General features: G+C 40.2%; 56 protein-coding genes and 1 tRNA gene (2 of these 57 only partly in view). 48 read left to right on the top strand and 9 right to left on the bottom strand.

Going from position 1 to position 57671, the window contains the following annotated elements; translation table 11 throughout:
* The 18 genes from VEHSUH06_RS02145 to VEHSUH06_RS02230 all read left to right on the top strand — a co-directional run.
* Positions 1-915, top strand: partial view of an S-layer homology domain-containing protein gene (locus tag VEHSUH06_RS02145; protein ID WP_105097586.1) — the 3' end only. The gene continues 1041 nt to the left of window position 1, outside the view; 915 of the gene's 1956 nt are visible here — the last part of the coding sequence; its start codon lies off the left edge, out of view; the stop codon is at positions 913-915.
* A 336-nt stretch (positions 916-1251) separates the two neighbouring features.
* Positions 1252-1737 carry a GNAT family N-acetyltransferase gene (locus tag VEHSUH06_RS02150; RefSeq protein ID WP_054748344.1) on the top strand — a complete coding sequence of 162 codons (486 nt, stop codon included), beginning with the start codon at positions 1252-1254 and terminating at the stop codon, positions 1735-1737.
* 199 nt (positions 1738-1936) lie between these two features.
* Positions 1937-2686 (top strand): DUF969 domain-containing protein, encoded by a 750-nt coding sequence (locus VEHSUH06_RS02155; RefSeq protein WP_105097587.1) that lies wholly within the window; start codon positions 1937-1939, stop codon positions 2684-2686.
* A gap of 1 nt (position 2687) precedes the next feature.
* Entirely contained in the window at positions 2688-3617 is a 930-nt protein-coding gene (locus VEHSUH06_RS02160; protein WP_105097588.1) for a DUF979 domain-containing protein, read from the top strand.
* 46 nt (positions 3618-3663) lie between these two features.
* A complete protein-coding gene (pcp, locus tag VEHSUH06_RS02165) occupies positions 3664-4317 on the top strand; it encodes a pyroglutamyl-peptidase I (protein ID WP_043006064.1) in 654 nt (217 codons plus the stop codon).
* A gap of 453 nt (positions 4318-4770) precedes the next feature.
* Positions 4771-6060: a YadA-like family protein gene (locus VEHSUH06_RS02170; RefSeq protein ID WP_105097589.1), complete on the top strand. Its 1290-nt coding sequence runs from the start codon at positions 4771-4773 to the stop codon at positions 6058-6060.
* Positions 6061-6416: 356 nt separating this feature from the next.
* Positions 6417-7532, top strand: coding sequence for a glutathione S-transferase C-terminal domain-containing protein (locus tag VEHSUH06_RS02175; protein WP_054748335.1), 1116 nt, complete (start codon positions 6417-6419; stop codon positions 7530-7532).
* Positions 7533-7564: 32 nt separating this feature from the next.
* Complete coding sequence (locus tag VEHSUH06_RS02180) at positions 7565-9103, top strand: MmgE/PrpD family protein (protein ID WP_105097590.1); 1539 nt, start codon at positions 7565-7567, stop codon at positions 9101-9103.
* Positions 9096-9935, top strand: coding sequence for a transporter substrate-binding domain-containing protein (locus VEHSUH06_RS02185; protein WP_105097591.1), 840 nt, complete (start codon positions 9096-9098; stop codon positions 9933-9935). Before VEHSUH06_RS02180 ends, VEHSUH06_RS02185 begins: the two co-directional genes overlap by 8 nt.
* A 55-nt stretch (positions 9936-9990) precedes the next feature.
* Entirely contained in the window at positions 9991-10707 is a 717-nt protein-coding gene (locus tag VEHSUH06_RS02190) for an amino acid ABC transporter permease (RefSeq protein WP_105081243.1), read from the top strand.
* A gap of 6 nt (positions 10708-10713) precedes the next feature.
* Positions 10714-11430 (top strand): amino acid ABC transporter permease, encoded by a 717-nt coding sequence (locus tag VEHSUH06_RS02195; RefSeq protein WP_008603263.1) that lies wholly within the window; start codon positions 10714-10716, stop codon positions 11428-11430.
* Positions 11427-12200, top strand: coding sequence for an amino acid ABC transporter ATP-binding protein (locus tag VEHSUH06_RS02200; protein WP_105097592.1), 774 nt, complete (start codon positions 11427-11429; stop codon positions 12198-12200). Before VEHSUH06_RS02195 ends, VEHSUH06_RS02200 begins: the two co-directional genes overlap by 4 nt.
* A 12-nt stretch (positions 12201-12212) precedes the next feature.
* Positions 12213-12695, top strand: coding sequence for a GNAT family N-acetyltransferase (locus tag VEHSUH06_RS02205; RefSeq protein WP_105097593.1), 483 nt, complete (start codon positions 12213-12215; stop codon positions 12693-12695).
* Between the two features lie 267 nt (positions 12696-12962).
* Positions 12963-13190, top strand: coding sequence for a DNA-binding transcriptional regulator (locus tag VEHSUH06_RS02210; protein ID WP_105097594.1), 228 nt, complete (start codon positions 12963-12965; stop codon positions 13188-13190).
* Between the two features lie 15 nt (positions 13191-13205).
* On the top strand, positions 13206-14945 hold the full coding sequence (locus VEHSUH06_RS02215) for a class I SAM-dependent DNA methyltransferase (protein ID WP_105097595.1): 1740 nt from the start codon (positions 13206-13208) through the stop codon (positions 14943-14945).
* A gap of 1 nt (position 14946) precedes the next feature.
* Positions 14947-16221, top strand: coding sequence for a restriction endonuclease subunit S (locus VEHSUH06_RS02220; protein ID WP_105097596.1), 1275 nt, complete (start codon positions 14947-14949; stop codon positions 16219-16221).
* A gap of 12 nt (positions 16222-16233) precedes the next feature.
* Positions 16234-19470 (top strand): type I restriction endonuclease subunit R, encoded by a 3237-nt coding sequence (locus VEHSUH06_RS02225; protein WP_105097597.1) that lies wholly within the window; start codon positions 16234-16236, stop codon positions 19468-19470.
* A gap of 88 nt (positions 19471-19558) precedes the next feature.
* Positions 19559-19957: a hypothetical protein gene (locus tag VEHSUH06_RS02230; RefSeq protein ID WP_105097598.1), complete on the top strand. Its 399-nt coding sequence runs from the start codon at positions 19559-19561 to the stop codon at positions 19955-19957.
* 56 nt (positions 19958-20013) lie between these two features.
* Here the strand turns inward: VEHSUH06_RS02230 and rbsB are convergent, their stop codons facing one another.
* The 7 genes from rbsB to VEHSUH06_RS02265 form a co-directional block, all read right to left on the bottom strand.
* On the bottom strand, positions 20014-20916 hold the full coding sequence (gene rbsB, locus VEHSUH06_RS02235; protein WP_054748330.1) for a ribose ABC transporter substrate-binding protein RbsB: 903 nt from the start codon (positions 20914-20916) through the stop codon (positions 20014-20016).
* A 9-nt stretch (positions 20917-20925) separates the two neighbouring features.
* Entirely contained in the window at positions 20926-21861 is a 936-nt protein-coding gene (locus VEHSUH06_RS02240) for an ABC transporter permease (protein WP_105097599.1), read from the bottom strand.
* On the bottom strand, positions 21861-23342 hold the full coding sequence (locus VEHSUH06_RS02245) for a sugar ABC transporter ATP-binding protein (RefSeq protein WP_105097600.1): 1482 nt from the start codon (positions 23340-23342) through the stop codon (positions 21861-21863). The genes VEHSUH06_RS02240 and VEHSUH06_RS02245 overlap by 1 nt, the downstream gene beginning before the upstream one ends.
* A gap of 129 nt (positions 23343-23471) precedes the next feature.
* Positions 23472-23885, bottom strand: coding sequence for a D-ribose pyranase (rbsD, locus tag VEHSUH06_RS02250; protein WP_105097601.1), 414 nt, complete (start codon positions 23883-23885; stop codon positions 23472-23474).
* Between the two features lie 191 nt (positions 23886-24076).
* A complete protein-coding gene (gene rbsK, locus VEHSUH06_RS02255; RefSeq protein WP_105097602.1) occupies positions 24077-24964 on the bottom strand; it encodes a ribokinase in 888 nt (295 codons plus the stop codon).
* 418 nt (positions 24965-25382) lie between these two features.
* Positions 25383-26039: an NAD(P)H-binding protein gene (locus VEHSUH06_RS02260; protein WP_105097603.1), complete on the bottom strand. Its 657-nt coding sequence runs from the start codon at positions 26037-26039 to the stop codon at positions 25383-25385.
* A gap of 79 nt (positions 26040-26118) precedes the next feature.
* Positions 26119-26640, bottom strand: coding sequence for a cysteine hydrolase family protein (locus VEHSUH06_RS02265; protein WP_105097604.1), 522 nt, complete (start codon positions 26638-26640; stop codon positions 26119-26121).
* 289 nt (positions 26641-26929) lie between these two features.
* On the opposite strand from VEHSUH06_RS02265, the gene VEHSUH06_RS02270 reads away from it, so the two are divergent.
* The 14 genes from VEHSUH06_RS02270 to VEHSUH06_RS02335 all read left to right on the top strand — a co-directional run bounded on the left by VEHSUH06_RS02270 (position 26930) and on the right by VEHSUH06_RS02335 (position 39635).
* Positions 26930-27175 carry a type II toxin-antitoxin system prevent-host-death family antitoxin gene (locus tag VEHSUH06_RS02270; RefSeq protein WP_039969495.1) on the top strand — a complete coding sequence of 82 codons (246 nt, stop codon included), beginning with the start codon at positions 26930-26932 and terminating at the stop codon, positions 27173-27175.
* 2 nt (positions 27176-27177) lie between these two features.
* A complete protein-coding gene (locus tag VEHSUH06_RS02275) occupies positions 27178-27498 on the top strand; it encodes a type II toxin-antitoxin system RelE/ParE family toxin (RefSeq protein ID WP_105097605.1) in 321 nt (106 codons plus the stop codon).
* Positions 27499-27640: 142 nt separating this feature from the next.
* Entirely contained in the window at positions 27641-29242 is a 1602-nt protein-coding gene (locus tag VEHSUH06_RS02280) for a tryptophan transporter (protein ID WP_105097606.1), read from the top strand.
* Positions 29235-30047, top strand: coding sequence for an energy-coupling factor ABC transporter ATP-binding protein (locus VEHSUH06_RS02285; protein WP_105097607.1), 813 nt, complete (start codon positions 29235-29237; stop codon positions 30045-30047). The genes VEHSUH06_RS02280 and VEHSUH06_RS02285 overlap by 8 nt, the downstream gene beginning before the upstream one ends.
* A gap of 9 nt (positions 30048-30056) precedes the next feature.
* Complete coding sequence (locus VEHSUH06_RS02290; protein WP_105097608.1) at positions 30057-30725, top strand: energy-coupling factor transporter transmembrane protein EcfT; 669 nt, start codon at positions 30057-30059, stop codon at positions 30723-30725.
* A 337-nt stretch (positions 30726-31062) separates the two neighbouring features.
* Positions 31063-31563, top strand: coding sequence for a GNAT family N-acetyltransferase (locus VEHSUH06_RS02295; protein WP_105097609.1), 501 nt, complete (start codon positions 31063-31065; stop codon positions 31561-31563).
* A gap of 84 nt (positions 31564-31647) precedes the next feature.
* Positions 31648-32511 carry a histidinol-phosphatase HisJ gene (hisJ, locus tag VEHSUH06_RS02300; protein WP_105097610.1) on the top strand — a complete coding sequence of 288 codons (864 nt, stop codon included), beginning with the start codon at positions 31648-31650 and terminating at the stop codon, positions 32509-32511.
* 148 nt (positions 32512-32659) lie between these two features.
* On the top strand, positions 32660-32995 hold the full coding sequence (locus VEHSUH06_RS02305) for a hypothetical protein (RefSeq protein WP_146251390.1): 336 nt from the start codon (positions 32660-32662) through the stop codon (positions 32993-32995).
* A complete protein-coding gene (locus tag VEHSUH06_RS02310) occupies positions 32985-33320 on the top strand; it encodes an aminotransferase class I/II-fold pyridoxal phosphate-dependent enzyme (RefSeq protein ID WP_233187865.1) in 336 nt (111 codons plus the stop codon). Before VEHSUH06_RS02305 ends, VEHSUH06_RS02310 begins: the two co-directional genes overlap by 11 nt.
* Before the next feature lie 208 nt (positions 33321-33528).
* Complete coding sequence (hisH, locus tag VEHSUH06_RS02315; RefSeq protein WP_009352181.1) at positions 33529-34155, top strand: imidazole glycerol phosphate synthase subunit HisH; 627 nt, start codon at positions 33529-33531, stop codon at positions 34153-34155.
* Positions 34156-34167: 12 nt separating this feature from the next.
* On the top strand, positions 34168-34938 hold the full coding sequence (gene hisF, locus VEHSUH06_RS02320; RefSeq protein WP_105097612.1) for an imidazole glycerol phosphate synthase subunit HisF: 771 nt from the start codon (positions 34168-34170) through the stop codon (positions 34936-34938).
* 238 nt (positions 34939-35176) lie between these two features.
* The gene (locus VEHSUH06_RS02325) at positions 35177-37009 is read left to right on the top strand and encodes a carbon starvation protein A (RefSeq protein WP_105081261.1); all 1833 of its coding nucleotides are present in this window, start codon (positions 35177-35179) and stop codon (positions 37007-37009) included.
* Between the two features lie 486 nt (positions 37010-37495).
* Positions 37496-39112 (top strand): membrane biogenesis protein AsmA, encoded by a 1617-nt coding sequence (locus VEHSUH06_RS02330; protein WP_105097613.1) that lies wholly within the window; start codon positions 37496-37498, stop codon positions 39110-39112.
* Between the two features lie 127 nt (positions 39113-39239).
* Positions 39240-39635, top strand: coding sequence for a hypothetical protein (locus tag VEHSUH06_RS02335; protein WP_077707956.1), 396 nt, complete (start codon positions 39240-39242; stop codon positions 39633-39635).
* Positions 39636-39811: 176 nt separating this feature from the next.
* Here the strand turns inward: VEHSUH06_RS02335 and VEHSUH06_RS02340 are convergent, their stop codons facing one another.
* Entirely contained in the window at positions 39812-40822 is a 1011-nt protein-coding gene (locus VEHSUH06_RS02340) for a PIN domain-containing protein (protein WP_105097614.1), read from the bottom strand.
* Between the two features lie 366 nt (positions 40823-41188).
* Positions 41189-41932, bottom strand: coding sequence for a copper amine oxidase N-terminal domain-containing protein (locus VEHSUH06_RS02345; RefSeq protein ID WP_105097615.1), 744 nt, complete (start codon positions 41930-41932; stop codon positions 41189-41191).
* A 308-nt stretch (positions 41933-42240) separates the two neighbouring features.
* Between VEHSUH06_RS02345 and queF the strand changes: the two genes are divergently transcribed.
* The 16 genes from queF to dcuC all read left to right on the top strand — a co-directional run.
* Positions 42241-42738 carry a preQ(1) synthase gene (gene queF, locus VEHSUH06_RS02350; protein WP_004697960.1) on the top strand — a complete coding sequence of 166 codons (498 nt, stop codon included), beginning with the start codon at positions 42241-42243 and terminating at the stop codon, positions 42736-42738.
* Positions 42739-43003: 265 nt separating this feature from the next.
* The gene (locus tag VEHSUH06_RS02355) at positions 43004-43600 is read left to right on the top strand and encodes a hypothetical protein (protein ID WP_233187866.1); all 597 of its coding nucleotides are present in this window, start codon (positions 43004-43006) and stop codon (positions 43598-43600) included.
* Positions 43601-43814: 214 nt separating this feature from the next.
* Positions 43815-44729, top strand: coding sequence for a cysteine synthase A (cysK, locus tag VEHSUH06_RS02360; RefSeq protein WP_105097617.1), 915 nt, complete (start codon positions 43815-43817; stop codon positions 44727-44729).
* 100 nt (positions 44730-44829) lie between these two features.
* Positions 44830-45438 (top strand): serine O-acetyltransferase EpsC, encoded by a 609-nt coding sequence (gene epsC / locus VEHSUH06_RS02365; RefSeq protein ID WP_105097618.1) that lies wholly within the window; start codon positions 44830-44832, stop codon positions 45436-45438.
* 101 nt (positions 45439-45539) lie between these two features.
* Positions 45540-45630, top strand: a tRNA-Ser gene (locus VEHSUH06_RS02370).
* Between the two features lie 201 nt (positions 45631-45831).
* Positions 45832-46581, top strand: coding sequence for a hypothetical protein (locus tag VEHSUH06_RS02375; RefSeq protein WP_105097619.1), 750 nt, complete (start codon positions 45832-45834; stop codon positions 46579-46581).
* Between the two features lie 355 nt (positions 46582-46936).
* Positions 46937-47539: a hypothetical protein gene (locus tag VEHSUH06_RS02380; protein ID WP_009351834.1), complete on the top strand. Its 603-nt coding sequence runs from the start codon at positions 46937-46939 to the stop codon at positions 47537-47539.
* Positions 47517-48257: a YaaA family protein gene (locus VEHSUH06_RS02385; protein WP_105097620.1), complete on the top strand. Its 741-nt coding sequence runs from the start codon at positions 47517-47519 to the stop codon at positions 48255-48257. The genes VEHSUH06_RS02380 and VEHSUH06_RS02385 overlap by 23 nt, the downstream gene beginning before the upstream one ends.
* A complete protein-coding gene (gene hydE, locus VEHSUH06_RS02390; protein WP_233187867.1) occupies positions 48244-49380 on the top strand; it encodes a [FeFe] hydrogenase H-cluster radical SAM maturase HydE in 1137 nt (378 codons plus the stop codon). The genes VEHSUH06_RS02385 and hydE overlap by 14 nt, the downstream gene beginning before the upstream one ends.
* A gap of 113 nt (positions 49381-49493) precedes the next feature.
* A complete protein-coding gene (fusA, locus tag VEHSUH06_RS02395; protein ID WP_009352105.1) occupies positions 49494-51560 on the top strand; it encodes an elongation factor G in 2067 nt (688 codons plus the stop codon).
* Positions 51561-51911: 351 nt separating this feature from the next.
* Positions 51912-52388 (top strand): YhcH/YjgK/YiaL family protein, encoded by a 477-nt coding sequence (locus VEHSUH06_RS02400; protein WP_105097621.1) that lies wholly within the window; start codon positions 51912-51914, stop codon positions 52386-52388.
* A 1-nt stretch (position 52389) separates the two neighbouring features.
* Entirely contained in the window at positions 52390-53283 is an 894-nt protein-coding gene (locus tag VEHSUH06_RS02405) for a DMT family transporter (RefSeq protein ID WP_105097622.1), read from the top strand.
* A 148-nt stretch (positions 53284-53431) separates the two neighbouring features.
* Positions 53432-54373 carry a DMT family transporter gene (locus VEHSUH06_RS02410; RefSeq protein WP_105097623.1) on the top strand — a complete coding sequence of 314 codons (942 nt, stop codon included), beginning with the start codon at positions 53432-53434 and terminating at the stop codon, positions 54371-54373.
* A 192-nt stretch (positions 54374-54565) separates the two neighbouring features.
* A complete protein-coding gene (locus VEHSUH06_RS02415) occupies positions 54566-55861 on the top strand; it encodes an amidohydrolase (protein ID WP_105097624.1) in 1296 nt (431 codons plus the stop codon).
* Between the two features lie 20 nt (positions 55862-55881).
* Positions 55882-57126: a M20 family metallo-hydrolase gene (locus VEHSUH06_RS02420; RefSeq protein WP_105097625.1), complete on the top strand. Its 1245-nt coding sequence runs from the start codon at positions 55882-55884 to the stop codon at positions 57124-57126.
* 92 nt (positions 57127-57218) lie between these two features.
* Positions 57219-57671, top strand: the beginning of a protein-coding gene (gene dcuC / locus VEHSUH06_RS02425; protein ID WP_105097626.1) for a C4-dicarboxylate transporter DcuC. The gene runs 801 nt beyond the window's last position; only the first 453 of its 1254 coding nucleotides appear in the window; its start codon is at positions 57219-57221; its stop codon lies beyond the right edge, outside the window.

Raw genomic sequence — 57671 nt, forward strand, 5'->3', positions numbered from 1 at the left:
GGTGAAGAACGTCAACTTCACAACGTCGCAGCAGGTGAAATTTCCGCTACATCTACAGATGCTGTAAATGGTAGCCAATTGTACTCCGTAGCAAATGATTTGCAAGATCAAATTAAGAAAAGTGTACCTTCTAACGTAACTAACCAAATTACAAATATTAATAATCGTATAGGCGATGTTGAAAAACGCGTTAATAAAGTAGGTGCAGGTTCCGCTGCATTGGCTGCATTGCATCCATTGGACTTCAACCCAGATGACAAATGGACAATCGCTGCTGGTTATGGTCACTACCACAATGCAAACTCCGCTGCATTAGGCGCGTTCTACCGTCCTAACGAAGACACTATGTTCTCCGTTGGTGGTACTGTAGGTACTGGTGAAACTCAATTGAACGCAGGCGTATCTCTTCGTCTTGGTAAACGTTCTCCTGAGTCCCGTTCCCGCGTAGCTATGGGTCGTGAAATCGCTGAATTGAACGCACGTCTTCAAGACATGGAAAACAAATATAACAACTTGTTACAAATCATGAATCCACTTGCAATCGATCCTAGCAAAACTGCTGAATTCCCAGATGTTCCTCAAAATCACTGGGCTTACCAATACATTAGCCAATTGGCTGGTAATGGTATCCTTGTTGGCTACCCTGATGGTACATTCAAAGGCGATGCAAAAATGACTCGCTACGAATTCGCAACTATGTTGTACCGTGCACTTCAAAATGGTGCTCCTATCGACGACAACATGAAACGTGCGATGAATGAATTCGGTCCTGAATTACAAAACATTCGTCTTAACCACTTCCGTATTGATCGTATCTCTGGTGGTGACAACGATCGTCACAAAACTGAACGTGTTCGCGTTAACAACGAACCTGAAAATCAACGTGACGTATACGGTTCCCGTATTTACAAATAATACGACTACTTCCCTTCGAGCTTGTGAAAGCTCAAAAACAGGATGTATCTTCGTGATACATCCTGTTTTTTTGTGCCAAAAAGTAGCAAGTATTAATGATAGGTGTAATATATGGAGAGTTTTATCTTTATGCACTTGGCGTCAATTGATTCTCTTACGCGCTAAAATACGATTATTACTATATTTAATAGTACAATTCTATATTAGGCATTAACATTCTATATAATATTTATGTAAAAATATTGCAAGTTGATACGCATAGGTGTATAATTACGTTCATAAATCAAATAAATATACATAGTTTGTGAATAAAAATATAGAATGAGGAGAAAGACCATGAAAGAATTTAGACAATTAACAGTAGCAGATACAGCAGAATATCATAAGGTGTTAATCGATGGCTATGCAGCGATTAAAGACTATCCAATCACCTTTGATGCCATTGATTTTACAGAAGCAGAATCTAAGGAGTGGATTGAAAATTATCCCGTGTATGGGTTATATATCGATGGAGAATTAGTGAGCTCCATTACGTTTTGCATGCCTTGGGTGAAATATTCTACACCGGATAAATATCCACATATTGCACACTTTGTAACAGCGCCAGCTTTCAAAGGTAAAGGCTATGCACGGGAAACCTTGGGCTATGCAGAAGAGCTTTTAAAGGAACAGTTTAAAACACATACAGTAACCTTGGGGACTGCCAAGGAGCATCCATGGTTGCCTAAGATGTATGAATCCTTTGGCTTTACAGCGTATGATAAAGTTCATTTTAGAGGAAAACAACATACTACAATTTTGTTCAAAAAAGAGTTGAGTTAAATAAGTAAATCGCCTTGTAATACACTTTTAGTAGTTTTTGGTTTGTAGCAATCTATTAAAATACATTACAAGGCGATTTATTGTGTGATATTATTACTATTTGATATATAATATATTCATATATAATATACATAATATATATACTGTGCCTTTGCGGTTATATACGATTATGGGTAGTTTGTAGAAAGGATGTGTCCATATGATTATTTTATCGGGCATTTTAGTGATGGTCATCGGTTTGATGCTACGCTTTAATGCATTGTTAGTTGTTATTGCAGCAGGCTTTGTGACAGGGCTTTCGGCAGGGTTGAGCATAAACGAGATCGTTGGTGCTATTGGGGAGGCTTTCGTAAAAAACCGTTATATGTCACTATTTGCCTTGGTACTTCCTGTAATTGGTATTATGGAACGCCACGGTTTACGTGAACGGGCAGAAATATTAATCGGTAAGATTCAAGCCGCAACAGCTGGCCGTATTTTCATGATATATCTATTTGTTCGACAAGTAACAGTAGCTCTGGGTATTAGTATGTCGGGTCTTGTAGCTATGGTTCGTCCTTTGATTTCCCCTATGAGTGAAGCTGCGGTAGCGCAAGGTCGCCCTATATCTCAATCTACACTCGATAAGATTCGTGGTGTAGCGGCATCTTCAGATAATATTGGTAACTTTTTTGGTCAAAATTTGTTCCTTGCAGCGGGTGGTCTTTTATTGATTAAAGGTGTTATGGAGCAGCTCGGCTATAATGTTGAGCTTACAGATATGGTGCTATATGGAGTTCCTACAGCAATATGTGCCTATATAGTGAGTGTTATTCGATTCTTTATTTTTGATAAAACAATTCAAGCTAGTGTGGCTCAAGACGAGGCGGATATGAAAGCGGGCAAACTTGTGCCAAATGAGCTTAATATTCTCGTCACTCCAGAAGAATTAGCGAAAGGGGGCAAATAATATGTTGGAATTATTATATAAAATGCAGCCCTTAGACTTTGTATATCTTTTAGTAGGTATTATCTTAGTTATTTTTTCCATACAATCTTTTGTCGATAAGGACCATAATCATCGTATTGGTACTGGTCTGTTCTGGCTATTATATGGTATTTCCTTTATCTTTGGCTCTTATATGTCTAAAGAAGTCAATGGTTGGCTCGTAATTGCTATGGCGGCAATTGTGTTATTTAAACAACTTGGCAAAGGGAATTATTTTGAATCTGCTATAGATTTCAAAAAAATGGAAGCCTTGCGTATTGGTAATGTGATCTTTATTCCGGCATTGCTCGTTGGTATTATTACGTTCATCATCGGGTTCTTCACGAAACTGGGTGCCCTTGTAGGCCTTGCCATTGCTTCTATTATTGCTCTATGTGTAGCCTTATATATTACGAAAGCTAAGGTCGGTCAAAGTTTCCATGAAGGTCGTCGTCTTCTCGATGCTATCGGTTGGACTGCTATCTTGTCTCAATTATTAGCAGCCCTTGGGTATCTATTTAATCTTGCAGGGGTAGGCAAGTTGATCTCAAGTATGGTAGCTAGCATAGTTCCTGCAGATAATGTATTTCTCATCGTTGTAGCGTATTGTATTGGAATGGCTTTCTTCACAATGATTATGGGGAATGCCTTTGCAGCCTTTGCTATGATTACTAGTGCTATTGGCGTACCGATGCTTGTTGCAGGTCATGGTGCTAATCCAGCGGTGGTTGGTCCTATTGCAATGCTTGCTGGTTATTGTGGTACCTTGATGACGCCAATGGCAGCAAATTTCAATATTGTTCCTGTGGCGCTTCTTGAAATGAAGGATACCTACGGTGTTATTAAGGCTCAAATTCCTGTAGCTATCGTAATGCTTACATTGAATATTCTATTAATGTACTATTTCCTTTAATCTATTTTATGTATAATATCTTTTGATATTGTTATGAGGTACTATGATGAAAACGATTTTGATTACCGGTTTTGATCCTTTCGGTGGTGAAAGTATCAATCCTGCATGGGAAGCTGTTAAAACGATGGATGGTTACACAGACGGGGACTACAAAGTGGTGACTCAAATGGTGCCAACTGTACGGTATACATCTGTTAAAACTGCGATAGAAGCAGCCGATACATGCAACCCTGATTTTATTCTTTGTGTAGGCCAAGCTGGCGGTCGCCCAGATATTACGATTGAACGGGTAGCCATAAATTGCGATGATTTCCGCATTCCAGACAATGGTGGCAACCAACCTACCGATGAACCTGTTGTGGCTGATGGCCCAAGTGCTTACTTTGCTACACTTCCTATTAAGGATATGGTTAATGCATTACACCAAGCGGGTATTCCTGCGAGAGTGTCTAATACAGCAGGCACTTTCGTATGTAATCATATTATGTACGGTGTCCTACATTATGCAGCTCAAAAAGGCAATGTTAAGGCGGGCTTCATGCATATTCCGTACTTGCCATCCCAAGTGGTGAATAAGCCAGATCAACCGAGCATGGCTGTTGAGACCGTACGTGCTACGCTAGAAACTATCGTTCACGTATTGGCTCATGGTGAAAGCTACGAAGCACAAAACATAACATATACAACGCCACACGAATAATCTAAGGACTAATTCTTAACAGTCCTGTTCTATTTATAAAATAAAAAGTTGATAGAGAGTCTATGGGTTGTCTATTCCCGGTTTTACTTAATGGGGAGACAATCTATAGGCTCTCTTTAATTTTATATAATCGTTTCTTGCATAGCCTGGATAATAACTTTTATAGGAAACATCATAGTTTCTATAAGGCGGATAATAGTCTCTTATAGTAGAATCGTATAATCGCCTCTTATAGTGGATGGTATAATAGCCGCTTATATAGGGGGTATAACTGGTTCTTGGTATGCATAATTATAACTTATTAATAGTCTTAGAATAGATGTGATAGTTAAAAGTAAATGCTGCTTTTCTTGTTTGTGTTTCGGGGGATATTGATTAGAATGTCTAATTTTAATAAAAATTCATATTACAGTATACTTAACCTGATAAGTTATTTGTAGTCAGGAGGAATTTATGAGGGTAAGTAAAAAAGCGTTAGTGTTAGCAGCGTGTCTTGGTTGTGGTGTGATGGCAACTAGTTTAGCAGCAGATAGTACAGCTGTTAATCCTAGTACAGATGCGCCTACGGTAACATTTGTAGCGGGGAAGAAGGCAATCTTTATTGGTAAAGATCAAGGCTACACTAATAAAGGCTGGGTTGGAGAGGTTCTAGCTATCGGTTATGGTGGTTTTGGTAAACAAGATGCATTAGCTGGAGAGACTGTAGTTGTTGGTAATGCTAGTGCTAGTAACGCACGCGGTGCCACTGTTGTAGGCCAACGTGCGGGTACAAATGGTGAAAATTCTACAGTTATAGGTTCTAATGCATCTGCTTCTATGTATAGTACAAAAACAACAGGGGCTGTAGCGCTTGGTAGCTATAGTAAAGCTTATGCAACAGAAAGTACTGCGCTAGGTTACTTCTCACAAGTAGAACCCCAAATAGATAACGCTGTAGCTTTAGGGGCGCGCTCCCACGCTATTGTTGGGGCAGGAGAGAAGGGCTATCTCATAGAGGATAGTGACGGGAATAGTAATACTTGGGTATCTAAAATGGGTGCTGTCGCAGTTGGTTCTAAGTCTTATGGGAATCGTCAAATTACAAACTTAACTGCAGGGACACGCGATGATGATGCGGTTAATGTGGCGCAATTGAAACGAGTTCGCGACTATGCGACCTATACAGGTGGCGTTGGCACGACTATTGGAGATGATCATGTAGTTAATGTAAATGTGGGAGATGGTTTGCATGTAGAGGATAATAAATTGGTAGCTGATGTAAAAGCAGCTGATGTAAATGCTTTGAAGCAATCCATATCAGCTAGCACAGGATCTATTGAACGATTAGACTCTAATATTAATCGTTTAGATAGTAATATTAATAGAGTAGGTGCTATGAGTGCGGCATTAGCAGGGCTCCATCCAGTACAGTCTGATGATGGAACAAAGTGGAATCTAGCGGTAGCAGGCGGTTCTTATAAAGGCGAAAAAGCGATGGCTTTAGGTGCCTTCTTCACGCCAAACAAGATCGCTCAATTCTCTGTAGGCTCTACGGTTGGGCAAAATAGTACTATGTTTAATGTAGGTGCCTCTTTTAAGGTTGGTCCTGCTAGTGAAAAGATGGCTAGTCAAGATACTAATGCTATCAATGTACTTTCACAAGAGGTAGAGACATTAAAAGCTCAACATGAAGCTGATGTAAATCGTATTGCTGCATTGGAAGCAAAGGTTAATGCGCTAGCAAATAGAAAATCAAACGAATAGAAATAATAGTAAATAATATTCTTATATGATGTATACAATAACTTATCTTGTGTAATGTGCAAATAGAGCTATATCTGCAGTAGATATAGCTCTATTTTTATGTTTATAAGGTTAAATGGGGTATTTCTCCTTTAGGCGATGTAGGTAGTATGATTTTCTATACTTTTACATAGAATGATATTTTATTTTCAATAATCATTATAAATTTTAAATACCTACTATTGACATAGGTATTTGAATAATGTAATATAGTCACATAATCATATTAAGTTAATAGGAATAAGTGAGGGATATCACAGTAGCTTTCAAAATAAGAATTGTAAAGCGAATAGAGATGACCTCTATAGGAGTATAGAATGAGTGAACACGTAGATGTAAGCAACATCAAGGATCCTAGTATCGCGGCAGCTCGAAAAGAAGTTGAGTTTCAACGTGCTATGAATCCTTGTCCTATCGATTTTTCTGAGTTTCAGTCTAGTAACCCTCGTTCTCAAGGGGAGCAAAAGGAGTATGAAGGTAAAGATGCATCGAATTTTAACCGTCGTCAAAAATATTCTGATAGCGAAGAACCTCAATTCACAACACCTTTTGGGAGTGAACCAGGGTTTTTACCTGTAGAAAAAGACCGTTATCGTCTTGTATGGTCTAAACATTGTCCTTGGGCCCACCGTATTGCTATCGCCATAGATTTGCTTGGTTTAGATACAGTAATCTCTAAAGGCACTGTTGATCCATTGCGTCCAGCAGGGGTTATTGCAGACTGGTTCTTTACCCTTGATAAAGATGAAAAAGATCCGGTACTAGGCATTCACTCCTTAGGTGAAGCGTATCGCAAAGGTGATCCTAACTACGATGCACGTTCCACAGTGCCAGCTATTGTAGATGTTACAACTGGTGCGGTAGTAAACAACGACTATCATGCATTAACGACTGAATTAGCATTGGGCTTTAAAGATTTCATCTCTCCTGATGCTCCAGATATTTACCCAGAGGAATTACGTGCCGATATCGATGCGTTGAATGTTATTATCTACGCTGATTTTAACTTAGCAGTAAACTTGGCGGCTCTTGTAACAAACCAAAAAGATTACGAGTACTACTACGATCGTATCTTTGCTCGCTTGGACTGGCTTGAAGAACGCCTTAGTAAGCAACGTTACTTGATGGGCGATACGATTACAGATCCAGATATCCGTATCTTCCCAACATTGGCTCGCTTTGACCTCGTATTCTACCAAAAATACTTGGTTAATAAAAAACGCCTCGTAGACTATCCAAACCTTTGGAACTACGCGAAGGATTTGTACTCCAATCCAGCATTCGGTGGTACAACAGACTTCGACTCTATGCGTAAACGTTTCTACTACGTAGACCATACGCCATTTGAAGATCTACCACGCCTTATTCCAAAAGGTCCAGACGATTCCATTTGGTTAGAGCCAAATGACCGTGCTGAAAAATTTGGTAAATAATAGATTGTTATAGATAACAGAAAGGACGGCCCATGGATTCAGTAACGCAGACGATTGTGAACTACATAGAACAAACGGATGTGTCGAACCGTGAGGACCTCCTATCAGTGGCGCACATTGCCTTTCTAGATTATTTAGCATCCTTAGCCCCTGCTGAGGAGGAGCAAGCCGTTCAGGACCTAGCTCGGTTTATAGGGGCTAATCAAAATATAACTATTAATCAGGACACATCTACTAATCAGGATACAACAGCTAATGTAGATGGTCATGACAGCTATTTAACCGTTAAACGAGCCGACAAGGCTCTGTATTATGGCTTTGCTTCGCATTATCTTGATTTTGATGATGCTCAGGCAAATTTGGCGGGTCACTTCAGTACTGTTTTATATTCTGCTCTATTAGCAGTGCTCGAGCCCCCCGATAGGTGGCACGATTTCCTTCGTGCTTATATCATTGGTGCCGAGCTAGAGGGAATCATTGGTTCTCTCATCAATCCTGCCCATCGGACTCAAGGATGGCATTCTACGGGGACCGTTGGTGTTATTGGGGCGGCGGCCGCTATAGGCGCTTTGCGAGGCCTTCATGGTGAAAGCTTGGATCAGCTCCTGTCTCTGGCTGCTACTCAGTCGGCGGGCATGTTCTTTCAAAGTGGTACAGATGGTAAGCCGCTCCATGCGGGACTGGCAGCACGCAATGGCGTATGGGCTTACGAACTGTTGGAACATACATCACTTCAAACAAGTACAAAACCATTTGACCCTGAACGGGGTTGGTTTAAAACCATCGGTAATATTACCGTTACATCAAATGACATCGCTAGCCGTTGGTTAGCACCAGGGCAACTTATTGATCCTGGTTTGTGGATGAAAGCCCACCCCTATTGCTCGGCAGCCATTTGTGGCGCTGAAGCAACTGAAACAGTGGCACATAGAATATATACATCTTCTTCGTATGTGTCTAAGCACTACAACGTTTCACCAGATGTAGCGGAAGAAGGTAAACGTAGATTATGTGCTATATCCGACTCGCTCCCTGTGTTAGCAAATACAGAGAAAGAGGAAAAATGTAATCTATGTGCTGACTCTGATGTATTCCTTTGGGATGATATAGATCGAGTTACTGTTCACTTCCCACCTGGTGCTGATGCAGCATTGCGTTATACAGCGCCAACAACAGGTCGAGAAGGTCAGTTTTCCATAGAGTACATCGTGTACCAAGTCCTCGCCTATGGGACGGTACAAGATGAGTTATTCAAAATTGATAGCATAGAGCAATCAGTACGAAACTATATGTCACGTATAGAGCGTGTCCATGACTTACCGAAGGTAGCCCAAAGTGAACGGATTACAAAGATAACCGTTACATTGAAAAATGGAGATACTTTCACAGAGACGGTGAACAATCCGAAAGGATCGCCGAATAATCCTCTTACTATGGAGGATATACGCATTAAGCTTGGCCTCACCTTGCAGGCTGACCAAATAGATAGAATAATGGAGGCTTTTACCCGTACCGATGAGGTAGAGCCATTCCTGCAAACATTGCGAAAAGAAGGAGTTCTACATGTTTAATACAAAGAAATTGACGAAATTATTTGCCATTGGCGCATTGGCACTAGGCGTGCTCGTGGTAGCTGGCTGTGGCGATGATACATCTAAAGAAACAAAGGTGAATCCAGATGCGAAAGTGGTTAACGTAGCTACACGTGGTACAGTTCGGCCCTATTCCTATACAGATGATAACGGGAACCTTACAGGTTTTGACGTAGAGTTGTTGAAAGAAATTGAACGTCGTAATCCAGATCTTCATTTCAACTTCAAGCCGATGGCCGTTGATGCTGCCTTCGTAGCGATGGATGCCGGCCAAGTTGACATGATCGCAAACCAAATGCGCCGTAATCCAACTCGTGAAGCAAAATACTACTACACAAATGAAGTTAATAACTACTCCACACGTAAATTAGTAGTTAAAAATGACCGCAATGACATTTCTAAATTAGATGATTTGAAAGGCAAAAAAATCGCCGTTACTACATCTTCTGAGTTTAACGAATTAGTAAAACAATTCAATGAGACAGCGGATCCGCAAATTGAAGTTATCTATACAGATAAAGCTGGTGCTGAAACATTGAACCTCGTTGCTACCGGTCGTGCCGATGCAGCAGGTGAATACGAATACGTAATTAACTCTGCTATTAAGGACCGTGGCTTACCACTCAAAGCCGTAGGTGATGTATTGGCAGTAGTACCAACATACTTCTTGTCTAAACGGACAGATGATATGAAACAAGTAAACGAAAAAATCGATAAAACGATGAAAGAAATGCGTGCTGATGGTACGTTGAAAAAACTTTCTGAACAATATCTTGGTGGGGATTACACATTCGATCCAACACAAAAATAACGAATAGGCCGCCTTGGCGGCCTTATTCTATTATGTATAGAAACGAGGTGCTACTGTGGGCAAGTATTTTGATGTGTCCTACATGATCCAAGCGTTTCCACAGCTCTTGAATTATGTTCACGTAACGGTGCTCATCACCGTTATTTCTGCCATCTTAGGGGTTATATTGGGCTCTATTATAGCTATCATTCGCCTCAAGAAGGTACCAGTATTAAACCAATTATTTATTGTATTTATCTCCTTTATGCGGGGCACGCCGTTCTTGGTACAACTCTTCCTCATTTACTTTGGGGTGCCAGAAATCATGTCCCATATGGGTCTTAACATGAAAAATGTGCCGGGCCTCGTATTCGTGTATGCCGTGTTTACATTGCATATTGCGGCGTATAGTGCTGAAATCATGCGCTCCAGTATTGATGCGGTGGCGCCTGGTGAGAAGGAAGCTGCTAAGAGCCTTGGTATGACCGAGTTCCAAAGCTATGTGCGCATCATCCTGCCACAGGCTTTCACCATGAGCATTCCACCGTTGACGAACCTCGTTATCGGCATGTTGAAAGGGACGGCGCTCATCTTTAACGTCGGCGTTGTCGATATGATGCGTAAGGCGGACCTCATGGGCGGTAATAGCCAGCGCTATCTTGAGTTATTCGTAGACGCAGCCATCATTTATGGCATTCTAATTATCATCGTGTCCCTCTTGGGCCGATTGCTTGAAAAACGTTTTACCGTTGCGGGCAAAGAATCGCAACGCATTTTGATCAGCGAGGAGTAGGGGCTTATGGGACATATTATTGATTCAACCTATATTTATGGCACCTTCTTTGCTGTCATTCCTTATGTGAAAGTAACCCTCATGATTACCTTCCTCAGCGTTGGTTTGGGTACAATCTTAGGATTATTGAGTTGCGTGCTACAACAAAATAAAGTACCTGTGCTCAGTCAGCTCAGTTATTTGTACGTATTGTTATGCCGTAGTATTCCGAACATGGTTCTCTTATACCTCGTGTACTATGGCTTGCCAATTCTTTTCCTCGCCTTAGAGGATCAAACAGGGGTACATGTGCCTTTTGAAAAGGTGCCAGCTACATTCGTAGCCGTTGTAGGCTTAACCTTGCATACAGGAGCGTATTTGAGTGAAATCTTCCGGGCTGCCTTGCAATCTGTACCGAAAGGTCAAATGGAAGCGGCTCAGGCCATCGGTATGACTTGGTTCCAAGCGTTCCGTCGCATCGTATTGCCACAAGCGACAGTCTTTGCGTTGCCATTATTTACAAACCAATTCCTTAACACCATGAAGAGTACCAGCATCGTATTCGTCATCACTGTTATTGAATTGTTTGGCGCTGCAAAGTTATATACAGAGGAAAATTCGCAGTATTTTGAGGCCTACATCGTGGTGGCCGGTCTATTCTGGGTGATGGGGATTGTCTTTGAATTTATCTTCCATCGTTTAGAAGTCTATGCAAGCAAGTATAAACGAGGTAATGCATTATGATAGATATTAAACAAGTTCACAAATCCTTCGGGAACCGTGAAATTTTAAAGGGCATCGACCTACACGTGCCAACAGGGTCTGTAACAGTTATCCTTGGCCCATCTGGCAGTGGTAAGACGACGTTCCTTAGAACATTGAACTTCCTTGAAAGGGCCGATGCTGGGACGATGCAATTAAACGATATTTCTGTAGACCTACATAAAGCGTCTAATAAGGAAATCTTAAACGTACGCCGCAATACATCCATGGTGTTCCAGTCTTATAACTTATTCTCTAATAAGACTGTTATTGAAAACATCATGGAAGGCCTTGTAACAGTTAAGAAAATGAAAAAATCTGAAGCCCGTGACATTGCGCAACGTTTCCTCAAGGAAGTAGGCATGGAAGGCTATGACGATTACTATCCTGTACAACTTTCAGGTGGTCAACAACAACGTATCGGCATCGCTCGGGCCCTTGCGATGGACCCAGAGGTTATCCTCTTTGACGAACCTACATCAGCTCTTGACCCAGAGCTCGTAGGGGAAGTATTGGCCGTTATTCGCAAGATTGCTAAAGAGCTAGAAGTAACGATGATCATTGTAACTCACGAAATTGGCTTTGCTAAAGAAGTAGCAGACCAAGTCGTATTCATGGAAGGCGGCGTCATCGTAGAACAAGGTGATCCTAAAGTGGTCCTTGAACATCCAAAAGAAGAACGAACACGTAAATTCTTGAGCCGTTACCTTACACTCGATAGCGAAGTGCCTCTTGATAGCGCAGCGCTTTAAACGAGGTACATAATGAAAGAATTTAGACAATTAACCGTAGATGATGCGGCTGAATATCACGAGGTGTTGATTGCGGGATATGCAGAGAATAAGAACTATCCTATATCCTTTGATGCTATCAACTTTAGCCAAGAAGAGTCTCGCGCATGGATCTTAAAATACCCTGTGTATGGCCTCTACGTAGATGGCTCCTTGGTATGCTCTATTTCATTCCGCATGCCTTGGATTCCAAAGGCTACACCAGATGTATACCCGCACATTGCGCACTTTGTGACGGCCCCTGAACATAAAGGAAAGGGCTATGCTCGTGAAGTCCTGGCCGAAGCAGAAGAACTACTCCGCAACGTATATAAAACACCAGCCGTAACACTTGGTACTGCCGCAGAACACCCGTGGCTTACCAAAATGTACGAAAGCTTTGGATTTAAAGAGTATAAACGGACGCAATTGCCTGGGAAAGTGCATACTACAATATTCTTTAAGAAAACGTTGTAAAGATAAGAAAATTAGTATTAATTTGATATTCTAATCAAAAGAGTCGCATCTAATTGGTGCGGCTCTTTGTTGTTCTATAAGATATTACTATCACAGTATTAATATCAAGATTACTTTGGAATTATTCATATATGGTTATCATATTCTCTAAATTTGTTATTGGTAAATACCGATAAGTCAGTATTCCTTGTGGATAGATACTAAAAAAATATATATTTGTTTGCTATAATAATGCTATATTAATGGATAAAAAGGAGATGCATATATATGGGCTTTCCTAAAGAAATAAAAAGAATTAGACAACGTTCATTTCTAACACAGCAGGAATTTGCAAATGCACTAGGTGTGGCTTTTTCTACTGTAAATCGTTGGGAATCTGGACGTTCAAAGCCAAACCTAAAAGCAATGAAAAGTATCAATACATTTTGCGTAGATAATAACATCCCTTATGAAGTACTAGAAGAGTCTTGGTTTGACTATAAAATAGAAAAATAAAGGAGCAATATTGTTATGACAGATAAAGAATTAAAACAGTTAAAAGATACGCTATGGCACTCTGCTGATGTGCTTCGAGCTAGTGCTCATTTAGCTGCGAATAAATATGGTCAGCCTATTCTTGGACTTATCTTCCTTAGATATGCAGATATTTTATACAAACAACATAAGGAAAATATTGAGGAAGAGTATAATCATCTTAAAGGCGGACGTATGGAAAAGTCCATCAAAGAAATCTCTATCGAGAAGTGCGGATTCTATCTTCCTGAATGTGCTTATTATGATTTTATCAATGATGCACCAGATGATGCTAGTAAAGCTACTCTTGTAAAGAAAGCTATGGAAGCAATAGAGACTGAAAACCCTAAAATGGATGGTGTCCTTCCAAAAGAAGTTTATGCTCAGCTTGTACCAGAAGAAGAGCCTGAATTGCTCTCTAATATCATACGTATTTTCAAAGATATTCCAGAAAATAGTACAGTCGATATCTTTGGTGAAATTTATGAATATTTCTTAGGGAACTTTGCCCTTGCAGAGGGGAAGGATGGAGGAACATTCTACACACCTGCGACTGTTGTAAGATATATGGTTGAAGTATTAAATCCTCAACCAGGGGAAAAGAAGTTCTTGGATCCAGCATGTGGTTCTGGAGGGATGTTTGTTCAGGCTGCAAGATACATGCATGATCACAATGCCAGCGAGAGTGAACAAATGAAATTCCGTTGCTATGGTGTTGAAAAGGAACCTGATACAGTAAAACTGGCAAAGATGAACCTTCTTCTTAATAATATTCGTGGTGACATTACGCAGGCAAACTCATTCTATTCTGATCCATATAATGCGGTTGGACAATTTGACTATGTAATGGCAAATCCACCCTTTAATGTTGATGAGGTTGTGGTTGAGAAAGTTTCTGATGACACTCGTTTTAATACGTATGGTGTGCCAAGAAATAAAAGCAAATCAACAAAGAAAAAATCTGACAAGAAAGAAACTGTGCCTAACGCAAACTATTTATGGATTGGCTACTTTGCTACTGCCTTAAATGAGAATGGTAAGGCAGCACTTGTCATGGCTAATTCTGCATCTGATGCATCTGGTTCAGAATATGAAATCAGAAAGAAAATGATTGAAGAAGGTATCATCTCGCAGATGGTGACTCTTCCTTCTAATATGTTTTCATCAGTAACTCTTCCGGCAACTCTGTGGTTCTTCGATAAACAGAAGCCAAATACTGAGAAGAAAAATGAAATCTTATTTATTGATGCTAGAAATGTATTTACACAGATTGACCGTGCCCATAGAAAGTTTTCTGATGAGCAGATTAAGAATCTTGGCATAATAACAAAACTATATCACGGTGATACACAGGCTCTTGTTGATTTGATTGATGAGTATAAAGTAGAATTTGCCAATGCTCCAGAAGCATCTGACGACAAGGAAGTTCTTACAAAAGCATATTGGCAGTCACAGATTGACTGGTTGACAGAAAGATTTCCAGATGGTGTATATGCTGATGTAATTGGTCTTTGTAAAGCTGCGCCAATGGATGGTGAAGATGGAATCATTGATCAGGACTATTCCCTTAATGCAGGACGTTATGTTGGTGTAGTCATTGAAGATGATGGGTTAACCAAGGAAGAATTTAAAGAAGTTATGCTCTCCCTTAATTCTGAATTTACTTCTTTGAGTGCTGAAGCAAGAGAACTTGAAGAATGCATTGTAAATAATTTGAAAGAATTATTGGGTGAGTGATATGAAAATGCAGTTATATAAATTAAATCAATTGTTGTTAGATATGCATAGTGGTGGAACCCCGGACACGTCCAAACCTGAATATTGGAATGGAAATTTCAAATGGTTATCTTCAGGAGAAACAAGACAACGATTTATTGAAAATACAGAAAGTCAAATTACACAATTAGGGATAGAAAAATCATCAACTAAACTTGCTAAGAAAAATGATGTTGTTATGGCATGTGCTGGTCAAGGTAAAACAAGAGGTCAAGTTTCATTTTTACTAGATGATATGTATATTAATCAGTCTGTAATAGCAATGACAACTGATGAAAAAATATTACACCCACTGTATCTTTTTTATAATCTGTCAGGCAGATATAATGAATTAAGAGGTTCTTCAGACGCAAGTAGTACTAGAGGAAGTATAACAACAAAATCATTAAAAAAACTAGCAATGTTGATTCCAAATATAGAATCACAAAAGAACATAACTGATATTCTAATTGCCTACGATAACCTCATCGAAAACAACAACAAGCGAATCAAACTCTTAGAACAAATGGCTGAAAATCTCTATAAGGAATGGTTTCTAAGATTCCGATTTCCGGGATTTGAGAATGTGGAATTTGTTGGCTCATCTCTAGGGAAACTTCCTTCTACATTTGATATAGTTAAAATAGGAACAGTAATAGAATATTATATTGGAGGCGGATGGGGAGAAGAAGAATTATCTGAGCTATTCCCTGAAGAGGCATATGTAGTTAGAGGAACGGACTTTCCTAATGTAAAACACGGTATTCTCGATTCTTGTCCTTTGAGATATCATAAATCATCAAACTATAATCAAAGAGCGTTTAAAGTTAATGATATTGCTTTTGAGGTGTCTGGCGGCACACAAAAACAGCCGGTAGGAAGATCTATATTAATAACAGAAAGACAACTAGATAGATTTAACAATAGATTAATTTGTGCAAGCTTCTGCAAACTGATTCGATGCAATATAAAAAAAGTAAGTCCTAGATATTTTTATCACTGGTTACAATATTTGTACGAAACTAGAATAATTGAGCAGTATCAGTCACAGTCTACAGGAATCATCAATTTTAAATTTGAATATTTTCTTCGGAAATGTAATTTGATGATTCCGCCGAAAGATATTATGGACAAATTTACGGAATCAGTAAAACCAATATATGATGAAATTGATAATCTTGCTGAGCAAAATTCTAAGTTAATCGCTCAAAGAGATATGCTTTTACCACGCCTAATGAGTGGGAAACTTGAAGTGTAAGGAGGTGTTCATATGCGTAATTTTATATCTGAAGACGATATAGAACAGGCTATACTTTCAAAATTAAAAGCTGAGCCATTTAAATATGACATCCTTATTTGTGATGCTTCACCGGATAAACGAGATGTATTGCCCGATGGTACAGGCAGAAACTCTAAGAAGGAATGTATCCTTCCTGATGTTATGCTGTCTTCTCTTAAGCGTATTAATCCATCTATCGAAGAAGATAAAATTAAAGAGATCGTAAAGACATTAAGGCAAGATTATACAGGAACTGATATCGTAGATACGAATTATAAATTATATAGACAAATCCGTAATAATATAAAAATCACAGTTCGTAGAAACGGCAAGGAAGATTTTGATTTTGTAAAATTGATAGACTTTGAACATCCGGAGAATAATACTTTCACAGCGGTGTCTCAGATGTGGATACAAGGTAAGGTCTACTACAGGAGACCGGACATCCTTATCTTTGTCAATGGTATGCCTCTTGTGTTTATTGAACTGAAAAATAGCATTGTTAAGGTTGAAGAAGCCTATAACAAGAATTTTAAAGATTACATGCGGGATATTCCGAATCTCTTTGCATTTAATCAGATTTGTGTGCTTTCAAATGGTTTGAAATCGAAGCTTGGTGCATTTAATGCGACCTATGACTATTTCTTTGAATGGCTCAAAATTGATAGCGAAAAAGAGAAACTGGACAGAGAAGGTATTCTTGCTGCGGATAATGTTAAGGATAGCTCTGTCAGATATTTTGTTGATGGTCTTCTTAACAAAGATAGACTCATTGATTATATAGAAAACTTTATTCTCTTTGAAAATCAGAGAATAAAGATTATCGCTAAGAATCACCAGTACTTAGGTGTAAATAATCTAATGGAATCAGTGGAGAACAGAAAAGAGCTTAATGGTAAGCTTGGTGTCTTCTGGCATACACAGGGTTCAGGAAAATCCTACTCTATGGTTATGTTTGCACGTAAAGTGAAGCGTAAGATTCAAGGTAATTTCTCTTTCCTCGTTATTACAGACCGTGAAGATTTGGATACACAGATTCATAAAAACTTTGTGCGTACAGAGGTTATTGGCTCTAAAGAAGAATGCCAGCCAAAGGACAGCAAGCAACTGCGTGATTTCCTAACTACCAATAAGGCTTTTATCTTTACTTTGATTCATAAGTTCAGATACGACAAAACAAAGAAATATCCAGTGCTTTCTACTCGTGATGATATTATTGTTCTTGTTGATGAAGCACATAGGACACAGTATAAGGATTTAGCAGAGAACATGAGAACTGCACTTCCGAATGCTAATTTTGTTGCATTTACCGGAACCCCACTGCTGGGAACAAAACGTCTTACAAATCAATGGTTTGGAGATTATGTATCAGAGTATAATTTTGCACAGTCTGTTGAAGATGGATCTACAGTGCCTTTATTCTATTCTAGACGGGTTCCGGAAGTTGGGCTTGAGAACGATTTCCTTGACGATGACGTTGTGGATATAATTGAGGAAGAAAATCTTAATGAAGATGAAACACGTCTCTTAGAGAATGCATCTTCCCGTATCCTTGAAGTTATTAAGAGAGAGGACCGCTTAGATAAAGTGGCGCAAGACATAGCTTATCACTTCCCAAGGCGCGGGTTTCTTGGAAAAGGTATGGTTATATCTGTCGATAAGTATACTGCTGTTAAAATGTATGACAAGGTTCAGCATTACTGGGCTATAGAAAAGCAGAACATAATGAAGCAACGAAATTCTGCCACTACAAAGGTAGAACGTGATAAGCTCACTTGTATTCTTGCTTATATGAATAAGGTTGAAATGGCTGTTATCATCTCCGAAGAGAATGATGAAGAGGCCAAGTTTGCAAAGCAAGGATTAGATATTATAAAACATCGTGCAAAGATGAAAGAAATCACACCGGACGGCAGAGATATTGAGGATAGATTTAAAGATCCTGATGACTCACTGCAACTTGTGTTTGTTTGTGCCATGTGGCTTACAGGATTTGATGTAAAGAACCTATCTACACTTTATCTTGATAAGCCAATGAAAGGCCACACGCTGATGCAAGCCATAGCTCGTGCCAACAGAGTGTATCCTGAAAAACCTGCCGGAATTATCGTGGATTATGTAAATGTCTTTAAATACATGAAGAAGGCACTAACAGAATATGCCACTGGTGATAACGGAACGGAATTCCCTGCAAAAGATATTGAGCAATTAATCAGCTATATTGACGATACAATCGATGAAGCAGATTCTTTCTTGTTGTCTCTTGATATTGATTTAGAAAAGATCATTGTTGATTCTAACATACTAGATCAATTAGATGCATTAAGAGGTGCTTATGACACTATCGTTGCAAAAGATGATGACAAAGAAAAATTTAAGGTTATGCTTAATACTTTGATAAATCTATACGAAGCATCAAAGCCGGAAATCTTTGAGAAGCATTGGAATAATGATAAGTTTGCACCGCTTGTGTATTTGCATGGCCTTTTCCACCACACTATTGATGATGAAAAAGTTGCTCGTGCTAGACAGAAAATGAATCAGATTCTTGATGGCAGTGTTACAGCAAGTCAAGAGTTTGTAAATTATGTACGGGAAAAACCTGCTCAATACATGATTAAAGGGACTCAAGCGATTGATCTTTCTAAGGTTGATATTGAGCAGCTAAGAAAGGAAATCAAGGTTGCTAAGTATAAAGCTATTGAGATTAACGACTTAAAGGAATACATTGAGCAAGCTCTCGAACAGATGCTTAATAGAAACTGCACGAGAACTAAATTCTCTGAGCGTTTCAAGCAAATTATTGACTCCTATAATGCAGGTGGCACTGAAAACGAGGATTATTACGAGCAATTGGTAAAGCTTCTTGAGGAATTACAGGAAGAATATAATCGAGCAAATGTTGAAGGTCTTACAGAAGAAGAACTAGAAATCTTTGATTTGCTTATTGCTGGAAAGAAGCTGACAAAGGATGAAGAGCAAAAAGTGAAACTCTCTGCTAAGAATCTTTATAAGAAGTTATTTGATAATCGCAATAATCTTCTTGTGGTAGATTGGTATAAGGATGAACAGCCAATTGCTAAGCTAAAATATGAGGTAGAACTGTCTTTGAATGATGATTTGCCTGAAAGTTATGATAAAGAATCTTTTGATTCTAAGGTGTCCTTACTTATGAATCATTTTATGGATATGGCAGTACAAGGATATGGTTGGATTGGGGCGGTCTAATTTCCGGAAAAACTTATAATTTCTATTATATTCACAAATACAGTGCTATAATAAATGAAAATGTTACTGTTTGTGGAGTGTGAATAGGATGTATGAAATCGTAAATGAACCAAATTTAACCATTGCTTTTGATATGGATATAGAGTTATCTCAATTTGGTGTGTTTGGCGTATATATTAAACAGGGCTACAATATCTGTGCTGGGTACATTGACCCTAGTGACTGGTCTGGTATTCATAGGGGATACAAAGAATTAGTTGAACTATATGAGAACTGTAAAGGAAAAGCCACATTTACTTATGTATTAACTGGAGAAGGGGATACGCTTACATTCTCGTTAGATCAAAAGGGTGCTCTAACGATGGAGATTAACATATGTACCATTTATAATTACAAATGTAATATGACTATTGAAAGTTTAGATCAAACGTATTTACCGAGGTTTATTGAATTTTTCAGAGAATTTTTGGAAAGAGAGCCGAAATAAAAAGAGTCGCGTCTTTAAGATGCGACTCTTTTTCTGTACCCAGTTTCTATATACAATTATTTTTTAACAACTTTAAGATCTACAGGGATTTTAGCTTCTACAGCTTCGCCTTTGATAACTTTTTGAGCTGTATCGATAGCGATTTTACCCATTTGGTCTGGTTGTTGAGCAATTGTTGCAGCCAATGTGCCGTCTTTAACGGCTTTGTCTGCGTCAGCAGTACCGTCGAAGCCTACGATGAAGATTGTTTTGCCTGCGGATTTAGCTGCTTGGATAGCACCCAATGCCATTTCGTCGTTATGAGCGAAGATAGCTTGTACATCAGGGTTAGCTTGCAAGATATTTGTTGCTACGTTCAAACCTTTTGTGCGGTCGAAGTCAGCACTTTGTTTTGCTACTACTGTTAAGTCTTTGTCAGCTACGTTGTGGAAACCTTGGCCGCGTTCACGTGTAGCGGAAGCGCCAGGGATACCTTCGATTTCAGCTACTTTTGCAGCTTTGCCTACTTTTTCAACGATCAATTGAGCTGCCATTTCGCCGCCTTTTACGTTATCGGAAGCGATGTGAGCTACTACTTTGCCTTTATCAGCAGAACGGTCAACAGTGATTACAGGAATGTTTTTAGCATTTGCTGCTTCTACAGAAGTAGAGATAGCTGCAGAGTCTACAGGGTTAATGATCAATACGGAAACGCCGCTTTCAAGCAAGTCGGAAATGTCATTTGCTTGTTTTGCAGGGTCGTTTTGAGCATCAACGATTTTAACTTTAAGGCCAAGTGCTTTAGCTTGAGCCTCAACGCCTTCCTTCATAGTTACGAAGAATGGGTTGTTCAATGTGGAAACAGAGAAGCCGATAGTGCCGGATTTTTTGTCGCCGCCGTTATCAGCGCTTTTACCACAGCCTGCTACAAGACCGATAACCATAACGGCCATCGCCAATAGTAACAATAGTTTTTTCATAGGAACCTCCTAGGCTTTCTTACGGTCTGCAAGAACAGCCAGTAAAATAACAATACCTTTTACAACTTGTTGATAGAAACTGGAAACGTCGAGAATATTTAACCCGTTGTTGAGGGTACCAATAATTAGGGCACCAATTAATGTGCCAACGATATGACCACGACCACCAGCAAGGCTTGTACCGCCAAGAACTACGGCTGCGATAGCGTCAAGTTCGTAGCCTGCACCTGCTGTAGGTTGTGCAGAGTTAAGACGAGAAGTAATGATTGCACCAGCGATACCACAGAGCATACCAGTTAAGGCATACACGAAGATTTTAACGCGGTCAATCTTGATACCAGCAATGTAACTAACCTTTTCGCTACCACCTACGGCGTATGTTTTACGGCCTAAGGATGTGCGGCTCAATACGAACCAGAGGGCGATGAAAGCTAGGAACATTGTGATGGCTGGAACTGGAAGGCCTGCAATATCCCCTTGGCCAAAGCCGTGGAATAGAGGATCTTGTGTAAGGCCGGAGATTGGGTTACCGTCTGTGAATACTAGCGTCGCACCACGGTAGATTGTCATGGTTGCCAAGGTAGCAATAAATGGAGCTACGCGGCCGTAAGTGATAACGAGACCGTTAATACCGCCCAATACAAGGCCTGCACCGGCTGCTAATACGATAGCCAATACAGGGTCAGTACCAGTTACGATGAGGTTAGCCATCACTGCACTAGAGAGGGCAAGGATGGAACCGACGGATAAGTCGATACCGCCAGTTAAGATGACGAACGTCATACCAAAGGCGATGATCGCATTGATGGATACTTGGCGTAATAAGTTACGCAAGTTAGAGAATTCAAGGAAACTGTCGTTCATGACAGAGATAATGATAAATAATAGGATGAGGCCGATAAGGGGGCCTAATTTTTTTACATATTGTAGAGCTTTGCTGTCCATTATTGTCCTCCTGTGGCTAATGTCATAATCGATTCTGGTGTTGTATCGCAGCGATCCAAGATACCTGCTACGCGACCTTCATGAATGACCATAACGCGGTCGCTCATGCCGAGCACCTCAGGTAGCTCAGAGGACACCATGATAATGGACACACCATCGTTCGTTAATTCGTTCATTAAATCATAAATATCACGTTTCGCACCGATGTCGATACCGCGTGTCGGTTCGTCCATGATGATAATGGATGGCTTTTTACCAACCCATTTCGCGATAACCACCTTTTGTTGGTTACCACCAGAGAGGGAGGACGCCGGTTCGTGAATAGATTGTGTTTTAACGCCTAGCTTTTTAGACAATTCGTCAGCAAAGAAATTGAGCTTGCCCTTATCCAGTACATGAGATGGACAAATTTCGCCAAGGTTCGGCAATGTAATATTGGAACCGATGGAGAAATCGAGGATCAAGCCTTCGCTCTTTCTATTTTCTGTGATGAAAGCAATGCCAGCTTTGATGGCATCTTCAGGTTTTTTACAGTTGAGAACGGATCCGTTAACTGTTACGGTACCGCCATTATGTTTATCTACGCCGAAGATAGCGCGCATGATTTCTGTACGGCCCGCGCCCATAAGGCCTGCTACGCCGAGGATTTCGCCTTTGCGCAAGGAGAAGGAAATTTCGTTGTCGAAACCTTCTGGTTTAAGGTTATCCACGCTCATCACAACTTCGCCTGGTGTAGTTGTACGAGCAGGGTAGAACTCGTCGATAGAACGACCTACCATGTGGCGTACCACTTCATCTACAGAAATCTCAGCAGTTGGCTTCGTAATGATGGTGTGACCATCACGCATAACCGTTATAGTATCGCATTCGCTAAATACTTCTTCCATACGGTGAGAGATATATACGATTGCCACGCCGCGGGCTTTCATTTTGCGCATCATTTTGAACAATGTCGCCGTTTCACGCTCGGTGAGGGCTGCTGTCGGTTCGTCCATGATGACAACCTTGGCATCTAACATCAAGATACGAAGGATTTCTGTCATCTGTTGGTGGCCGACAGAGCAAAGCCCTGCTTCCGTTGTGAGCGGCAATTCGATGCCTAGTTCACGGCACGTATTTTGTGCTTCTTCGAGCATCGCTTTTTTATCGAGCATACCGAATTTATTGCGCTTCGGTCTCATTAAATATAGGTTTTCTAACAATGTTAGGTTTGGCCAAATGTTGAGCTCTTGGTGGATAAAAGCTACACCGTTTAGCTCGGCCTCTCTCGGGTTCGGGAAGGTCCGCTCTACGCCGTCAATGGTGATTTTACCAGCATCTGCCTTATGAATACCCGTAAGGATATTCATGAGGGTGGACTTGCCGGCGCCGTTTTCACCCATCAAGGCGTGAACCTCGCCCTCCTTGAGGGTAATACTTACATCGCGTAGTACTTGGTTCGTACCAAATGCCTTTGCAATGCCAGACATAACAATTTCCATAACTACTCCTATATGATTGGTGAAAGTATCTCTGATGTATGTAATAGATTTGATAGTTGATTTTTGCAAGCCGAACTGCCTAATTTACAGGTTCGGATGCTTATAAAACTAGTCGGTTAATCTATTGCTCTAGGGGCGATCGCTGAAAATACAATCGGCGCGCAAGATAATGTTGGCATACGGAGATGCTTCACCAGTTCTAATAATGCATTTGCATTGTTTTGTTGCTTCTTTGAAAGCTTCATGGCTCGTTTCAATCCATTCGTATTGATTGGATGGGAAGGTGGCCTCCAAGAAGTCATAAGCTTTAGGATTATGTTCCTTAATTTCCTTTGCCACATGAACCGCTTCGGATTTCATATGCTTAGAGATGATGGATACCACTTGTTCAAAGCTTGGTACACCAAAATCTAAGGCTAAATCAATCTTTTGAACCCCTTCAGGTACTGGCAAACCACAGTCAGCAATACAAATCGTATCTGTATGACCAAGATCTGCAAGAACCTTAGCAATATGGCTATTTAAAATGCCGTGTCGTTGCATACATAACTCCTTTTTCTATTCTAATGAATGAGGTTTTAAAGCCTCATTCATTAACTCCCTTTGTTATATAGAGGGCAGATGTATTCGTTGCATGAGAATGTATAGCTTGTATTGAATAGACCTTTCAAAGCGACTTTGGCCCTGCGAAGGCAGACCTGGCCAGTGGAGCTTTTAAAGGTCTATTCAATATGCTAATTCTTTGCCAAGAATACAGCGACCTCGTCCTTTGTTGGCATGCCGCCTTGGGCACCCAAACGTTGGATGGAGAGGGCCGCAGCTGCATTACCGTAGTGCAACGCGTCAGCTAAGCTTTTACCATTGACGATAGCTGTTGCAAAGGCCCCGTTGAAGGTATCACCTGCGCCTGTTGTATCTACCGGTTCAACCTTGAAGCCAGATACGGTGTGGATTTCACCGTTGTCGGCGTAGCCTACACCCTTGCTACCAAGGGTAACGATGATTTTATTTTCGTTTGCCAATAATGTTTCCTCTGTCGATTGATTAGGGTAGAGAGCAGATAGTTCATGCTCGTTTGGCGTGATGTACGTAGCCAATTCTAACCATTCAGGATTGAGGTCAGCTGCTGGAGCTGGATTTAAGAGAACTTTTACATTTGCCTCGTGGCAACGCCGAACGATATATTCGATGGTGGGAATAGGAATTTCGTTTTGCACCATTACAAGATCTGCTTGCTCGATAGCAGACCAAGCGTTATCTACTACGTTTTTGTCTACCTTAGCATTAGCGCCTGCAATCACGATGATGCTATTATCGCCTTCAGCCAATGTAATGTGGGCTGTACCTGTTGTAGTATTCGGTACGGTAACGATGTAATCTGTATTGATGAAATTTTCTTTTAGATTATCTAAAATCATTTGGCCGTATGCATCTTCGCCGATACAACCAACCATAGTAACCTCTGCGCCTAGGCGAGCAGCGGCTACCGCTTGGTTTGCACCTTTACCGCCATGTGCGATGTGCAATTCGTTGCCCATGATTGTTTCGCCTGCCGCCGGACGTTTATCGGCGAGGACTACAATATCCATGTTGCAACTGCCTATAACAACAATGCGATTCATAATAACTCCTTAATCAACCTCTGCCCTAATTGGGACTAAAAATGACTATCATTTATTTTTATACATAAAACTTAGAGGGGGGGTTATACAATAAGTTACATATATAAATATAATTGATAGTCCTAGAGGCGTTTGCCTTCACATACCTATAAGCGTATCTTAATCATCTATTAGTATAGCGTAAATACAGAACTTTATCTATATAAATAACTATAAAATATAGGAATAAGAAAAGGTATACCCAAAATCTATGTTACATGAGTAAAAATGTACTCTCTGGATTTTGGATATACCTTATATTAAAAATTTAATAGACTATACTATTTATATTTTTTCTAACATTTTGTCTATGCTATCAAAGGTTTCTTTTACCTATATTCATAGTCTGTTAGGCCTTTGTTCTTAATATAGTTTTATGTTAGTGAAAGCTTGGTTTGTCGTAGTGTGTACCTGGCTCACCTACGCCGATACTTGTGCGGTGGAACGGAGTTTCATCCTCTGCATGTAAAATATCAAAGATGGCTTTTACAACGGCTTCGCGAGTAACTTGAGCATCGTTGAATTGAGCTCCTTCAGGGATGAGCTCGTAATTTGTATTCTCTGGATCATTGTAGAGCCATGTGAGGCGCAAGATTGTGTAGTTTAAGTTGGACTCGCGCAATACATTGCGTGCTTGGCGTTCACCTTGTACATAGCTAATCGGTAAGTTGTCGAAGGTCCATTTTTCAAGTGCTGCTGGGAATTCACCAGAGAGACCAGCCATGGAAAGGCCGATAACGCGGCGTACATTTTTACGGCTCAATGCTTTCACGATGGATGCCATATCACTACCAGCCTCCATGGCACCTACGAAAACGATTTCAGCATTTGTTACAGCTTGCTCTAATTTTGCAGGATTTTGGAAGGAGCCCTCGATGACAGTCACTCGTTCATGTTCGAGGATTTCTGGATGTATACGCGTGGATAATTGGCGACCATATAATGTAAGGTGCATGTCTGTATATGTTAATAATGTAGCGGTTAACTTCTGTGCAATCTGGCCAGCGGCCCCTAAAATAGTAATATATTTGTACATATAGACCTCCTATGTCCTAGGCATAAGTATTTATAGGCATTATATCACATCTATATGACGAGAAAGTGAGAATAACAATTTAATTAATAGCTAGAATTTCTTTTGTTGTTTTTAGTTGCGCAAATCGATTTCGCCAAATCTTTTCTTTGTAAAAGGATAGGATTTTATCTGCTGGTAGATGCTCATTATCAAAGGTTGAGATAGCATCTTCGACGATGGTGATTTTATAACCATATTCAAAGCCTACTTTCACAGATGTATCAATGCAAAATTCCACTTGCATTCCTACAAATGTTAAATCGGTAATATTTTTTCGGTTTAAATATTCCTTTAATTTAGTGTCCTTGAAGATGCTATTGTAATATTTATTGAAAATCTTTTCGTTTTCTTGAGGCTTTAATTCGTGATAGACTTGCCAATTATCACTACCCATTGCTAATAAACCTTCATCTTCAGAGTGTCTGATAAAAATTACTTCTATATTTTGATCTCTGAAATGTTGAATGATTGCTTTTGTATTTATGATAAAATTTTTTGTATCGAAAGGATTTTCTTTAACTAAGCCTTCTTGTATGTCGATTACGATTAATGCTTGTGCCATGATGTATTTCCTTTATTAAAGATAAATTATATGTATTATGTGAATGTAATTAGAATTTATTATATTAGTTATTAAATTATTGTCGATTTCTTCGTATATAAGTATCTATGCACATTATATAACAAGTATATAACAAGAAAAGGAAGAAAGCAGTATCATATATGTTGATAGTAATTTTAAGAAATGTTGTAGAATCTGATGTTGAATTTACATGATAATTTAACTACAATAATGATAAGATATTAGAACGATGAGTGTTATATCACTAAAGTATTTTGGAGGTGATAGTATGCCAAATATAAAACCTATTTCAGATTTACGTAATTATTCTGAAGTTTTACGTGATGTTACTATAGATAGTCCCGTATTCTTAACTAAAAATGGTAGAGGTAGATATGCAATTATGGATATTCAAGATTATGAACGTGTAATGGCTACTATAAAACTTATGGGGGCTTTAGAGACAGGTCGTAAATCTGGTGAAGAACAAGGATGGATTTCATCAGAGCAACTAAAGAGTGAATTAGGGATTTAATTATGAATAATCAAATTAGCTATGCACCAAAAGCACGAGAAGATTTGCTAGAAATAAAATCTTTTATAGAAGAAGAAACCGGTGATATTGAGTTAGCTAAGAAAACCATTTCGGATATAGTGACTACGAATGACTCGTTGAGTATATTTCCAGAAATGGGGCAGCGATTATTGATTAATCTAGGAAGTAAAATTGAATACAGATATTTACTTTGTCATAATTATTTAAGTTTTTACCGTTATTTAGACCGAACTATCTATATTGATAGAATATTAAACAGTAGACGGGATTATCTTAGAATATTATTAGAAGAAGTACATTAGCTCTTAAAAGCACTATCCTTAATAGATGGTGCTTTTTATCATATGATAAACATACTAACTATTAATAGTATCTTGGCTTTCACAAATCCTAGAAGAGTGATACAATATAGATTATATATTCATTTTTAGAAAAGAGGCTATTATGGAACGGATTCAAGATCTTGTGTACACGCATGTGCAGGGTGGCCAGTTTAGATGGGTTACCGTCAGCACATTGATGCTCGCATTGGGCACGATATTGCATTTGGTGAGCCCTAGTGTGGCTGGGGTAACGCCGAACTGGACGATTGCTACGTACTGCGTAGCTATTTTATTGACTCGTCCAAGTTTGAGTCAAACGTTGGGGATTGGCCTTGTGGCGGCCCTCATCAATGTTTTGACATCTAAGTCAGCATTCCCTTACGGTAACTTATTGTCTGAACCAGGTGGTGCTTTGACAGCAGCTCTCGTGACGCGTGCTATGTTGTCCGTGAAGTTCCGTAAAATCGGTGGCTTTGATTTGACACCAATCCTATCTGGATTTTTAGCGACTGTTGTATCTGGCGGTATCTTCGTTACCATTTTGTGGAAAGTATTGGGTTTACCAGACAATGTATATATGTATGGTATGTGGCCGATGGTTCTTATCGTAGGCGCTTTGAACGGTGCCATTACGCCAATCTTGTACATTCCGGCGCAACGTCTATTCTCCAAACGCGGCATGTTGCCGAGTGCAGAGGAATTGGGTTCCGATCACAGTCATTTGACAATCTTGCCTGAGCGCCAAGCTAAGATTTCCATTGAATACGTAAATTACTACCATCCTAAGGCGACGACACCATCTCTTGAAAATATCAATCTCGATGTGCATGATGGTGACTTCCTCGTTGTGACTGGTCCTGCCGGTTGTGGTAAAAGTACCCTTTGCATGGCCATGGTAGGGGCTGTGCCTAAATTCTACGGCGGTCGCCTTGAAGGCATGGTTTTCGTAGATGGTAAAGCGACTACGCAAATGGAAATTCCTGAGCTGGCAAACCATATCGGTGTGGTTCTCGCTGATTACGACACTCAACTCGTAACGATGACAGTTCGTGAAGAAGTGGCCTTTGCTATGGAAAATCGCGGTTATGACCGTGAAACCATCAAAGCACGTTCTGAAGAGGTGTTTGCACAAGTTGGTCTTATCGGCTTAGAAGATCGCAAAATTACTAGTTTATCCGGTGGTCAACGCCAACGTTTGGCGATTGCTTCCGTGTTGGCTACGAACCCAACTGTTCTTGTTCTTGATGAACCAACGAGCTCCCTCGATCCAGATGGGACTGCCGAATTATATCGCCTCGTAGGTGATTTAAATCAAAAACACGGTATTACCGTTGTCGTTATCGACCATGACTTACACGCTGTATTGCCGTATGCAAATCGCATGGCTCTCATGGTGGATGGCTCTATTGCGTGCGACGACGATGTACCAACTACGCTTCGTTACATGTACGAACACAATATTCACGTAGATGCGTTGCCATCCGTGTTCACCACGTACATGGAACTTGAACAAGCGGGCTTCCACAGCGATGAGCCTTGGCTCAGCATCGAGTCTGCTATCAAGGGCTTGCATCAAATTGAAATGGCTCATGCCATCCAAACTGAGGTGCATGGTGAAAGCAACTCTACCAATAACAAAACAAATACTACTGTAGTAGAAGATAGAAAACCGATTCAACGCGTTGATGATGTACAAGGAAAGGACGGTGGCGCTCATGCTTAAGGTTGAAAATATCCGCTTTGGCTATGTGCCATCTGTAGACATTTTCCGTGATGTGACTTTCACCATCGAAGGGGGCGAATATATTGCCATCGGTGGCCGCAATGGTTGTGGTAAAACGACCATCACTCGTTTGCTTGTAGGGCTTGAAAAGGCTAGCGAAGGCCGCATGTACTATAACGGCACGGATATTACGTCTATGCCGCCATCTAAACGGGGTCAATTTATTGGTTATGTATTCCAACAACCAGATCGCCAAATGTTCAGACCAACAGTAGCCACAGAGGTTGCTTTCGGTCCTGAATCACTAGGTCGCACTAAATCCGAAGTGAAACGCATCGTTGATGAAGTGTTGGAGCGTACAGGTATCGCTCACTTACGTGATGCTTATCCTCCAACATTGCGCCGTGGTGAAAAACAACGCGTTGCTATCGCTTCTGCATTAGCAATGCAATCTAAAATCCTCATCCTAGACGAACCAACAAGTGGTCAAGATGGTAAGGAAACTAAAGAGTTGTTAGCTTTATTGCGTCAACTCAATCAAGAAGGCATTACGATCCTTCTCATTACACATGATATGGAAATCATGGCTAGCGAATGTAGCCGTGCACTCATCATGGGTAACCAAACCGTTGCCTTTGATGGCAGTCCAGAAGAATTATTCAAGAAATCTACGGACGAATTGCAAGACCTAGGCCTTACAAAACCGCCAAGTGTGGAACTTTCACTAGCGGTACCATCCCTCGGTTATTGCAAATCCATGGATGAATTGAAATCTAAGTTAGTGGCTCAGTTGAGCGGAAAGTAGGAGGGACATATGGAACGTTTAGTACCGTTAACAAAAATCTTGATGACCCTCGCTGTATCCGTGTGGGCCATCCTATTACGCGACTGGGCATCTTTATTGGCTTTAGTCGTTGTAGAACTTGTCGTGTTATTTGTTGCAGGTTTATTGATCAAACAACGTAAGGCCGTATTGGCATTGACTAGCTTTGCTGTATTCCTTGGTGTTATCCAATTCCTTGGTAGCGGCGATGTAACATCTGCCATCGTATCCGGCTTGCGTATGCTTGCCATGACACTTGTATTCATTTGCTTGTTGGCAACTACAAAATTACAAGACCTTACAGCAGCGCTCGTAACACAATGCAAAATTCCTTACGAATATGCATTTATGTTCACGGCAGCACTACGCTTTGTGCCTGACTTCATCGCTGAAAGCCATGCTGTACAAGAGGCGCAAGCGTGCCGTGGTTTATCCTTAGAAGGCAACTTCATTAAACGCATGAAATCTTACGCATCTGTTATCCAACCATTGCTTTTAAAATCCTTGGGACGCTCCGAAACAATGGCGCTATCCCTAGAACTACGCGGCTTCGGTGGACCTACACATAGCTTTGCAGCGTCTGTAGGATTGAAAACTATGGACTACGCTGTGATTGGCGCATTGATTGTTATTACAGTACTACTATTCGTAATTGTGTAATAGATAGAACTAGATTAATTCATAGTGTTAATTGTGTTATAATTAATTTGAAGAGTATGGGGTATCTTAATTGGTACACCTAAAAAGACACCTAGAAAGGGCGAAATTTCTAGGTGTCTTTTGATTATCTTTTAAAAATTTATTTATGTTATAATACTAATAGGTAGTAAAGCGTACAAAATATTGCCTACAATATAACAAAAAGGACGAGTTGCAGCTCGTCCTTTTTCTTGCGTGTTAGCGTTATTTTTATATATTATGTTATATAGATATAATATAGAAATAATTTTAGTTTCGGATACCGGATTTTGGATACCAACAATTTTGAGGAATTCTTATGAGTGAATTAGCAATACGACCAATTACAAAGAACGATATAGCATCTTGTTTAGATATTTACAATTACGAGGTTGTAAATGGCGTAGCCACCCTTGATCTTGAGCCGCGAACACTAACAGAGTGGCAGGAGTGGTATGAGGCGCATCAAACATCTGAGCACTGCATTTTTGTAGGGCTTATGGACGATGTTGTAGTAGGCTATGCATCGCTTTCACCATATAGAACAAAGGATGCTTTCAAAAGTACCGTCGAATTATCTATCTACATTCATCAAGAGTATCGTGGCAAAGGTGTGGCATCTAAGTTGATGGCGCATATATTAGAACATGCGAAAGAAAGGGAAACATTACATACGGTTGTGTCTGTCATTACGGCGGGAAATGCGGCAAGTACAGCGCTACATGAACGGTTTGGGTTTACTTATTGTGGACTAACGCCTCAAGTTGGTTTCAAACATGGTAAATATCAGGATACCGAAACATACGCATTATTGGTATAATAAAACGTAGATATTAAATTACAGACTAAATGTACAGATGATAGATAAGGGTTCGCCGTGGGTTAGGGCGAATAGGGTGATTGAATGAACATGAAAGATGAACGGCAGTTTGTTGGATACAGTAAGTATCGCAGCCGTCTCGTAGATGGTCATGTACATACAGAGTTGTGTCCACATGGTAGTGGGGACCGGACTGCAATGATGATTGAAAAGGCTATTGAGTTGCGTATTGAGAAAGTATGCCTTACAGAGCATGCGCCATTGCCAAAGGCTTTTGCTGTTGAATACGGTGGTGACCAAAAGGCCTATGATACAGCGTCTTTGAAATTGAATCAAGTAGATTCCTATCTAGAATTAGGCCGTCAATTGCAACGTGCTTATGGCACGCATATCGACATCTCCCTTGGCTTTGAAGTGGATTACATTCCAGGCTTTGAGACGGATATTCAAGAGTTCCTCGACCGTTATGGTCCGTTGACGGATGATAATATTTTATCCGTTCACTTTATGGAAGGCCTTAATAATGCCTTTTATTGCTTAGACTATAGCCCTAAAGAATTTGAGCGTGGTTTTGGTCCGTGGATTCAAAAGCAATATGAGTTATATTACAAATATTACTCTACTGTGCGCCAAGCTGTGCGTGCTGACCTCGGTGAATATACGCCAAAACGCATTGGTCACTTTGATTTGATCAAGAAATACCAACACTACTTTGGCTTTGAGCGTCACTTGGATCGCCGCAATGCGCAGGTAGTAAGCGATATCTTGCATATCATGCGCGTACAAGGGCGCGAACTAGACTACAACATGAGTGGCTTCTTCAAACCAGATTGTCGTGAAATGTACCCGAGCCGCTTTATCCAAGGCATGGCTGCTGTTATCGGTGTGCCATTTGTACTTGGTTCTGACGCACATAGCGTGGCAGATATAGAAAAAATTTGGGGATAATAACAAAAGGTCTATACTTGGCTCTGTTCTATGTAACATGTGGGTAAAAGTATGGACCTTTTTTATGTGCAAATAGTAATTAGATGATTTGATTTCTTTATGAGGAACAGAACGTATGGAGATAATACTTAAAATCCTAACCCTTATTATGTTTATTGGTATACTCTATAATAGTAGACAACGCAAGAAGTATGATGAATGGAAGGAAAAGGAAAATCAAGCCATATATGATTTGGGCCAGATTTTGGCCTGTGACAGAGCACAAGCTAAGTTTGTAATCGATCAACTAGGACGTCATGCGGTACCCATTGATGTGGTAGTTGCCCCTATGTCTGTTGTCTCTATCCATGGTGAAAGTATGAATGGCTATGCCTTTTCTTACAATGAATTAAAAGGCTGTTTTACTTTAAATGATAAGTTTGAAATAACAAATTTGATTTATAATGATGTAGATCTTCTACATCAGGGTGTGTTTGCCTTATAATCTCAATACCTTGTCCCAAGTGGCCGCAGAAGCAGCCTTTGATGATCAAGCATTCTTGGCGAGAACAGTATCTCAAAATGCAGAGGAACGAGCTAAATGGGAGGCTCTATTTGATGAGCTAGGAATTCACTACTACAAGAGCGAAGCGAATTTTATATTCTTTGAGGCTTCTGATGCGGATGCAGATGACCTCGCTGATGCATGGCTAACAGAAGGATACCAAGTGCGCCGAGGTCAACGAGACGGTTGGTTGCGACTTACTATTCCAATGGCTCAAGATGGAGATGTAATGCGGCATATATTAAAACAATTTATGAATAAATAAACGTAGAAATTATCAAATAAATTAGTAACTTTTTTGTTTTGATATCGAATTTTATTCTATAGAATGGAGTTTAGCTTTTACGCAATCTATAGGCAGGACTTTCTTTTTCCTTTGACGAATATATATATCGAAAACAACGTGAATGCGTGAATGTTTGAGCCCTAGTATTTTCTCTAGGGCTCATTAAGGCGGTTGAAAGGAGTTTATCATGATTGCCATTATAGATTATGACGCAGGGAACACATTTAACGTCCAGAAAGCTTTTGCCTACATCGGTCTCGATGCAGTGCTAACAGCGGATCCTGAGGTTATATTAAACGCTGATGGCGTTCTCTTGCCAGGTGTAGGCGCGTATGCATCGGCAGTAGCAGTTCTAAAAGAGCGTGGCTTAGTCGATGTACTTCATGAAGTAGTAAAGCGTGAAATTCCACTATTAGGCATTTGTTTAGGTATGCAATTATTATTTGAGGAATCTGAAGAGTACGGTCCAACTCCAGGTTTAGGTCTTATTCCTGGCAAGGTAAAAGAAATTCCTCGCGATCTTGGTCTCAGTGTACCTCACATGGGCTGGAACAAGAATGTAGTTCATTATCAAGATAGTCCATTTAGTAATGTAGACGATCAATATACTTATTTCGTTCATTCCTATTATGTAGATACAGATCCTGAATATATCATTTCCACAGCTAACTATGGTATCGATGTACCTGGTGTAGTTGAATGTGGCAGAGTATATGGAATGCAATTTCATCCTGAAAAAAGTGGTATCGTAGGTCTGAATTTGTTGCGTACGTTTGGTAATATTACAGAAGCTTACGCAGACTCAAAAAAATAGGAGGACGACTGAATGTTAGCAAAACGTATTATCCCTTGCCTTGGTGTGGCGAATGGCCGCGTACAGAATGGCGTACAATTCCGTGATATGGTTGACGCAGGGGATCCAGTAGAATGTGCAGAACGTTATGAAATACAAGGCGCAGATGAGCTTGTATTATTAGATATTACGGCCACAACAGAGGGTCGTAAAACTTTCACAGATATGGTTCTTAAATCCTCTGATAAGGTATTTATGCCACTTACTGTTGGTGGTGGGATTACCTCTGTTGAGGATATGACGGCTCTTATGAAAGCTGGTGCTGATAAGATTTCCATTAATACCGCCGCTTTGGCTAATCCATCCCTTATTACAGAAGGGGCTAAAAAGTTCGGTAACCAAGGCATCGTTGTATGTCTTGATGTAAAATATAATCCTTTTGATAAGGTATGGTATGCCTATGGACATGGATGTGCTAATGATGAAGGGGCGCAATGTAGAAATGCTCTTGAATGGGCGAAAGAGGCTGTAGAACGCGGTGCAGGTGAATTGTTGGTAACGAGCATCGATAGACATGGCACAGGTCTTGGCTTTGATATTGAATTATATCAAGCTTTAGCCGAAGTAGTAGATGTTCCTGTAACAGCTTTTGGCGGCGCAGGCAATGTACAGCATTTTGTGGATTTATTTACAAAAACTAATGTAACTGGAGCCCTTGCTGGTGTATTGCTACACAATAAAGTGTTAACTATAAAAGATATTAAGAAGGCTCTCCACGAAGCTGGTATCGTGGTAAGACTATAGATATAAACTATTTTTCTACACTTATTAAGGCATTCTCCTATGTGGAGGATGCCTTTTTGTTATGCCTTAAAGTTATAGAGGGCTTTCAAAATGACTAAATAGTAGTTGACACTCTCATGATTAGTTATACAATGAAAGTGTAAGTACTAACATTTTTACAAGCCAAAGTGGCATGGAAACATAAGTTTTATCAGAATTTTCATATACTCCATGTCACGAAACAAATGGAGGTGTTTATATGGTTATGAATGGTATTTACTTAGTTATTGCCTCCGCGTGTATTCTGATTTTAGCGTACCGCTTTTATGGGGCTTTCATAGCGGCTAAGGTGTTGACCTTGGACCAATATCGTCCGACGCCGGCTATGATTCACAACGATGGTCACGATTACGTGCCAACTAACAAATGGGTAACCTTTGGTCATCACTTTGCAGCTATTGCAGGTGCAGGCCCGCTCGTAGGCCCAGTTATTGCAGCCCAGTTTGGGTATTTGCCTGGTGCCTTATGGATCCTTATCGGCTCTGTATTAGCCGGTGCTGTACATGACATGGTTATCTTGTTCGCTTCAGTTCGCTATGACGGTAAGTCTATCGCGGATATTGCGCGCGAAGAAATCAGTAAACTAGCTGGTTTCGGTGCTATGCTTGCTACCTTGTTCCTATTGGTTATTACCCTCGCTGGTATGGCCGTAGTAGTAGCGAACGCATTGCATAACTCTCCTTGGGGATTCTTCTCCGTATTCGCTACAATTCCAATTGCTATTTTCATCGGTATTTATTTAAAATGGTTGCGCCCTGGTAAAATCCAAGAGGCTACTATCATTGGTGTAGCGTTAATCTTCGTAGGCATTATCTACGGTCCTAACATCGCGGCTAGCGAATATGCTTCTTGGTTCACATACGACTTGCAAACAATTGAAATTATGCTTGCCGTGTATGGCTTCTTTGCAGCAGCATTGCCAGTATGGTTATTGCTCGCTCCTCGTGATTATCTATCTACATACCTTAAAATCGGTACAATTGGCGCCTTGGCTCTCGGTATTATCATCGTAATGCCTGAAATCCAAATGCCAGCTGTTACTCCATATATCTGGGGTGGCGGTCCTGTATTGAAAGGTTCTGTATTCCCTTATATCTTCATTACTATCGCATGTGGTGCGTTATCTGGTTTCCATACAGTAATTGCTACAGGTACAACACCTAAAATGCTTACTAATGAAAGAGAAATCTTACCTATCGGTTATGGTGCGATGTTAACAGAAGGCTTCATCGCTATGATGGCGTTGATCGCAGCCACTGCATTGCATCCAGACGATTACTTTGCTATTAACTCCACAGTAGAATCCTTTAAAGCACTAGGTCTTCAAGTACATGAATTGCCAGCATTGTCCGCAATGGTTGGGGAAGACTTGATGCATCGTCCTGGTGGCGCCGTATCCCTTGCAGTAGGTATGGCTCATATCTTCTCCAGATTGCCTAACATGGATCACTTGATGGGTTACTGGTATCACTTCTGTATCATGTTCGAAGCCTTGTTCATCATGACTTTGATCGATGCTGGTACTCGCGTAGGTCGTTACTTACTTCAAGAATTATTAGGTCATTTCCATCCTAAATTCAACGACCAACATTGGGCTCCTGGCGTATATGGTTGTGCAGCTTTAATTTGTATCTTGTGGGGCTACCTAGTTCTACAAGGTAACATCGGTATTATTTGGCCTCTATTCGGCGTATCTAACCAATTATTAGGTACTATGACATTGGCTGTAAGTACTACAGTTATTATGCGACTTGGCCGCAAACGCTATGCATGGGTTACAGGTATTCCATGTATCCTAATGGCTATCGTTGCTATTGCTGCAGACTTTGAAAACGTATTTAACAGCTATATCCCAGCTGGTAAATGGATCCTAGTAGCATTCAGTGCTGCCATGTTCCTCATGATCCTTATCGTATTAGTAGAAGCAGTTCGCAGCTGGATTCGCTTGTCTAATATCCCTCAAGACTATCGCACTCAAGAAGAAATTGAAGCTGAAAGCCTTGTAAAATACGGCAAAGGCGTAAAAGCGTAATTTCCTTAACTTGGGCGTCAATTCTTAAGCTATTAGCATTAGGTTGATGGGGCCCAACTTTAACTCGACATTTAAATTAAAAAGCGTTGTCTATACCTTCTTCGCTCCAAAGCGAGCTAAGTCGCTCATACGGTATAGGCAACGCTTTTTATTACGTTTAGTAAACATTAGTCCCATCAACCTATGTATACCTTGAAGTCTCATATATGACGCCCAATGTGACTTGAAATGTACGTAAATAGATATTTAATTTTACTGCTTTTCCCTTAATGCTTCAGAGCCCTATTATTAGCATTTAGAGAATAATTTTATTTTGATTGGACATCTTTATAACTAATGTTATGAAAAGGAGAGCCTATACCGGATAAGCGACTTAGCTCGCTTTGGAGCGAAGAAGGTATAGGCTCTCCTTTTCAATCTAAGTGTAGTAATATAACAAGACCAATCAAAATAATACTTACATCCTCAACATGATATAATAAGGCTATGAAACATTATATACGTTCCTATTGGACAAAATATAAACAATTGTATAAGAAGGGCCTTAAAGGCATTGCAGCTTTTCTTGCCACTGGAGCGATCGTTTTCTTTGTATTGGCTACCATTGCTAGTCGCGGGATGGGCGTTATCTTTAACGAGGTTATGGCCCGCCAGACCATGATGCGCGGTACTGTTACTGTCGAAAGTTTATCTGCCACGCCGTGGGGGACGCTATCCTTTACTGATTTAGTATGGACGGATCCCGATGGGCGAAAACTAGTAACAGTTCCTAGCGGTAAGATACGAGTTAACATGTGGGATGTGGTGACGCACAACTTTAAAGCCTCCGCTATTAATGGTATTGAGCTAGATGATGCGGTCATCGTCGTCGATTTGGATGAAAACAACCGAATCGATTTTGTTCCACCATCGCCTGATGTAAAGAAGCCTCTTAATGAGGTAGCGCCACGCCCTAAGGTACCTAGAAAGACTACTCAAGAGCGACAAGAGGAGTTAGGTAAGCGGGTGCGAAACTTTAATTGGGAGGGCCAACATTTAGATCTAACAATTAAGTTGCGAAACAACCAACTTGAGATTTTTGATCGCAATCGTCACTATGTGATGAAGGATGTAAATGCTAGGATAGTCCTAGATAGTAATCGTGCTATACATATTGATATGGAGACTGGTAAATTTGGCGGCACTGCTATTGGTGATGGACTTGTTTTAAAAGGTAGAGTAGACTTAAAAGATGTGCTAAAACATCGCATGCCTCAGCTGGATTTACAGTTTGATGTGAAAGGCGTAGATCCATCATCCCTTGGATTCGGTGAGAATATCCACGATGCCATGACCTTGCTCACAGAGGTGACGGGTGACTTTAACAGACCTTTTGCTAAAGGTCGGGTAACGATGCCTATATTGCGAATTCCTGCATTGACCTTTGATAATGTGGTAGGCGATGTGACATACCAAGATGGTATATTGAACTTCTCTAACGTCAATGCCAATGTGTTCAACGGTAAGCTAGAGGCAAAAGGTGTTTATAATTTGGACACTCGTGCCTATACGATTACTGGCGTAGCAAAGGATTTAGACAGCAGTGTAGCCCTTAAGACGCCAGAGTTTCTTGTGCCTGTATCTGCTAATTTGAACTTTAAAAGCGAAGGCATGCCTCGTGATATGGAGGTGTGGGGTAATTTCTGGTCTGGTGAAGGTCACTATATGCTCATACCTATTCAAAGCATTACAGGGAACTTTCACAATAAGGGGCGTCATCTCTCCTTTAGTGATGTGAAAGTAAATACGAGGGTCACTACAATTTCCACGAATGCGTTGCGTATTGATGATGGGCAGCTCACGATGGGGCCACTCAATATTACGTCCCACGGGGGCAGTAATTTTATTCTCTATGATGAAGACTCATTTGATGATCTAGATGAGAATATGGACCAAATTAAAGAGGGCATGAAGCAAGCTAGTGAAAATAGTAAGCGTGCCTCGGAATCGGCCAAAGGTCTTAAAGATGTCAAGATTCCTGACGATGTAAAAGGGTCTATGAAAGATTTGAAACGTCAAATGGATTCCGTAAAAGATAGTATTGAAAGAGTCAAAATTAATTGATAAATGAAATATTAATGATATTTACAACAATTCATTGTGAGTTTAGATAACAAGTTTATAATAAATCTCCGTTATCAGTTTTTTTGATAATCACGCATTTCTTTTAGTACTTACTATGGAGGTTTTTATGAAAGCATCTAAACAATTATCTATCGTTTTGGCAGCCACTGTTCTTGCGTTTGGCGTAGCTACATTGGCACCTCAACAAGCGGACGCTTCTTATGGCTATAAATATACTGATTCCCAACGTCCACCAGTATCTACTCCAACAGGTTACGTTAATCCAGCTATGGGCTCTACTGTAACAGTTACAGATCCTGCACCTACTACAAATAAATTGACTACTCCTAAAGCTAGTACTACTATTGAAAACATTACTGTGACTAATGTTGCACCAAAATACTCTGATTACAATGATATTGCAGCATACTCTCTAGCAGTAGCTGACTATTTCATGGCGAAAATCATGGCTATATATGGTAATGGTAATACGGCACTTAACCGCTATGGTTTTGGCAAATAATTGATTTTGAAATAATCATTTCAGTTACATTTACAGAATAAAAAGGTCCCTTATGGGACCTTTTTGTATGTTTAGATTATCGCTTTAACCCGTTAAACTTTGGAGCTTAGTTATTTTGTAGGATTGTGTTTTGATTTTAGTATTCCAATAGAGGTAGCGAACTAACCATTTTATTTTTATCGCGACTCTAATACATCTGCTATGTCATCTAAATAGTCACGTTTTTCTTCTTCATACCTAGTTTCTGCTAATAGTTCGAGTGCCCGTTTTGTGGCACAATCAGGGAGTTTTTCGTAATTAAAGTTTGATAATAGTGTAAAATAAAAATCCCAAACGTCTGAGTCTGTAATAATCCAATTTATTTGATTATTGTTTATCAATGCAGTCGAAAGCTGTTCGACCTCTTGTTCAGTCCAACCGGAGTATTTTTTTAAAGAGGCAATTACTCCATGAGTGGTTACAAAATTTTGACTATTACATAAATCTAAGATTAATTTTTGCTTTTTTATTTCATCCTCTAATTGTATGTCTCGAACATGTTCTTTGAGGAAGTCAACTAGACTAGAATAAAAATAAATTTTAGAATTTTTCTTTGTTGACCATTCCTCAACAAGAAATGGATTCATCTTCTGGTCGTCTACTAAAGAGTGGTAGTCCTTATCTGCGCTAATAAAATATAAATCTTCATTAGGTGTAACTTTGTCTAATAGACATTCCCAATTTATTGCATCGCCATATTTATTATCTTTTCCTGGTGGATTACCTATGCGATAACGATTATAAGCTTTTTCTATATATATGTCGGAAGGGATTATTTCTATAACTGAGAAAAAACTACTTAGTGTTTTATCCGCAGGTAGTTCGTTACTAATAATTTGTGATTCGATATTCTTTCTAAATTCTTTGAATCTGTTAACAACAGTCGTTATATCTTTATTTAATTGTTCAAACTCTTCATATGCTTTACAGAAGACTGGATATTTAGGCTTTGTCATATCGAAACTTTTTAGAGCATCTTTGATTTTGGATTCTCGGTTTCTTAAGATTTCATTGCTAACCTGTTGAGGCACAATTAAATTTATGCTTGTGTTAAGCATATCTTTTAGTTTTTCGAATTGCGATAAATCATCATTAGTGAAGTGATAAAGTGAAAGCCAGATGTTGGTATCAATAAATACATTTTTCATCTTTAGATCCCCCAAAAACTATTAGTAATTACTTAGGATGAGCTTTTAAATTAATTTATAGTGATAAAATTAAATTTATTGTTAATATGTTAGATGGCTATGCTATTCTCTTTATTTTAAGTGCTTAAATACTATTATAGTAGATGTTAGTGAATATTGGAATTTATTAATTTAGTTTGTGTATATGGGTGGTATATTTATGTCAATTTCTATAATTATCTTAAATAAATGAATTGTATTATAAAAATTAAATATAATATTAAGTTGGATTATATTTAGTCTCTTATAGTATAATCTACAAAAGACCTAGTTGATATTTTAGTAACTAGGTCTTTTGTAGATTATAGAGTTGTTATAAGAAATAAATTAGCGATCTAAACCGCTTGGACGTTGGTATTCAGATTTTTCAGTAGTTTCTGTATTTGTTGTAGCTGCAGAGTCTTTAGCCAATGTTTTTTTGATTTTAATAAGCGGTTTTTCTGTCGCTTTTGGATCTTCTTTTTTCTTTACGTCCTTTTGGGATGGCGGTAAGAAGGTGTTGAGTTCATTCTTGTGGGATATCTCTGTGTTTGTGGTAGATGCCAATTGTGCGCGTTGAGGGGCGATGAAGATTTCGTCCTTTGTAATATTTACTTGATTCAACAATAATTTGAACACTTGTGGTTTTACAAAGATGGTTCCGTCTACCTTGCGAGCTGCTGGTAAGAAGGATTCAGATGTATCAAGGTTGATAATCTTTAATTTGCCATGGCGAATAACATCAGCAGAGCCTGGTTGAATCGCCAATGTAGCGATGTTCATATCTACCAATGCCGTTTTAGTAGGTTCATCCCAAGCTACTTTATAGCCCAATGCTTCAGATACTTGGCGCAATGCTACGAGTGGTTGGCCGTCTACATAGATTACGTTTTGCTGACCATTAATAGGCTCAACTACCTTGCCATCTACATTAATATGATGCTGTGTTGTTACAGATACAGGTTTCTCAAGGTTCATCGCGGGACCAGGATTCTCCATGCCAATAGCTGCTTGTGCAGGCTGTGCAACGCCGAATGTGAAAGCTAGTGCACCTACAGCGATACTAGATAAAATAAGCTGTTTTAATTTCATAAGAGACCTCCATAAGGTGTTATATCGTTTTGAATATACTAACGTTACCAAATGTATATGAAAATTTTATTATAAACTTAAATTTTATGCAATTAATATGTAGTTATGATACTGTTAAACTAGTTTATCCATAAGGCTCAGATTTTTAGCACTCAGTTATTCAGTACTCAGTTTTCGTATTGCTTTATGGTACAAAATCATATTTCTATATAAGTTGTGTATTCTTTTATATGCTATAATTAAGTGTTACATGAACTATTTAATATATCTAATTATAGAGTTATAGCATTTATAGAAAGAGGTTCTTTATGGCATCCGGCAGATCTGAAAAAGAGTTACAAGGGGTAACGATGTTAGGTCACAAGACCGATTACCCTACTGATTATGCACCACAGGTGTTAGAGGCGTTTGATAACAAACATCCTGATAACGATTACTTTGTTAAATTTAACTGTCCTGAGTTCACAAGCTTGTGCCCTATGACAGGTCAACCAGACTTTGCGACGATCTATATTTCTTACGTACCAGATAAGAAAATGGTAGAATCCAAGTCTTTAAAATTATATCTATTTAGTTTCCGCAATCACGGGGACTTTCACGAGGACTGCATCAACATCATCATGAAAGACCTTGTGAAGTTGATGGATCCTAAGTACATCGAGGTATGGGGCAAGTTTACGCCGCGTGGTGGTTTGTCCATCGATCCATACGCAAACTACGGCAAGCCTGGTACGGAGTGGGAAAAGACGGCAAAAGAGCGCCTTCATTTCCACGATATGCAGCCTGAGCGCGTAGCATACCGTTAATATGGCATACGAATATTTAACAATGGTCACATCGTTCATAATGTTTTTTATGATTGGTGTGACCTTGTCTATACACCCTGCGTCGATTATGGTAGGGACGAATACCTATATAGAATCACAAAATAAATGGACACGCTGGAACAGCTATATTATCTTTGTGCTTATTCTATTTGTTATGGACCTGTTCCTAACAAATGCTATATATCTAGCCTTTTACGATATATACGGCAATCTTAAGAACATAGGCCATCTCGGTGTTGATTTTATGGATGTTTTCTTTAGTGAAAGCTTCCAAGTCGTTGTAGCTGTCTTGTTCTTGCTCGTCGTATTTCAAGTTTTGGGGCTTGTCGATGTAGCCCATGGTGAAAGAAATCTATCCTTTTACTACAGCCAAGTAGAGGAGGGCAAGGAGCCGCCATCTTGGATGGAGCGATATATGGAAAGCGAGAAGGGCTCGCTGGGGGCAAGTATAATAGGACTCCTATACATGCTGTGGATGACCAAGAGGAGCATGTGGACATATATTGTCTGCGTTGTGTGGTTCAAGGTGTTAGCTATGCTAGTGAATGTACTAGTTTCACCTGTTATAAACCGCATTATGCACACCAATAATGAACTAGCCACACATGTGATTCTTGATCCTTATATTATTTCCTATGTACTGGCGGGTTTCTTATGGGGCCATGTAGCGCTACATCATGACTTAAGTAAAGCATATAGACAGGCCAAGAGCGTTGTCATATCATTAGTTCCTCGTCTAAGTGTATTGGTGGGGGCCGTTCTCTTTATTGGATTATCTTTAGCCATCATATTCGTGCCTATCACGTGGGATGTGGTGGTGGACGTGCTTACAAGTAAATAGATGAACCTTGTTATTTCCTGTGTTTTTTGGGGTTTTAAAAGTTATTCTCATTCTCTTGACAATGAATTGATTCAGGTGTTAGAGTATGGTTGTATTAATCAGAATACATAAACGTTTATACCTAGTGTATAGTGAATAACAAGGTGAAATACATATCGTCCTTGGGATATTCCTGAGGGCGATTTTTATCATCTGTCGCTAGAGGGAGGATCAGATGAGCATAGTAACAAATCAAACAACTGAACTGATTGGTAAAACTCCGGTATATCAATTACCAAATACCAATATTTATGTAAAACTTGAAAAATATAATGTAGGTGGCTCTGTGAAAGACCGTGCCGTTCTTGGCATGTTACAAGACGCCAAGGAGAAAGGTCGTATCCATGAGGATAGCATCATCGTAGAGGCTACAAGTGGCAATACAGGTATTGCTCTTGCCATGGTGGGCGCTATCTTACATATTAAAACTGTAATTATTATGCCTGAAAGCATGAGTAAAGAACGTCGTGAACTTATCAAGGCGTACGGTGCACAGCTCATCTTAACACCAAAAGAAACGGGCATGAAGGGTGCTCTTGAACGAGCAAATGAAATCTTAGAGAAATATCCTAATGCGTTTACTTTGGGCCAATTTGTAAATCCTGCGAATCCAGATATGCATTACCGTACTACGGGCGCTGAAATCGTAGAGCAAGTGCCGAATGTAGACGTATTTGTGGCAGGTATCGGTACAGGTGGTACTTTCACAGGTGTTACTAGACGATTGAAAGAGCATAATCCGAATCTGAAAGCTATCGCAGTGGAACCAACAGGATCTCCGGCCATTACAGAAGGCAAGGGTGGTCCTCACAAAATTCAAGGCATTGGTGCTGGTTTCATTCCTGAAAACTTCGACGAAAGCTTGATGGACGGCGTACAAACTGTGAGCGATGAAGAAGCCTTTAGCGAAGTACAAACCTTTATGCGTGAAAGCGGTGTTTCTATCGGTCTTTCTGCAGGGGCAGCTATTGTAGCTGCAAAGCGTATCGCTCGGGAAGAACCAAAAGCGAATATTGTAGTTATTGCGCCAGATGGGGTGGAAAAATACTTATCCCTATTGGATTTCGCTAATAATGAATACGTAAAGTAACGGATTTCGGATAGATAAAATATCTTATGTATAGGAATACAGACCACATATGTTGTATACTATATGTTATATGAGTAGAGTTATTTGAGATGGAGTCACTATGATGCAAGGTTTACGCGAATTATGGGGCAAAATTCAATATAATATTAAACGCGTAATGGATTCTGACCCAGCCGCAACAAGCGTGTGGATGGTCATTTGGACGTATCCGCATATTACGGCCTTATTCTGGCATTTCTTTGCGCACCGCCTTTATAAGGCGGGATGGCCAACCTTGGCGCGTCGTGTGGCATTACATTCTCGTCACGTAACGGGCATTGAAATTCACCCAGGTGCAACGATCGGCCGTGGCTTATTTATTGACCATGGTATGGGCGTTGTTATTGGTGAAACTGCCATCGTAGGTGATAATGTAACACTATTCCATCAAGTAACGTTAGGCGGCATGTCTTCTAAACAGGAAAAACGCCATCCAACTATTGAAGATGAAGTACTTATCGGTACAGGCACGAAAATCTTAGGTGATATTACTATCGGTGCCCGCACAAAAATCGGTTGTAACCTTGTTATTAAACATGATATCCCGAAAGACATGGTTATCTTCGAAACAGATCCAGAAAATATGTATGTCCGTAAACCTCGTCGAACCAATAACGGTAAGGCAGAGGAAAAGAAAATCCCCGATGACTACATAGAATACTATATTTAATATAGACGTAAATAAACCGCTAACTATTAGAGACTCTAGTAGTTAGCGGTTTTTTATTGACAATGCCTTATTGGGTATGATATGATTACCCAGTAAAGCATGGAGGATTACTCAAGAGGCTGAAGAGGACGGTTTGCTAAATCGTTAGGGCGGGTTACCGTCGCTAGGGTTCGAATCCCTAATCCTCCGCCATGCAAAGACCTTACATCATCCGGTGTAAGGTCTTTTTGTTTACTATGATTTAATTTTATAGGCCCTGTTATTGCAAGGATTCAGGTGAATCTAGGGCCTCATAATTATTGTATTACACAGGTGTGTAAGGTTATAGAGTTGACGTATCACAAGGGTACTCATATAATAGATTGTATAAAATGTAATTTTAAGGAGACTCTTATGAATACAAAATATACACGTCAAATGAATGTTATCCGTCGTGCATTAGGGATTGGAGCTTTGTGCTTAGTAGCCTCTATTGGTTTCGTTCACGCTGAAAGTATTGCTATCCCAAGTGCTCGTCCTATGATTGATGGGATCGGTGCTTATGTAGAGACAATTAGCAGCTCTACTAAATTACAACACCATGTAAGTGCAGATGTTGTAACGCCAAATGATTGGACATATACGGCACTGCAAACACTTATCAAACATGGTGCTATTACTGATACCCATGGCTTTGCTTTTGATGGCACTAGCTATACAAAAGATGAGCTCATGCCTCTTATCGATGAGGTGGTAACAAAACGAGAGCAAATGAACGAAAATGATCGCCAATATGCGTTGCGTATTTACCAAGAAAACATGCGTGATGTAATGGATTATCGCATTGCTCGCGATAAGAAAATCACCGAAGAGCGTCGCCAAAAATTAGATGCAAAACGTGCTGCAAAGGCTAAGAAATCTGGTAAGGCTTACCAAGTGTCTCAAGAACAACAAGAGGCCCTTGATAAAGCTAATGATGAAGTGGCGAAACCAGAAGAGCGTGCCTTAACAGACGAGCAAATCAAAGAAAAAATGAAGAAATTTAAAATTGATGACTCTCGCGTTAAGGTAAATAACGAAGTACGCATACGTTACGCTGGTTCCAAAGATAAGAAATCCAAAACAGACGCGCGCATGCAAACGGAGATGACCTTTACTTTATAACCCTTAATTAGGAGTTATATTGCCTATCACTATCTTCTTGCAGCTCTTCATGACAAGTAGCCGCAAGGTGATGGGGGAATATGCGAACCGTACATTTACAAATGAATGATAACTATAAAGGGACCGCTTTGGCGGTCCTTTTTCTATTTAAGCATCTATGTTTATGTATCTATATTTATTTATCTATCTATGTTTATGTACCTATTTATGTATTTATCTATATTTATGTATCTATTATGTAAAAAGTGTATCTTTAAATACCCAAGAGGGGTATAAAGTATGGTACAATTAAGGATAGTGTAATATCTGTTAGGTTATATCTAGCAGTGTGATATATGGAAATTAGGAGGACCTAATGGCAAACGAAGTTAAATTACAAGATGCAATGCAATCTGATTTTACTGCTGTCGTAAGCGACATTGCAGAGGAATTATTGGCGCGCCTAAATATTGACGAGGACGGTTCTGTTATCGACATGTTCCAAACTGGTTCCTTTGATCCGTGGCAATTATTCGTCTTCTTCGGCGCTTTAGAAAAAGCTCTCGTTGAGTACAGAACGGATAAACGGAAGAAAACAGTTATCGTTCATGCACAACCTGAGGCTCTTCTTGGTATTGGCCGCGTAGTAACACCTGTATCTACTATGCTTGAGCACGTATTGATGTCTCGTCTAAACGATATGAGCGAAGGTCGCTTGGAAACAGGTATGCTTACTGTATCTGCTGAAAGCATCGATTATGAAGGTGTCAATCTTAAAGGTCGTCACGTTGTTATCGTATGTGACCTTGTAGACGAAGATTCTGATTACCTTAAAGAATGCATTAAACTATGTAAAGAATTGAAAGCGAGCCACGTTGTGGCAGTGCCTCTCATGTTGTGGAATCCAGAATTAATCGATAATTTGACAGAGGAAACTATCAAGGCGGAATTATCCCATGAAAATCGTCCTCTCTCCTAGTAAGACAAAAACAATTACTAATGCTACTAGCAACGCAGTCAATCATGCAGTTCGAGACGGACAATTTCAGCCGCACCTTACACAAGAAATCATAAAACATGTCCGATCTCTCGATGTAACGGCTCTTGGGAAGGCTTTAAAGCTAAAGGATGACAAGGCACAGGCGCTCTTTGATTTCTATCAATCGTTTGAGTCCCAGCCAGTAGGTATCGCTTGTGAAAGTTACGATGGTATTGCTTTCAAATATTTAGACTGGCAGAACTTGTCTGATGAGGCCAAGGCCTTTGGTAAAAGCCATCTCGTTGTGATGTCTGCGTTGTACGGCGTCGTAGAGCCTACGATGGGCGTGCGCGATTATCGGCTCGATATGGTCGATAAGGTAGGTATTAATCTATACGACATATGGCGGGAAACGGTGGATGCATACTTTCACAAGGAAGATTGGATCTTAAACCTAGCGTCTAAAGAATATGCCAAAATGGTGAATCATCCGAAGGTGGTAACCATTGAATTTTGGGAGTTGCGAGGCGATGCATTTAAACAGATGAGTACGTCCTCAAAAATGAGTCGCGGTGTGATGGCTCACGAATGTTTAACAGCACAAGTGAAACATGTGTGTGATTTACCGCGCGAAGTGAATGGGTTTACCTGTGTCACTGACATAGATTCCATTACTATACCAAGCGAATCGATGACGGTTCGTTATGAAAGGAAGTGATTGTTTGCAAGTGCAAGGCATTCTTGCAAAAGACCTCGTCGGCGATGAATGGCTGACCGAGGAAGAATTGCGATTTCTCATGTCTGTAACTGATGAAGATGAGTTGCAGTTAATATATAAAAAGGCTTACGAAGTAAAGGCGAAATATGTAAAACCTGTAGCGTATTATCGGGGCCTCATCGAGTTCTCGAACCGATGCATTAAGAATTGTAATTACTGCGGTATCCGTCGTGAAAATGACAAGACGGAACGCTTTGATATGAATCGTGAAGACATCATCAAGATGGCACAGTGGGCATATGACCATGAATATGGCTCTATTACGCTACAATCTGGTGAACGCAGTGATGATATATTCGTTGATTATGTGGTAGATCTCATTCACGATATTAAAGCCATCGGCGATGGTTCCCTCGGCATTACGATGTGCGTAGGGGAACAAAGTGAAGAGGCGTACCGCCGCATGCGTGAAGCCGGTGCGAGCCGTTATTTATTGCGCATTGAAACAACAAATAAAGAACTGTACCATAAAATTCATCCTCAAGATGAATTGCACTCCTTTGAAACGCGCGTTGAATGCTTACGTCGTTTGCGCCGCGTAGGCTTCCAAGTAGGTACGGGCGTTATGATCGGTTTGCCTGGTCAAACGGAAGAAGATCTCGTGAACGATATCTTGTTCTATCGCGACATGGATATCGATATGATCGGTATGGGGCCTTACGTAGTGCATCACGATACGCCACTAGGCCAAGAGGCTCTAGCGATGGGGATTGATGATGAAGCGGGCAAGCTCCGCCGCGTTCAATTAGGTCTTAAGATGATTGCGTTGACTCGCTTATTCTTGAAAGACGTAAATATTGCTGCTACTACAGCGCTACAAGCACTGGATAAACTGGGCCGTGAAAAAGGTTTAGCCGCTGGGGCGAACATTTTGATGCCTATCATCACGATTCCTGAACACCGTGCAAAATACTTGCTATACGATAATAAACCTTGCGTAGACGACAATGCAGAACAATGTAAAGACTGCTTGACGCGCCGCGTTATGTCCATTGGTGATACTGTAGGGTGGAACCAAAATGGTGACTCCAAACACTACGGTAAACGGACAGGAGAATTTTAGATTTATATAGTCCTCTTTTTTCGATAAAATTTTTCGGAAAAAGAGGACTTTTCTATTGAAGTGTCGAAATGTATTAGCAAAAGCCGTAATTTGCCAATAAGGAGGCGATTCCGATGAAAGAGTACAGTAGTGATAAAATTAGAAACGTTGCTGTTGTTTCCCACGATGGTGCAGGTAAAACAGCTCTTGTTGAATCCTTGTTGTTAACCTCTGGTGCGGTTGATTTCGTAGGTAAAGGCCAAGATAATAAACATATCATGGATTTTGAGCCAGAAGAAATTAAACGTAACGTAACTATCCAGTTGGGCATGGCTCCATGTGAGTGGCATGACCATAAGGTTAACTTCGTAGACACTCCAGGTTACAATGAATTCCATGGTGAAGTTCGTGCTGCTTTGCGTGCGTGTGATGGTATGTTAATGGTACTATCCTCCACATCTGGTGTAGAAACTGACACAGTTCGCGCATGGGATTATGCCGTTGAATTACAAATGCCACGTATGGCATTTATCAATAAAATGGATGTAGATGGTGCCGACTTCTTCGGTACTATTGAAAGAATGCGGGAATTATTTGGCAAAGGCATCATGCCATTGCAGATTCCTATCGGTGAAGGCGCCAACTTTGAAGGCGTCGTAGACGTAGCAAAAATGACTGCGTTTACTTATAAGGACGGCCAACCAACTGAAATCGCTGTACCAGCTCACCTTATCGAAAAGGCTCAAGAAATTCGGGAAATGACCGTAGAAGCCGCGGCTGAAGGTAGCGATGAATTGTTGGAAAAATATTTAGAAGGCGAAGAATTATCTTTAGATGAAATTCGCCAAGGCTTGCGTGAAGGTATGATTAGTGGCCGTGTGTGCCCAATCATGTGTGGTAGTGCCACATCTCGTATTGGCTTAGATCAAGTATTGGATCGTATGATCCGTTACATGCCAGATGCAACTAAAAAGGTTATGACCGCAACTGATGCAGAAACTGGCGAACAACGCGCAATACATGTAGATAAACCATTAACTGCATTCGTATTTAAAACGTTGTTAGACCCATTCGCAGGCAAACAAAGCTTTGTACGTATCTTCTCTGGTGAACTCAAAGAAGGCGATCGCCTCTTTGATGTAAATCAAGGCGTAGAAGAAAAATGGGGCAAGATGGTTACCCTTATCGGGAAGCAACAAATCCCTGTATCCTCTGCTAAAGCTGGCGATATCGTAGTGATACCGAAATTGGCTAATGCTAAGACTGGGGATACATTAACTGCTCCTGACTTTAAAGTAACATACGATGCTATCCGTTTCCCTCAACCTCTATACACAGTGGCTATGGAGCCAGTGAAAAAAGGTGAGGAGGAAAAATTAGCTAGTGCTGTTCTTAAGGTAGCAGAAGAAGATCCTACTTGCGTAGTAGTGAAAAATGCTGAGGCCCGCCAATTACAAGTCGATTGTATGGGCGAGGTACATCTCGAGCATATTCTCAATAAAATGGACCGCAAATACGGCGTACAAGCTAAACTTGTGACTCCATATATTCCATACCGCGAAACTATCAAAGGCTCCGCTGAAACCGAGTCTAAATATAAAAAACAAAGTGGCGGTCATGGTCAATATGGTCACGTTAAGATTCAAGTGGACCCATTATACGATGGAAGCGAATTTGCATTCGTAGACAAAATCTTTGGTGGTGCTGTACCTAAACAATACATACCAGCAGTGGAAAAGGGTGCCAAAGAAACCCTAGATAAAGGCTTAATTGCGGGATATCCTATGATTGGCGTGCAAGTGACACTCTTGGATGGATCTTACCATAGTGTAGACTCCTCAGAGTTAGCATTTAAAGTAGCTACGTCACAGGCTATCAAGGATGTAATTCCTAAGGCGAAACCAGTCCTATTAGAACCAATCTATGAAGTTAACGTGTTTGCACCAGATGCATTCATGGGCGACATCATGGGTGATTTAAATAGCCGTCGAGGTCGTGTATTAGGCATGGAACAAAGTGAAAGAACAGGTATTTCTGTTGTTAAAGCTCAAGTACCATTGGCTGAAATGGCCGATTATGTGACTGCATTGCGCTCTATCACTCAAGGACAAGGCGTATTTAACCGTCAGTTCCATACTTATGAAGAGGTTCCACATAAGCAAGCGGAAGAAATTATCGCTGCTCATAAAACTCAAGAATAATGTAAGACCATGTCCACGTACTGTATGTAATACAGTTAGAATCACTACAACTAAATAGACAATTGCATATTGTAACAACTTCATATGTAAAATTTCATAGTATAACAATTGACGAAAGTCATAAATCTGAATAGTATTTTACACTGGCCCTCCATATATGTAGCGTATGGAGGGTTTTTACTATGAAATAGATTAGAATAGCCCTCAATGGTCTTTGATTACTGGTATGTACCGCTGTAGTAGAAATAATAGAATTGCTAGTCCTTTATGTATATATGTGCTAACATAGAGGGTAAATATAATTACAACCGTGTGCTTACTATATAAATAGATAGTGTGAAAGGATCGTATATGTTTTTCTCTAGTATTACTGCAGATTACACAAAAATGGGATATCCTAAAGCCATCGTACGGGCTTTGGATTTCTTGAAAAATACAGATTTGAAAGCATTGCCTGGTGGTCGTCATGCCATTGAAGGGGATATGATGTACGCCAATGTAGACGATGTAGAAACAAAATTGTTTGAAACTACAAAACCTGAGTCTCATCGCAACTATGTAGATATTCAATTCATGGTAGATGGGGAAGAAAATATGGGCTTTTTCGTAGATAAAGGCCTCGTAAAGCCTGTGGAGTCTCATCCAGATCGTGATTGCTATTTCTACCCAAACGAAGCTGTCGATGAAGGCCAAATCCACTGTCCAGAAGGGTACTATACAGTATTCTTCCCATCCGATATCCATCGCCCCCTACTTGCTGTAAACGATAAGCCTATTAAAATCCGTAAGGTCGTTGTGAAGGTTCACGTATCCCTGCTCGGTGAGTAGTATGAAGCGATATGAAATTATAGGTGTTTTACTAACCCTATTAGGTGCGGTTCTATGGGGCGTATCAGGTACATCAGTACAGTTTCTAAGCAATTTTAGGGATATGAACTTAGAATGGCTAGTCACCATGCGATTAATTACAGCTGGGCTATTGACTGTGCTCTATGCTTGGTTTAAATATGGTAATTCCATCTTTAATGTCTTTCGTAGTTTGAAGGATACAGTAGGTTTAATCATTTTTGGCGTATTTGGTATGGCCTTATGCCAATATACATACTTTAGATCTATTGCCTTAGCTGGAGCTGGTATTGCAACGGTACTACAATACTTGGCGCCGTCTATGATTATTATTTATTTGCTAGCTCGTTACGGTAAACGTCCGTCTAAAGGCGAGATTATTTCTGTTATACTTGCATTAGTAGGCACCATATGCCTGATGGGGAACGACGGCTTATCTATTGAAAGCTTCCCGCTCGCGGTGCTTGTATGGGGGCTACTATCTGCTGTAGGTGTCGCTGTATATAGTCTTTCTCCTGTGGATTTACTATATAAATATGGAACCTTGCCGATTGTAGGCTTTGGTATGCTCCTTAGTGGTATTGTTGCTGCCATATTTTTCCATCAACCTAATTCGTATGCGATGTGGGATGTATGGACCGTTATTGGTTGTTTCAATGTTGTCTTTCTTGGGACCATCGTATCCTTTAATGCTTACTTGGAAGGTGTTAAACGAATAGGTGCGGTGCCAGGCTCCATCTTGTCATCTATAGAACCGATTTCGGCAGCTTTCTTTGGATGGGCTTTTTTAGACAACCAATTTAGTCTATTAGGGCTAATTGGCATGGCCATGATTATTGCCACTGTTATTATTATTGCTTTAGAAAAACGTAAATAATCTATAGGTGATTGATTTAGGTTAGCCTATATTGATTTAAACATATCTATAATTTAATGTTAGAGGTTTCATCTCTCCGTATTGCAGAGGTTGGGACCTCTTTGCTATTATGATACATATTGTGAAAGTATTCATCATGGAGGGGCGTATGGAGGAAAAACAATGGAAGGGCATGGGCCTTGCCATTATGGGAGCTCTGTTTTGGGGGCTTTCAGGTACATCTGTACAATTTCTTGAAAATGCAAAGCACATCAATGTGGAGTGGTTACTAGAGGCGCGTTTGCTTATGGCAGGGATCTTAACCATTGTATTAGCCTATATACAAGAGGGAAAGCGTATTTTCTCTATCTTTAAAGAGCCGAAAGACATAGGAAATCTACTGATTTTTGGCATATTAGGGATTGCCATGGTGCAGTATGCGTACTTTAGAGCCATCGCTATTTCAGGGGTTGGGGTGGCTACAGTGCTTCAATATGTAGCACCGACGATGATTATTATTTACCTATTTTTACGGTATTTTAAAAAGCCATCTATACCAGAGCTATTTTGTATTTTGCTTGCTATGGTTGGTACCATTTGTATTGTTATGCAAGAGGGCTTAGATATGTCGTCCTTCAACGAAGAAGCTTTGTTCTGGGGACTCGTATCAGCGGCCAGTATTTGTATTTATACATTACAGCCCATTGAGCTTTTAAAGACATATGGCACTACGTCTGTAGTTGGTTTTGCCATGTTTATCTGCGGTATCTTATCTGTTGCTATGTTCCAACAAGTTGAGTCTGAAGCTATTTGGGATGGTATGACGTGGCTAGGGTTATTTGCCATCATCATACTTGGTACAGTGGTATCCTTTAATGCCTATATGGAAGGGGTAAAACTCATTGGGGCCGTACAAGGTTCTATACTTTCATCCTTAGAACCAATATCCGCTGCCTTATTTGGGTGGGCACTTCTTGGAAATGAATTCACCCTCATTGGTATCTTTGGCATGATCTGTATCATTGCTACTGTGTTTATTATTGCTTGGGATCGTCAACGACAAATTAAACGAGAAGTACTAAAAAAATTAAATAAAGAGGAAATTGTGTGATCTGAGTATGTATGCTTTTTTATTTCTAAAAACCTCAATATAAGTTATAATATATACAAGAATAATTATTGATGTATATAGAAATTTATCATGCTGTGTATATCATCTTATTGGTTGACTATTTAATTAGCTATTTGTGTAGCTCTTCATATAGTTGAAGTATAGGTATCTATTGTATTTTAGGAGGTAAGTATGTCTGTAAAAGATTTCGTACAAAAACGCCGTGAAGCATTAATTGAATTGCGCCGTGATTTTCATAAGTATCCTGAAACTGCTTGGTTAGAATATCGTTCTGCTGCTAAAATCGCGGCAACGCTTATTTCCTTGGGCTATGATGTAGCGTTAGGCGAAGAAGTTCTTGATTTGGATTCTCGTATGGGCTTGCCTAGTAAGGATGTTATGAGTGCTGCTATGGCTCGTGCCATCGATGAAGGTGCTAATCCAGAACTAGTAGAAAAATTGGGCTTTGGTAAAACAGCGATTGTAGCAACTATGAAGTTCAGTGATGAAGGTCCTGTAGTGGCATTCCGTGTAGATATGGACTCTAATGATGTTATCGAATCTAAAGAGGCTGGACATGCACCTGTTAAGGGTGGCTATCGCTCTTGTCATGATAAAGCGATGCATGCTTGTGGTCATGATGCACATATGGCAATGGGTCTTGGTCTTGCCGAATATGTAGCAGAGCATAAAGATCAATTCAAAGGTACTCTTAAATTGATATTCCAACCAGCAGAGGAAGGCGTGCGCGGTGCTAAAGCAATGGTTAACGCCGGCGTTGTAGATGATGTAGATTACATGTTCGGTTTGCACATTGGCTTCAATGAAAATTATGCAAATTGCTTTGCTTGTAGTAACCACGGCTTCTTGGCTACTACAAAACTAGATGCGGTGTTCCACGGTTATGCTGCTCATGCTGGTAGCTCTCCAGAAAAAGCGAAAAATGCAATGCTTGCAGGTTGTACAGCAGTGCTTAATTTACAAGCCATTGCTCGCCACGGTAAAGGTGCTTCTCGTATGAACGTTGGCATTTTTGAAAGTGGTACTGGCCGTAATGTAACGCCAGATACAGCAGTTCTTAAATTAGAAACTCGTGGGGCTACTACAGAAATCAATGATTACGTAATCGGCCGTGCAGAAACGATTATTAAAGCCGCTGCAGAAATGCACGACTGCTCCTATGAAATTACAAAACAAGGTGAAACTCCATCTTGTCGTATGAGCGATGACTTGGCTCCTGAAATCCAATCTATTATTAAGCCTCTTGGTATCTTTAGAGACGTTCCATTAGATTATAGTGGCGGCGGTAGTGAAGACTGTGCATACTTCTTGAATCGCGTAATTAGCCGCGGTGGCATGGGTACATATATGCTAGTAGGCTCCGCTATCAAAGCTCCACATCACAACCCGCTCTTTGATATCGATGAAGAAGATATGCTTAACGGTGTTATTGCATTAGGAACTATTGCAGCTCACTATTTGAAATAATATAGATTGTGAGGTTTGTTATGATTCAACGGGATCGTTTAGTTAACGATTTTGAAGCTATGTCGCAGTTTACTGCACCTGGTGAAGGCATTAATCGCCTTGCTTTCACCGATGCAGACTGGGCAGGCCGCCAATATATTATAGACCGCATGGTTGACGCAGGCTTAACTGTAGAAACAGACGGTTTTGGGAATGTCATTGGCTATAAGGTTGGTAAGAATCCTGACTTGCCTGTTGTTATGGTTGGTTCTCATACGGACAGTGTGCCGAATGGTGGCAATTATGACGGCGTGGTCGGCGTGTTATCCGCCATTGAAGTGATTCGTAGCATGAATGATGATGGTTTTGAACACGATCATACGATTGCTGTTGTATCCTTTATGTGTGAAGAGTCCGGACGCTTTGGGGATTCTACATTAGGTAGTAAGGCGATGCACGGTGAGTTGACAGTACAAGACTTACATCGATTAAGAGATAAACAAGGTACTTCCTTATACGAGGTTTTGAAAGGTCGCAATTTACATCCAGATGAAATTGAACAGGTGGAATACAAGCGACCTGTAAAATCTTTTACAGAAATCCACATCGAGCAAGGTAAGGTGCTAGAGCACGAACAGAAACGTATTGGTATTGTCACTGGGATTGCAGCACCAGAACGGTTTTATGTGACCATTCGTGGTAATGCTGATCATAGTGGTGCTACGCCGATGAATTTGCGCCATGATGCGCTCTGCGGGGCATCCAAAATTATCCTTGGCATCGAGGAAATAGCCGCTATGCAGGAAGAGCCTCCAGTAGTAGGCACCGTCGGTATTGTAGAGGTTACACCGGGGGCGATGAACGTCATTCCTGGCGTGGTGAAATTAGGCGTAGATATCCGTAGTATCTCTGAGGTTGCCCGCAACTCTGTCGTGACATTAATAAAAGAATTTATCGATGTTACTGCAGAAAAACGTGGCTTATCCTATACGATTGAACCTGTTGCACAAGATCATCCGGTAGCGATGCACCCTGCTATGATTCGAGAAATCGAAGAGGTTGTTACATCATTAGGTGTAGAATATATGGCTCTTCCGAGCGGTGCTGGTCACGATGCCATGCACTGGGCTGATGATGTGCCAACGGGCATGATCTTTATTCCATGCCTTAATGGTATCAGTCATAATCCGGCGGAATTCGCTGAAATGGATGATATTGTAACGGGCGCAGAGGTTCTTGATAAAGTGCTTAGAAAGCTTAGTTTGGAAGACACAAAACTTGTATAGTGCGTAGCATGGTTTTGTGAGATATTTTGTGTATAACAGTAGAAATGATTGACTTTGTTTCTACTGTTTTTACATATAGGAGAAAATATAATATGGTTATTGCAGGTATTGTTATCGTAGTAGCGACCTTTATCGCTATTATTAAAAAGTTTGAAACGCGGCTCGTGTTATTATTGTCGGGCCTATTGATGTGTTTTATTGGCGGTAATCTAGGGGCAGGTACGACGGCTTTTGTAAAAGAACTGACAAACCCAGGTCTTGTGCCGACGATTTGTACTGTTCTTGGTTTTAGTTATGTTATGGAATACACAAAATGTACGGAGCATATGGTGTATTTCATCTCTGCTGGCCTTAAAAAGATGACTAAGATCATCATCCCTAGCGCCGTTATTATTACGTTCTTAATCAACATTGCGTTGCCTACAGCGGCAGGCTGTGCGGCGGCGGTAGGTGCGCTCTTAATCCCAGCGCTTATTCGCTCTGGTGTACATCCAGCAATGGCAGGTTCTGCTATCTTCTTAGGTACCTGGGGTAGCTCCTTGAGC

It is taken from the genome of Veillonella sp. S13053-19 (genome assembly GCF_002959835.1).
GTDB classification, from domain to species: domain Bacteria; phylum Bacillota; class Negativicutes; order Veillonellales; family Veillonellaceae; genus Veillonella; species Veillonella rogosae.

What these genes read in the sequence shown, in the direction of transcription:
- VEHSUH06_RS02195 (WP_008603263.1), top strand. Translation starts at nt 10,714, where the DNA reads ATGGGACATATTATTGATTCAACCTATATTTATGGCACCTTCTTTGCT.
- hisH (WP_009352181.1), top strand. Translation starts at nt 33,529, where the DNA reads ATGATTGCCATTATAGATTATGACGCAGGGAACACATTTAACGTCCAG.
- VEHSUH06_RS02150 (WP_054748344.1), top strand. Translation starts at nt 1,252, where the DNA reads ATGAAAGAATTTAGACAATTAACAGTAGCAGATACAGCAGAATATCAT.
- epsC (WP_105097618.1), top strand. Translation starts at nt 44,830, where the DNA reads ATGATGCAAGGTTTACGCGAATTATGGGGCAAAATTCAATATAATATT.
- VEHSUH06_RS02345 (WP_105097615.1), bottom strand. Translation starts at nt 41,932, where the DNA reads ATGAAATTAAAACAGCTTATTTTATCTAGTATCGCTGTAGGTGCACTA.
- VEHSUH06_RS02405 (WP_105097622.1), top strand. Translation starts at nt 52,390, where the DNA reads ATGAAGCGATATGAAATTATAGGTGTTTTACTAACCCTATTAGGTGCG.
- VEHSUH06_RS02420 (WP_105097625.1), top strand. Translation starts at nt 55,882, where the DNA reads ATGATTCAACGGGATCGTTTAGTTAACGATTTTGAAGCTATGTCGCAG.
- hisJ (WP_105097610.1), top strand. Translation starts at nt 31,648, where the DNA reads ATGAACATGAAAGATGAACGGCAGTTTGTTGGATACAGTAAGTATCGC.
- VEHSUH06_RS02230 (WP_105097598.1), top strand. Translation starts at nt 19,559, where the DNA reads ATGTATGAAATCGTAAATGAACCAAATTTAACCATTGCTTTTGATATG.
- queF (WP_004697960.1), top strand. Translation starts at nt 42,241, where the DNA reads ATGGCATCCGGCAGATCTGAAAAAGAGTTACAAGGGGTAACGATGTTA.
- VEHSUH06_RS02185 (WP_105097591.1), top strand. Translation starts at nt 9,096, where the DNA reads ATGTTTAATACAAAGAAATTGACGAAATTATTTGCCATTGGCGCATTG.
- VEHSUH06_RS02270 (WP_039969495.1), top strand. Translation starts at nt 26,930, where the DNA reads ATGCCAAATATAAAACCTATTTCAGATTTACGTAATTATTCTGAAGTT.
- VEHSUH06_RS02385 (WP_105097620.1), top strand. Translation starts at nt 47,517, where the DNA reads ATGAAAATCGTCCTCTCTCCTAGTAAGACAAAAACAATTACTAATGCT.
- VEHSUH06_RS02290 (WP_105097608.1), top strand. Translation starts at nt 30,057, where the DNA reads ATGGAACGTTTAGTACCGTTAACAAAAATCTTGATGACCCTCGCTGTA.
- hydE (WP_233187867.1), top strand. Translation starts at nt 48,244, where the DNA reads ATGAAAGGAAGTGATTGTTTGCAAGTGCAAGGCATTCTTGCAAAAGAC.
- VEHSUH06_RS02170 (WP_105097589.1), top strand. Translation starts at nt 4,771, where the DNA reads ATGAGGGTAAGTAAAAAAGCGTTAGTGTTAGCAGCGTGTCTTGGTTGT.
- VEHSUH06_RS02285 (WP_105097607.1), top strand. Translation starts at nt 29,235, where the DNA reads ATGCTTAAGGTTGAAAATATCCGCTTTGGCTATGTGCCATCTGTAGAC.
- rbsD (WP_105097601.1), bottom strand. Translation starts at nt 23,885, where the DNA reads ATGCAACGACACGGCATTTTAAATAGCCATATTGCTAAGGTTCTTGCA.
- VEHSUH06_RS02330 (WP_105097613.1), top strand. Translation starts at nt 37,496, where the DNA reads ATGAAACATTATATACGTTCCTATTGGACAAAATATAAACAATTGTAT.
- VEHSUH06_RS02240 (WP_105097599.1), bottom strand. Translation starts at nt 21,861, where the DNA reads ATGGACAGCAAAGCTCTACAATATGTAAAAAAATTAGGCCCCCTTATC.
- VEHSUH06_RS02380 (WP_009351834.1), top strand. Translation starts at nt 46,937, where the DNA reads ATGGCAAACGAAGTTAAATTACAAGATGCAATGCAATCTGATTTTACT.
- VEHSUH06_RS02340 (WP_105097614.1), bottom strand. Translation starts at nt 40,822, where the DNA reads ATGAAAAATGTATTTATTGATACCAACATCTGGCTTTCACTTTATCAC.
- VEHSUH06_RS02160 (WP_105097588.1), top strand. Translation starts at nt 2,688, where the DNA reads ATGTTGGAATTATTATATAAAATGCAGCCCTTAGACTTTGTATATCTT.
- VEHSUH06_RS02415 (WP_105097624.1), top strand. Translation starts at nt 54,566, where the DNA reads ATGTCTGTAAAAGATTTCGTACAAAAACGCCGTGAAGCATTAATTGAA.
- VEHSUH06_RS02260 (WP_105097603.1), bottom strand. Translation starts at nt 26,039, where the DNA reads ATGTACAAATATATTACTATTTTAGGGGCCGCTGGCCAGATTGCACAG.
- pcp (WP_043006064.1), top strand. Translation starts at nt 3,664, where the DNA reads ATGAAAACGATTTTGATTACCGGTTTTGATCCTTTCGGTGGTGAAAGT.
- VEHSUH06_RS02265 (WP_105097604.1), bottom strand. Translation starts at nt 26,640, where the DNA reads ATGGCACAAGCATTAATCGTAATCGACATACAAGAAGGCTTAGTTAAA.
- VEHSUH06_RS02225 (WP_105097597.1), top strand. Translation starts at nt 16,234, where the DNA reads ATGCGTAATTTTATATCTGAAGACGATATAGAACAGGCTATACTTTCA.
- VEHSUH06_RS02220 (WP_105097596.1), top strand. Translation starts at nt 14,947, where the DNA reads ATGAAAATGCAGTTATATAAATTAAATCAATTGTTGTTAGATATGCAT.
- VEHSUH06_RS02205 (WP_105097593.1), top strand. Translation starts at nt 12,213, where the DNA reads ATGAAAGAATTTAGACAATTAACCGTAGATGATGCGGCTGAATATCAC.
- VEHSUH06_RS02275 (WP_105097605.1), top strand. Translation starts at nt 27,178, where the DNA reads ATGAATAATCAAATTAGCTATGCACCAAAAGCACGAGAAGATTTGCTA.
- VEHSUH06_RS02215 (WP_105097595.1), top strand. Translation starts at nt 13,206, where the DNA reads ATGACAGATAAAGAATTAAAACAGTTAAAAGATACGCTATGGCACTCT.
- VEHSUH06_RS02335 (WP_077707956.1), top strand. Translation starts at nt 39,240, where the DNA reads ATGAAAGCATCTAAACAATTATCTATCGTTTTGGCAGCCACTGTTCTT.
- VEHSUH06_RS02245 (WP_105097600.1), bottom strand. Translation starts at nt 23,342, where the DNA reads ATGGAAATTGTTATGTCTGGCATTGCAAAGGCATTTGGTACGAACCAA.
- hisF (WP_105097612.1), top strand. Translation starts at nt 34,168, where the DNA reads ATGTTAGCAAAACGTATTATCCCTTGCCTTGGTGTGGCGAATGGCCGC.
- VEHSUH06_RS02355 (WP_233187866.1), top strand. Translation starts at nt 43,004, where the DNA reads ATGGATGTTTTCTTTAGTGAAAGCTTCCAAGTCGTTGTAGCTGTCTTG.
- VEHSUH06_RS02295 (WP_105097609.1), top strand. Translation starts at nt 31,063, where the DNA reads ATGAGTGAATTAGCAATACGACCAATTACAAAGAACGATATAGCATCT.
- VEHSUH06_RS02375 (WP_105097619.1), top strand. Translation starts at nt 45,832, where the DNA reads ATGAATACAAAATATACACGTCAAATGAATGTTATCCGTCGTGCATTA.
- VEHSUH06_RS02200 (WP_105097592.1), top strand. Translation starts at nt 11,427, where the DNA reads ATGATAGATATTAAACAAGTTCACAAATCCTTCGGGAACCGTGAAATT.
- VEHSUH06_RS02280 (WP_105097606.1), top strand. Translation starts at nt 27,641, where the DNA reads ATGGAACGGATTCAAGATCTTGTGTACACGCATGTGCAGGGTGGCCAG.
- VEHSUH06_RS02155 (WP_105097587.1), top strand. Translation starts at nt 1,937, where the DNA reads ATGATTATTTTATCGGGCATTTTAGTGATGGTCATCGGTTTGATGCTA.
- VEHSUH06_RS02210 (WP_105097594.1), top strand. Translation starts at nt 12,963, where the DNA reads ATGGGCTTTCCTAAAGAAATAAAAAGAATTAGACAACGTTCATTTCTA.
- rbsK (WP_105097602.1), bottom strand. Translation starts at nt 24,964, where the DNA reads ATGAATCGCATTGTTGTTATAGGCAGTTGCAACATGGATATTGTAGTC.
- fusA (WP_009352105.1), top strand. Translation starts at nt 49,494, where the DNA reads ATGAAAGAGTACAGTAGTGATAAAATTAGAAACGTTGCTGTTGTTTCC.
- VEHSUH06_RS02175 (WP_054748335.1), top strand. Translation starts at nt 6,417, where the DNA reads ATGAGTGAACACGTAGATGTAAGCAACATCAAGGATCCTAGTATCGCG.
- VEHSUH06_RS02410 (WP_105097623.1), top strand. Translation starts at nt 53,432, where the DNA reads ATGGAGGAAAAACAATGGAAGGGCATGGGCCTTGCCATTATGGGAGCT.
- VEHSUH06_RS02180 (WP_105097590.1), top strand. Translation starts at nt 7,565, where the DNA reads ATGGATTCAGTAACGCAGACGATTGTGAACTACATAGAACAAACGGAT.
- VEHSUH06_RS02400 (WP_105097621.1), top strand. Translation starts at nt 51,912, where the DNA reads ATGTTTTTCTCTAGTATTACTGCAGATTACACAAAAATGGGATATCCT.
- rbsB (WP_054748330.1), bottom strand. Translation starts at nt 20,916, where the DNA reads ATGAAAAAACTATTGTTACTATTGGCGATGGCCGTTATGGTTATCGGT.
- cysK (WP_105097617.1), top strand. Translation starts at nt 43,815, where the DNA reads ATGAGCATAGTAACAAATCAAACAACTGAACTGATTGGTAAAACTCCG.
- VEHSUH06_RS02305 (WP_146251390.1), top strand. Translation starts at nt 32,660, where the DNA reads ATGTTTATTGGTATACTCTATAATAGTAGACAACGCAAGAAGTATGAT.
- VEHSUH06_RS02325 (WP_105081261.1), top strand. Translation starts at nt 35,177, where the DNA reads ATGGTTATGAATGGTATTTACTTAGTTATTGCCTCCGCGTGTATTCTG.